The organism is Virgibacillus sp. W0181 (assembly GCF_051846915.1).
Lineage (GTDB): Bacteria > Bacillota > Bacilli > Bacillales > Amphibacillaceae > JBPYCR01.
In genome coordinates this window covers 1-46,189 of record NZ_JBPYCR010000025.1, presented here as the reverse complement: position 1 = coordinate 46,189, position 46,189 = coordinate 1, and the positions used below count along the sequence as shown (strand labels likewise).

Here is a 46,189-nt window from a genome sequence, read left to right as displayed (position 1 = left end):
AAAACATTAATTATCGGAGTTGACATCGCTAAGAAAACTCATGTTGCACGTGCGCAGGATTTTCGTGGCGTTCAATTCGGAAAACCGTTATACCTTGAAAACTCAATGGAGGGTTTTCAAACGTTCACTCATTGGATGGATGAATTAACGGCCCAGCACAAAAAATCTAATGTTATTATCGGTATGGAGCCAACGGGCCATTACTGGCTGCCATTAGCCTACTGGCTAATGGAAAAGCGACTTAAAGTAGTCGTTGTAAACCCAGCACATGTTAAAAAGTCAAAAGAGTTGGATGATAATTCACCAACCAAAAATGATGTAAAAGATGCCAGAGTCATTTCACGCTTAATCCAAGATGGACGCTATTCTGAACCAAATTTACCGGAAGGAATATACGCCGATCTCCGTGAGGGTATGAATATGTATGACCAATTAATGAAAGACCGACCTTCAAGCAGTTCAAGGACGCGTTCACCAATGGATTGACAGATATTTCCCAGAATATACAACAGTCTTTGCAAAATGGGAAGGGCAATCATCGATACAAGTATTAAAAATGGGCATGTTTCCGGATGAAATCATGGGAACAGATGAAATGACAATACTTACAGAAATCCGTAAAAAGGTTAAAAGAGGAGTTGGACTGAAAAAGATCCGACAATTAAAAGAAGTTGCCCGTCATTCTATCGGTATCCGGGAAGGTAAAACCATGGCAAGGATGAAAATCAACACACTGATGGATCAGTACACCCTCCTTCAGGAAAAAATTAGTGATGTGTGGGAAATGATAGAAGGATTAACTAGCACCATTCCAGGTGTAAAGGAAATGACGGACATTAAGGGGATAGGCGATATCACGATAGCCGCATTCTTGGCAGAAGTAGGCAATTTAGCTAACTACTATCATCCGGAACAAATTATTAAATTAGCAGGGTTAAATTTAAAATTGGCCACGTCAGGAAAATGGAAAGGCAGCACGGTAATCACCAAGAGAGGACGCCCAAAATTACGTTCCCTGTTGTTCAAGGTTATTCTGCCATTGGTTAATCACAACCCCGCGTTTAAAGCGATGCATGAATATTTTACGACAAGAAAAGAAAATCCGCTAAAGAAAAAGCAATCACTGATTGCGCTATGTTGCAAGTTAATCCGAATTTTATTCGCTGTAGGTAAAAAACAAGTAGCATTTAGTCCGGAAAAGATGTTAAATGATATTCCCCATTTTAATTTACAACATGTAGCTTAACTAGAACAAAACGTTTTATTGTAGATCTAAAACATCTTAGAATTTCTATTTACTTTAATGAGTAATACCATACATTTGAAGCACGGAGCAGTCGGCAAATTTTTATACGAGCGGGCAACGACCCTGGCAGAAAGCATCGCCGACCCCACTTCATGGATAGACCGAACGAAGGAATGTATGCGCAATTGACGCTGTGAGATGTGGGAGGGTTTGTCACCATGAGTATTGTGGGAATGAAAGGTGCGATCATTACTTAGTGATTACCATTTTTTTCAAAAAGAGAAGGATGGCTTATTAAGTGCACCCTTCTGCATTAAATTTTGTTCGTAATCCGTTTAAAGCGTTATTAATAAATCATAAATTAAATAAAATTATAAGAAAAACAAAGAAAACAAGAGAAAACGTTAGTATATAGAGGGAGTATAAAAAGTTGTTCATAACTGTCTAGCTTAAACGCCCAGCCCCTCGAGGTCTTAAGCAATAACTCTTCGAGGCAAAATTCGCCACTACGATTTCTTGTTTAAGCTATGCCTGAGGCTTAACAGGGCGCTTGCGCTTTTCTTATAATATAACTTTGAGATAATTACGTTTATACAGTAAAAACATTAGTAATCTCCCACCGATTAAATCGATGAAGATCACTTTTATAATTGCGAAGGGTGCTTCATGAAAAACGGCACTTCTTTTGCACCAATTATCCGCACGTAAGTAAATAGTTGCCCCTTATGATGAATCTCATGATCAATTGCATTAGAAAGCCAAAAACTTCCTGGGGCTTTATCCTTGTTAAACTCCACTTCTGTCGTTATATGGGATTTGCTAAGCGATTTCAAATCACGCTTCGTTTTAGCGGTATATTTCGTAACAATGTCGTGTACGTCCTCCATTGACTGATAGTCCTTTTCCGTTTTGGGTGGAGTGAACTCACCGTCTTTAACCAGTTTTACAAACATGTCCATCGATGTGGCAATATGTATTGCTAACTCGCTAACTGTCACCGCATTATCCCACGGTTTGAAATCCATATTTTCATCATCGACTAATTTAATTAAATCATGAACAACAAGCCGGTGCTTCAGCCATCCTTCTACAACTTCATCCATTGCATCCATCGAAAATCCCCCTTGAAGTATTTTTAGATTCTTAAAATTTATATGTAACTATATTTTCATTGTAACCAAAATTCCTACATATTAATAACTTTTGGCATAGGATCTATTTGTATATTCTCTACGGAATTTAAAGTTTGAGTTTTATAACGAGGGTCTTACATTCTCACATTTATTTATCTAGAATCCTCGCTTAAGAAGAAAGCAAACCATTTTATCTTACTTGAAATGGTTTGCTAGATCGTCTGACTCCAATAATATCAAATTGTCCCTAACCTAACGTTTTTGCACTTAAATTCAAAGATTAACCTCATGTTGTTCTTTAACATCTATGTGGTAGTCGAAAGACAAAAATAGAGTGCGAGAAATATTGGTGCTAAAAGAAAAACAAAAAGCATAGACTCATCATATACAATCGGTCGGAGTCAGCTTCTTTGATAGAAAAGCGATCTAGCCTTTAGTCATTCACCTTCGTCCAGTATCGGTAATGTTGTTGAAAATTTAACTTCTTTCATCACTATGCTTGTTTGGATCTTTGATATACTTGTTAATAAGGTTAATTTCCTTATAAAAGTATGAAGATCTTCCCTACTCTGGAGTACGGCCTTAAGCATGTAATCATACTCACCGGTTAAATTAAAACACTCAAGAATCTGTGGCATTTTAAGGACTGTTTCCTCAAATTGTTCTAGCTGTTCTATTTGATGCATGTTCGTGTTTATAAAAATAAAACATAAAAGATCAAATCCTAGTTTTTCTTTGCTTAAAACTACCGCGTACTGATCAATATATCCTTCTTTTTCAAGTCTTTTAAGCCTTGCATGTGTCGCCGGAGGAGAGAGGCTAACTCTTCTGGAAAGTTCTACATTACTAAGTTGCGATTCTTTCTGTAGCAAATCCAAAATCTTAATATCTAAATCATCTAGATCTTTATTGGCAGGTAGCCTCATGACAAATCCCTCTTCTCATCATTTTTTAACTTAACTTGTGCAATTAAAAAATCAATACGAAAAAACATATCTATAGCATATTAGCGAAATTCTGTAGGTTGTTTGGGCTAGGAAAATTATGCGTCAAAAGTGATACTAAATATACATCACAGCCTCTTTACCATAGTTGACGTCAAAACAAAATATAAGAAGTTAGCCTATCCTTTAGTCCGCATTTCCAGACTAACAAGATAGCAGGGTCGATATGAACAAAGTAAATAGGATGTTATCTCTAGGCTGTATACTAATTTAATTATAGTAAACTTATTTCATAATTCAAAGTAATTATTTTTTATTGGAACTTATCAAACATTTAATAGAACGAAGTATTTAATTTTTTTCGGATCATTTCTGTAACACCGGGTATTCTTACAATATACATAGAAACAAAAGAAAAATGTGATAGGACAACCTTATCTGTTGAACCACATTTTTCTTCCAAATGAAAATAAATTAACCTTTAAATATATTTAACTTTCCAATTCTCTCAGCAGCTTCTACCAATCTTTCTTCTGAATCCAATAAACCGATTCTTACATACCCTTCACCTGATTTTCCGAATCCATTTCCAGGAGCAGTTACAACATAAGCTTCTTTTAATAATAAATCGGAAAATTCTTCTGATGTATAGCCTTTCGGAACTGGTAACCATGCAAAGAACGTCCCTTTTGGCCCTTCAACATTCCAGCCAATTTCATTCAATTTTTTAATGAAGATATTTCGACGGCTTTCATACATGTCATTTAATTGTTTAACGACACTTTGGTCACCTGTTAGTGCTTCTGCCGCAGCATATTGTACAGCTCCAAAAATACTCGCGTATAAATGGTCCTGTAACTTATTAATATGCTCAATTACAGATGGGTTCCCGACAGCAAATGCGACCCTCCAACCTGCCATATTATATGTTTTCGATAATGTATAAGTCTCAATTCCGACTTCTTTTGCTCCTTCTGATTGAAGAAAGCTTATTGGCTTTTCTCCATCAAATCCAAATGCTCCATAGGCAAAATCATGAACAACACAAACTTGGTGTTTTTTTGCAACTTCGATCGTTTCATCAAAAAATTCCTTTGTTGCCATTGCAGCAGTTGGATTGTTAGGATAATTTAAGAACATTAATTTTGCACGATCAAGCATTTCCTTGGACATTGAGTCATAGTCGGGCAGGAAGTTATGTTCTTTGAGCAGAGGAAAACGTTCCATTTGTGCATTAGCTAATGCAATCCCTGTTTCATAATCCGGATATCCGGGATTAGGAAGTAAAGCTGTATCTCCAGGATTTAATAAGCACTGACTTAATTCAATTAGTCCAGCCCTTGAGCCGAATAATACTGCTACTTCCTTTTCAGGATCGATCTCAACATCATATTCACTTTTATAAAACTTAGCAACCGCTTCTTTCAAATATGGAAAACCACGAAACGGGGCATATTTGTGATTAGTAGGATCTTGCGCTGCTTCTTCTAATGCTTTAATAATATGATCTGGTGTTGGCGTATCCGGATTTCCACGTCCCAAGTTGATTACATCGTGGCCTTGATCTTCAAGCTCCTGAACTTTATTTGTTAGATTTACAAAAAACTGTTCAGGAAGCCTATCTAATGTTTCAGATCTTTGAAATATTCGCATAGAGTTATTGTTCCTCCTAATAAAATTATTAAGATTATTTTTCCCTGCATCGAAATGCACTAGAATAAAGTGATTTATATTTCATTACTTTAAAGTAAAGCAAGAAACTTTTGGTTCTGTCATATCCATTATTGTAAAATGCACACCTTCACGCCCTAAGCCAGAGCCTTTGGTTCCGCCAAACGGCATAGCATCAATACGATAATCTGTACTATCGTTAATCATAACACCACCAACTCTTAATTCGGACATTCCTTTAAATGCTGTATCAAGACTGGAGGTAAAGATAGCAGCCTGCAGTCCATAATCTACATCATTGGCACGTTTCACTGCATCATTAAAATGTGCGAAGCTTTCAATTATCGTTACAGGACCATAAACTTCCTCTGAGTTCAATTCGCTATGATACGGTACATTTTCGATAAGGGTTGGAGCATAGAAGTTGCCATCTCTAGTCCCCCCCATTAAAAGGTTGGCTCCTTCGGCTAGCGCTTCATTAACTATTGCTTCTACTTTCTTTGCTGCCTTTTCATTAATTAATGGACCCATATCAGTATCTTCACCCATTTTATCACCAACTTTATACTCCTTGGCCATTGTGATAAAACGGTCAACAAATGTTCCATAAATTTCTTCATGTACGAAAAGGCGTTGTACGTGCAAGCAATTTTGACCCGCGGCCCAGAAAGCTCCGCTAACAGTTGATGGGACTGCCAAATCTATGTCAGCATCATTCATGACGATAGTCGGGGCATTACTTCCAAGCTCCATACTAACCTTTTTCAATCCTGCCATTTTTATAATACTTTCACCCGTTTCACGTCCTCCCGTAAAAGAAACCATTCGTACGCGTTCATCGGTAATCAATTTTTTTCCAATTACTCTGCCACGCCCGGTTAGAACTTGAAGGACATTCTCAGGAAGTCCAGCATTAACAAAAACCTCTGCAAGCATAAGGGCACTAAAGGGGGTTTCATTATGAGGTTTGAGGATAATAGCATTTCCCCCAGCAATCGCCGGCCCTACTTTGTGCGCGACTAAATTTAAAGGGTCATTAAAAGGTGTAATAGCCACTATAATACCTATTGGCTCACGAGTATAATAACCTACTTTGTTTTCGGAACCAGGCTGTTGATCAAACGGAATTGTTTCCCCTTTTATTTGTCTTGCTTCCTCTGAGGAAATACGCAATGTTGCAGCACATCTTTCAACTTCTTTACGGGATTCCCGAATTGTTTTGATTCCTTCCATGGCGATAACTTTGGCAAATTCCTCTACTCGACTTTCAATCTCTTCAGATGCCTTTTGTAAAATGGAAATCCTTTGATGGACAGGCATTAATCTTGCCGTCTCAGCCCCTTCTACTGCTGCTTCCAATGCAATTTCTGCATCACGTTCATCTGCCAGCGGTACAGTTCCTATTATACTGTTATCTTGCGGGTTTCGAATTTCCATTTCCTCTTCTTTTGAAGTCCATTTCCCATTCAACAACATTTTTTTATTAAGGTTTTTCATTACCCTGGTTGACATATTTGCCCTCCTATCTTTCCTATCAATAATATTTTCGTAAGGAATTTCCCTCTAAACATTCAAGACGGAAAACTTTATTAATTTTTCCGTCTTGTTAAGAAGAGAGTATTTAATAGTATTGTTTAATGGAATAAATTACTTCACAGAGTCAAGCGCTTGTTTAAGATCATCAATGATATCATCCGGATGTTCCATTCCTACAGATAGTCGCACAAGATTTGATGGAAGAGAAGCTAGTTCACGTCCTTCGTCACCTTGTTGCTGATGAGTAGATACTGCAGGAAGTGTTGCAACACTTTTTACTCTTCCTAAATCAGTTGCGCGAAAAATCATTTTGAACTGGTCAAAGACTTGTTTTGCTTTTTCTACACCGCCTTTAACGTTAAAGCTCATCATATATCCATACCGATTTACTTCTTGACCATAATCGTCGGACCCATCTGCAAGCCACATGTACTTTTTAGCCAAGTTATGCCCACTATTGGACTTAAGCCCTGGATAACCAACAGATTCCACATTTTCATGTGTTTCTAGAAATTCTGCAATTTTCATTGCACTCTTACTCATTTTATCTACACGTGCACGTAAGTGGCGTAAATCATTTAGTACAAAATGTGCATTCATTGGAGCAATATTGTTCCCGTGATCTCTTCTGGATAAAAGCTTAATATAGGTTGCAAAATCTGCTTTCATCTCATCCGTTCCTACTTTACTCGGGATGTCCATTTTAGAAATGATGGCTCCCGCAATAGCAGATCCACTTCCGGCCATTGCTTTACTTACAGAATGTACAACAATATCTGCACCAAGAGCTATTGGTCTCATCAAAGCAGGTGTTGTTAATGTTGAGTCTACGATTAATGGAATTCCATGATCATGGGCAAGTACCGCAATTGCTTCCAAATCAACAAGACTTAAGCCAGGATTTGAAGGCATTTCTGCATATACAAAACGAGTCTTATCATCAACTTTTTGAACCCAATCTTCAGTGTTCGCGGAATCTGTCACCCACCTAACTTCAATCCCATTTTCTCTACTGTATCGGCTTAGAAGCATAAATGTTCCACCATAACACTTTGCATCTACAACAATGTTCGTGCCTGGTTCAGGGTTTTCTATAAATGGATTTGTTGCCATATAGATTGCGGCCATTCCCGAACTGAAAGCTGCTGCACCAGTATCTCCCTTATATCCGTAACCTTCTAGTAGTGCAAGCGTTTCCTCCAAATAAGTAATGGTTGGATTAATGATTCGTGTGTATGCCCACCCAGGCATAACGTAAGCGTTTACAGCCTCTAGATGATTGGAATCCGCAAATTGCTGGGCGGGTGTAAAAAATGTCGGCTCAAGCAAACTTCCTTGATGCTCCAACGCTTCCTCTACTCCATATATTCCGTGTACAGCAATAGTATCAAATTTTTTCTTTTTCATTTCTTGACGACGTTTTTCCTGGTGCGCAAGTATTTTTTCTCCTTTTTCTATATATTTTTGAACTTCAGGGCTAAATTCGTTACTCATATAAATTCCTCCTCAGAATATTTTAATATATTAATAATTATACATAACAACAAAAAATAACGCTATATAATTTTGTTGTTTATGTTAAACATAAAATAAACAAAGGTTTATATGCGTTATTGCCTAATAAATTAAGAAATATTATTTATTTAATAATATTTGAATGAATAAACAAAGCCAAATCTAACAAGTAATATACGAATTTTAATTATATTGTGCAATATTAATATATTAAAAAAGAAATTATAGACAAAGGTTTATAAAATTAGCAGTTATCATCTTTTGTCTTTTTCTATTTTTTCAAAAACGAAGAAACGCACAAAAATACTCAAAACGGTATAGGTTTGAGTTATGGAATTTGATTCCAATAACTAGGCTTAATTTGTGCATCACTGAAAATTTTCGAATGAGACGAAGGTTTATGCCTCACCCAAGAACGTCTTAATTACAAACGTATCTACATTTAAAGTCTAATATTTTACGAACATGTTATCGATCTAACACAATAATATAAGATGCCTTAATAGGTCCATGAACACCAACAACAAGATTAAATTCGATATCTGCACTATTGCTTGGGCCAGATATGAAATTTACGCATGAAGGGATTGCCTCTCCAGCAAGAACCTTTTTACGTATCTGTTGTGCTGCCTGCGTTAGTCTTGGTACAATTGTACTCTTTGGAATAATTGCAATATAAGCTGTTGGTAATAGACTAATAGAGCGTGCTTTTTCCTTATCATTGAACAAAACAACTGTACCGGATTCAGCCAAGGTTATATCACTAAAAGTAATGCCGATATTAGACCCTTTTGCATAATCGATGTATTCTTTTCCGAGTAAAGGATCCCACACATGTGTATCTTCTCGTTCCAAAAGCTCTTCTATTCCATAACTTTTAAAGCGATGGTCTTTTGGTGTAACGATTGGTCCATTACCAAGGGTTTTTATTTCATCTAATAAAATAGGTAACAACGAATCCCCTGTTGCTGTCCGAACGTTTGTATGGATGGTCTCACATGCTAACTTAAACTCGTCGACTAACTCGTCCTTTGTTAAATTATCTAGCACTTTAAGTTGTGGTTGGAATTCCTTATTAGGTCGTGTTATTTTTGTTGATCGACGATTTCTTCCAAGACCATTAGCAATGTTATTTAGAAAATCCTCCCTATTTTTTACTGTTCCTCTTTTCATTTGTATTCCCACCTTTTTGATGATAAGCAAACCATTTACGAAAATTTTCTTTACTTGGAGCTGGTAGATCACGACTTTTCGTCCAATTTTTTAATAAAAATGGCCCTTTTTCAATTTTATCACCCTTTTTCCAAGGCTTGGTCATTATTGGAGCTGACTTTGTTGCTATTTGGTATAATAAAGAGGATGATGTTGTTTTACCGAATCCCTGCATGGCAACCCTTTCACTCAGAGAACCCTGTCCTTCACCCTCCACAATACGTTGCCTATGTTTAATTAATAATTCATGCAGTGGAATTTTTACAGGACATGCCTCCGTACAAGCCCCGCATAAACTAGATGCAAATGGCAACTCTTGATATTCCTCATATCCACCAAGGATGGGAGATAAAACAGCACCTATTGGACCTTGGTAAATTGATCCATATGCATGGCCACCAATATGACGATATATCGGACAAACATTGACACATGCCGCACAGCGAATACAATGTAGAGCATCTTGGAATTCCGTACCAAGGGCTTTTGAGCGCCCTGCATCCAGTATTACGAGGTGAAATTCCTTCGGTGCATCAACAGACTCCTCTTCCCCGTCTGGTGTAATCGCCGTCAAATAGGTTGTAAGCTTCTGAGCACTTCCGCTACGACATAATAATGTAACCATTACATCTAGGTCTTCCCATGTCGGAACAATCCGTTCCATACCCATAACACTAATTTGTGTTTCCGGTAGTGATGTAACCATATTTGCATTACCTTCATTTGTCACAAGTGTTACGGTACCTGACTCAGCTATAGCAAAATTACAACCTGTAATACCAATATCGGCCTGAAAAAATTGATCTCGTAACATGTCTCTCGTATATGCTGTTAACTCTTCAGGGTTAGCTGATCCTTTATATTCTATTTTCTCTCGATAAGTGTCTCGTATTTGTTCCTTATTTTTATGTAAAGACGGTCCCGTTATATGGGATGGACGATCCCCATCCAATTGAAGAATATATTCTCCTAAATCCGTTTCAAGAACATTACAATCAACACTTTCTAAAGCTTCATTTAGACCTATCTCTTCAGTAACCATTGATTTAGTTTTAATAATATTTTTTGCTTCTTTATTCGCTACAACATCCTGTATATAATTATTTGCTTCCTCCGCTGTTTCAGCAAAAAACACATGACCACCGTGCTCTGCTACTTTTTCACTTAACTGCTCTAAATAATAATCAAGATTATTTAAAGTATGGCGACGAATTTCTTCCCCAGCATTCCGCCATTCTTCCCAATCGCCAAAATGTTTATCTCCCACCGTTGCATTAATCTTTGTTGCACGTAACGTATCTTGAGCGGAAGAAGTTGCATTCCGCATGAATGAATCATTTAGGCCTTCTTCAACACGCTCAAAAAACTTTTTATGCCCAATTTTCATTGACATTATACTACCCCCATAATTGTTCGATAGATTCTATATTAGCCGCTTTTAATAGTTCAAGGATATTCCCTGATAGAGCATCAATACGTATTGTCTTTAAACCATTCAATGGGAATGTTATGAAATTTTCCAAATACATTGTTTATACGGAGCCTTTCCTATTTCGTTTACTTTTGAAAATACATATCAATACCTGATAAATTACTAAGCGTCTGTTTTATTTAAAATCTGAGCAATATGTTTAACTTCAATTGGTTTTCCTAGACGGTCAATTCGACCTTTTATATTCATCAGACATCCGCTATCTGCTCCAACCAAAACACTAGCACCTGTTTGTTCAATGTGATGAATCTTTTCATCTACCATCTGTTCTGAAATTGGACTCATTTTAACTGCAAAGGTGCCTCCAAAACCACAACAATCATAGGCATGCCCAAGTTCCATTAAATTAAGTTTTTTAACATTTTTTAAAAGCTTAAATGGCGCTTCTTTTACTCCAAGTAACCGTGTCATATGACACGATGTGTGATAAGTAGCGGTTGCCGCATATGTAGCTCCTACATCTTCCACTTCCAAAACATCCACTAGAAATTGTGTGAATTCAAATGTTTTTGCTTTTAATCTTCGAGCAGCCTCCTGCCACTTATACCCTTCATCTTTCAATAATAGCTCATACTCATTAATCATTGCAGCACAAGAACCTGATGGTGTCACTACATACAATGAATCCGAAAAAACTTCAATCATATGTTTAGCAGTTTTTATTGCATTTCTATGATAACCACTATTAAATGCAGGCTGTCCACAGCATGTCTGATCCTTCACAAAATCTACTTCACAATCAAGCCTTTCCAATATTTCCACCACATCTTTGCCAACATCAGGATAAAACACTTCTCCTAGACAGGTAATAAATAATGAAACCTTCATGCTTTTCACCTACGATTCCTTTTTTATATAAAAAATATCCTAACACTGAAGTATTAAGATATTAGTATTTTAAAGCCCTATAGACTCACTTAGTTCGAGTCAAATTATAACTTTTCTTAATTTAATTAGAGGTCACCTATTTTAATTAAGCACTATTTAATGGCCTAGTAAATTCGGTAAAAACATAACGATTTGTGGAAAGGCTATCAAAATAATTAATACTATTATTAGAATTAAAATCATTGGAAAAACTTGTACAACTAATCGTTCAAACGAAACATCCGCTATACTTTGAGCAACAAATAGATTCATTCCGACAGGAGGGGTCAATAATCCAATACATAAATTAATAATCATAATTACCCCAAAAAACACTGGATCATAGCCTAACTCAACAACAATTGGTAAAAATAGTGGGGCAAGTAGAATAATACTTGATGTCGGGTCTAGAAACATACCAGCGATAAGTAGTATAACGTTAATCATAATCATAATTAAAATCGCGCTATCACTCAAAGATAAAACAGATTCAGCAATCCTTTCTGGAATTCTTTCCAGTGCGAATAAACGCCCTAATACTGTAGCTCCACCTAACAAGAACATTACAATCGCTGATAACAATGCCGAATCCACAAAAGCTTCTTTTAAGACTTTGAAATTAATAGCTTTGTAAACTACTGCGCCAACAACTAATGAGTATACAGAACCTACAACTGCAGCTTCTGTTGGTGTAAAAACCCCCGTATAAATCCCACCAAGAATAATAACAGGTAAAAATAAAGCCCACTTTGCTTTATATGCATCTTTCATAATAGCTTTAATACTTGTTTTACCACCAAGCCCTTTATATCCGCGTTTTTTAGAAGTGAAATAATTGTAAACTATTAGACCCATTCCTAAAATAACTCCTGGAATTGCCGCTGCAGTAAAGAGTGCAGTAATAGAAACACCAACAGTAACACCATAAATGATTAACGTAATGCCTGGCGGTATCACTGGTCCCATTGTTGCGGATGCAGCAACAAGAGCACCTGCATAGTCTCTGTCATACCCTTTTTTAGCCATTAACGGCACCATTATAGCACCGATTGCTGCAACCTCTGCAACTCCAGAGCCCGATATGGCAGCAAACAATAAACTTGCAACAATAGTGGTCATTCCTAATCCACCTGTTATGCGGCCGACAAGCGATTCTGCAAAATTTATAAGACTCTCTGCTATTCCGCTCTTTTCCATCAGAGAACCGATTAGCATAAAAAAGGGTATTGCGAGTAAAGTAAATGAATCCGCAGTGGTTACCATTGCTTGCGCCAAGTTAGTAATCATATTTACTTCTTGATAATATATGAAAAAAACGACAATTGTTGAGAGTGCTAGAGCGACTGCTATTGGTATGCTAATAAATAAAGATCCTAATAAGACAGCTACTAGAACGGTTGTCAAAGTTGCTCCCTCCTTCTTAAATGCTATTTATCATTAAATCTTTTTTTTCTAAAGAACACCTTTAAAGATGGATAAATACTCGTTTCAATAAGCCTTAATGAAAATCCAATTAAGCCGATAACGCCTGGAAGATACATAATCCATTTCGGTAGCCAGCGAACCGCAGTATAGACTGTGTTGTTTCCCATCAAGAAAATCATATTGTTATACACATGATAAGCCATGTAAAAACCAAAAATTACTGCAATCAGATCACCAACAAACAAGAAAAAGGGGCCGATTTTTTTAGGGGCGATAGAATTTATAAGTGAGACTCTTAAATGCATGCTTTTCCCCGCAGCCAAACTAACACCAGCAAATGTTATCCAAATGAACCCGAGTCTGGCCATAGGTTCAATCCAAGCATAAGAATCCGAGAAGACGAACCTGGATGCTACTTGAACAAACAAAGCAATCATCATAAACATGAAGATAACTACAATGACGTATATTTCGATATTTGCGAATCGCGGCTGTTTAGGCTTAAGTTGATTTTGATCCACTTCCTGTATTTCCATTTATTTCACAACCCTTCTTTTGAAAAAAGCGGTGAAAGGAGAATGAAGGCGAAAAACTTTACTCGCCTTCACATCATTTCACATTTAAATCTTACTGATTATTAAAGTATTCTTCCTGAGCATCCAAAGTACGTTGCAATAGATCATCACCAATCTCAGGTGCCCATTTATCATAAAGAGCATCTCTAACAATTTCGGCGAATTCCGCACGTTCCTCATCAGTCAATTCTACAATTTCATTTTCGCCACTTTCTAAAATCTCTTGTTTAATTTCCTCATCTTTTTCAATGACTAAATCTCTTTCAAAATCACTTGCTTCTTGGGCTGCTTCCCTTACTTCCTCTTGTTGTTCCTCACTTAATTTATCCCATACAACTTTAGAGATAAGCATAGGCAATGCGTCATAAATATGCTGAGATTCTGTGATATAAGGTGACACTTCAGCATAACCATTTAAGTAAATATTAGTATACGGGTTCTCTGCGCCATCAACAACCCCTTGTTCTAAAGCAGTAAATAACTCTGTAAATGCGATATTAGTTCCTGATGCACCAAGTGATTTCATGAAGTCGACATGCACTGGAGTCTCCAATATTCTAAATTTCAACCCTTCCATATCAGCGGGTTTTTCAACCTTTTCATTAGCAAAAAGATGTCTCCAACCTTGGTCAAACCAGCCAACTCCAATAATTCCAGAATCCTCAACACTTTCTAGAATCTCTGTTCCAATTGGTCCATCAAGTATATGTTCAGCAACCTCATTATTTTTAAACAAATACGGAAGATCTAGCATTAATGTTTTATCTGTAAATGCACTTAAAATCGCTACAGAAGGAATCATTGCACCTATTGTTCCTTGCTGCAATTGTTCTAGTAATTCAGGATTTGATCCTAATTCACCATTAGGATAAATTTCTACTGTTACTTCTCCATCCGTTTTTTCTTCTACTAATTCAGCAAATTTCTTAACTCCGATTGCATAAGCCGTGTCTTCTCGCGTTACATGGCCAAGCTTGATTACATGTTCACTGGCGCCACTGGCTTCTTCTGAACTACTATTATTATTTTCTTCTTCGGTATTTCCTTCAGAGGATGTACTGTCTGTTTCTCCACTGCCACCACAAGCAGTAATAATACTAGCCACTATAATTAATACCAATAACATAAATAACTTTTTCAATTTCATAGTGAAGCCTCCCAAAATAATTTTATTATTTGTTATATACCATATACCATTTATCATTGACTTGTCTATGACTAATTTACTTTATAAAGATTGAGTAGCTATTTTATTTAATCTTCAATAATTAGTTCAGGAACAATGGGGATTGCGTTTTCAATAGTTGCACGATTTGGAGACGTTTTAATTACGGTTTGATGAATTTTTTCATATTGCTCTTTTGTTCCATCTCCTTTCACACGAATTTTATACTTAACATCTTTGAATGCAATTGGCGCGTTCGGGTCCACCTCCAAAAACCCTCTCAGATCTAGACCGGCATCCATGTCGATTTCTAGTTTTTCAAGCGTAATACCCATTACGGAAGCACCAACTGAAAAACCAACCATCATACATGCCCCCATGCCGCCCAGCAAATATTCTTGTGGGGTTGGATGCTTATTTTCTCCCAAAAGTTGTTCTGGCTCATCGACAATAAAAGAAAAGTTCCTTTCTAATGTTTGATCGCCTAATTGAATTCCTTTGGTAGTAACTTTAGATTTAGTTCCTCCCTGCCATTCTAAATTAACTTTATAGTCAATCATTGCACTATCGGCGCTTTGCTTAATCTCCTCTATATAATCTTTCAGGGCAGGTACATTAATATCATTAAAAATTTGTTCACTCATTATGTTACTCCTCCATGTATTTGTTATATTTTTTAACTTATTTTGTTTTGATCTACTACTTCACTTAAGATTCTTTCCAAAAAATAACGTTGACCATACGACGCTTGAGTCCTGTCATTACTGCAAATTGCAATTTTTACTTATACGAAAAAGAGGAGTGATCCTCATTTACCACCAAGTTTTCATCAACTACCGTTTACTCCACGAATATATTTTTATACCAACTGATTACAACTTCATATTCAACCGATTGATTTACAGTTGAATATGTATGCGTTTGCAACAATTGCTCTCATATCAACCACAATATTCAGTTCATACTACACTGCTTTTATTGTATATACTTATTTTTATGATATTGTAAATATTTGGAAAATTAATTGAATAAATTGGTATTACGATTAATTAAATTCACTACCCAAGCTGTTTAACTTTTTTTTGAATTGCTATTAAATCTTCGATGACAGAATACCCTGTCTCCAATCGACCTGCTCCTGGTCCAATAACCGTTATATCCCCAAGTATTTCTGTTGTGAAAGTAATTGCATTTGTAGCTCCATTTACAGATGCCAAAGGATGCTCTTTGTCAATTTTGACTGGCTTAACTTCACCTTTCCAACCATCACTAGATTCCTCTAACCGGCCTAAGAGCTTAATCGTTTGATTGTTTTTTCTAGCTTCTTCCATATCCTTTATCTCTATATTTGTAATCCCTTTCATAACAACGTCTTTTAATTCAAGATTCTGGTTCAAAACTAAATTAGCTAGTATAACCACCTTCCCAGCTGCATCATGACCTTCAACGTCACCAGCCGGATCTGCTTCCGCATAACCAAAATCTTGAGCTTCTTTCAAAGCCTCATCATAGGCGAACCCTTCATTCATTCTTGTCAAAATATAATTGGTTGTTCCATTCAATATTCCTTCAATCTTAGTAATGTTGGATGCTTTCAATGATTCCATTGCCGTTATGAGTGTTGGTGTACCGCTCATTACAGTACCTTCCACCCTTAATTGAGCACCCGTTTGATTACTTACTTCCATTAATTTTTTATAATGTAAAGCAATCGGGCCTTTATTTGTAGTTACTACATGCACCCCTTTCTTTAATGCCTCTTTCATATGTGTAAATGCTGGCTCGCCGGTTTTAAGATCCGTATAAGCAAGCTCAACCATTACATCGATATCAGCATTTTGAATGGTTTCTATTGCGGACCAGCCTTTATGTGTAGCTTCTAGGTCTTCAAGTGATTTCCCCGCTTGCACCGTTTCCAGTAACGAGGCAATGTCTAGTCCTTCCGGATTATAAATGCTCCCTTTAATAGGGTCACTAATGGCAACTATTATTGGTGCAATGCCACTATCCTCAAGCAACTGTTTCTTATCTTTCAATATGGAAGCAAGACCTTGACCAACATTACCAAACCCTATGAGTCCCAACTTCATTTTTTTAGTCACTTTTTCCCTCCTAATAACGAGTAGTTTAAAAAAACAAAACAGTGATTGGTTAATAGATTAACATAAATAACAAAAAAAGTAACTAAAATTTCCGTTGATACTTAATATTCAAAACATATTAATTAAATATATGGAAATAACTAATATTATTAACGTGAGTCAATTCATCTACATATTAAAAATAAACTCTTTAAAGTTGAGTTTTTTCATCTGAAGCAAGACACTATAATTTAATTCAAATATTCATTAAAATGATGAGAGATCATTGTCTCTATCAGGTTTGCTACGCCTAAATCCTTGTCCGCCTCGTTTTTCATGGTGTAGCATAATTTATTGATTTGTTTTTATCAAATGGTTGATCATAACTTACATCATTTTTTTATAGCATGTTTTTTATCGTGTCATTTTTGATTTGAACCGGTTATTTGATTCAAATCAGAAAAACGCTTTTCATGAACTATTTACATCTTTATTCACAAGATACTTTGGAGCTTTCCCATTCAATGCATCTACAACACTTTGTGCTGCTTTTGTTCTGAATTCCTGCATAGATTCTTCGGAATAAAATGCGCTATGAGGAGTTATAATAACATTTTCCATTTTCAGCAATGGGTTGTTGCTTGCGACTGGTTCATTTTCTAAAACATCAAGTGCCGCACCAGCTATTTGTTTGTTTTGCAAGGCCTCAACTAGATCGTCTTCATTGATAATTGGCCCTCGTGCCGCATTGATGATTACCGCATTTTTTTTCATAGTACTTAAGTTATCCTTATTTATTAAATACCTAGTTTGTTCATTTAATGGAACATGTACGGTCACAAAATCTGATTCTTGTAGAAGAATATTTAAATCGGTTGGCTCAGCGCCAGCTTCCCTAATATCGTCATCTGCGACGAATGGATCATGTACTAAGATATTAAAACCAAAATGTTTTATTTTTCTAACTAAGCTTCTTGGGATACGGCCAAACCCTAAAACCCCTAATGTTTGATGTGAATAACGATGAATTGGTGCGCCATATCTATAGCTCCAGTTTCCTTCTCTTACACTATTGTTATACTGAACAATCTTCCTTGACCAACTTAGAAGTAAAGCGATTGCATGGTTGGAAACCTCTTCAATCCCATAATCAGGAACATGCGAAACGTATATGTTGTGTGACGTTGCAGCATCTAAATCAACTACATCGACGCCCACCCCGTATTGAGAGATAATTTTACAGTTTTTCAATTGAGAAATTACTTGCGCGTTTATCAATGCATATTGGTTAATAATGCCATCTGCGTCACCGGCCAACTCAATAATCTCTTCATCTGTTTTACATTTACCACTTACAAGCTCAATATCTAATTGTGACAAAACCTCTCTTTCGATATTCAATGTTTTAAATTCGTAATCGATTACTGCAACCTTATATTTGTTCATTTATTTTGCCCACCTTTATTATTTATTTAATTTAAATGTTTTAAAATAAAATACTCCTATGTAGAATCGTTTCCTTTTGCAGTCTTCTGATGGATGACGAGCAATGGTTCAGGTATTGTTAATGCATATTACGCAATTAGGTAAATTGATTATTTTCTTACCTTGCATAATAAGCATTATGGAATGTTATGCTAAATAATTAAATTACGAGGATGTTATTAATCTAGGTGATTTTGTGAGTGAATTAGGATGGGTTTAGTTCAGTATTGTTTTTCAGCTCAGCACTTCAAAGCAGCAATTTTTTTGTCTAGACATGTTACCGCTATTTCACATAATTAAGGTAAATTTTGCTATAAAATAAGGAGTAAAATATCCCAAGGAGACCTATACATTACATACGTATCAGCTAAAGCACTACTCAAACATAAGTAAATTGCTTACATACAATTTTCACCTCCAATGAAAAAATGGTAAAGACTATTTTCAATAATTCGATTCCTCTTCAGTATAAATATGTTAACATAAACTACTCAAAAAGTAATTATCGTTTTACAAAGTTAATAATATTATGACTAAACAGTTAAAATAATTAGTTACTATTTAATTTTATTAACTAAATGCTTATCACTAGCGTTATACAAATTAATTTCGAATATTTCACATATGTTTATCTTTAAAACAAAAAACTAGTATCCTAATTTGTTAAGGTAGGTTATACAGTTTATTTAGGGTGGTAACGACATTCAGTCACATTTAGATAGGTTCCAAGCTGTTGCAACGCTGCGTTCATATATAAACCCCATTGCTCGATTATTTTGCGTAAAACTGTAATTTTCTTCACCAACACTATTTATTGTAGAGCCAAAAAAAGAGCCAAAACACAATGTTTTAAGCTCCTTATCATTTGTAATATTTACCCTAATACAGCACGATCATTATCTAGCTGTGTTCCGCGAATGCGCTGGAACTCATGAAGCAGATCTTCAATCGTTAATGCCTGCTTCTCTTCTCCGCGTACGTCGAATATAATTTGTCCTGCGTCCATCATAATTAGGCGATCACCCAAATCGAGTGCTTGCTGCATGTTGTGTGTGACCATCAACGTAGTCAATTCGTATTTTTTCACGACGTCTGCAGTAATCTTTGTAATTAATTGCGCACGGTTAGGATCAAGCGCAGCCGTATGCTCATCAAGCAACAGTATATTCGGTTCTGTAAAGGTCGCCATTAACAGAGATAAAGCTTGTCGTTCTCCGCCTGACAGCAAACCAACTTTCGCCGTTAATCTGCTATCCAGTCCAAGATTTAACGTCTGCAAATAATCTTGGAAAAGCTCTTTTCTTTTTTTAGTTACACCCAATTTTAGCTTTCTTCTTTTATCCCTAGAGTACGCCATCGCCAAATTTTCCTCAATCGTCATGGAGGGGGCTGTACCGGCCATTGGGTCTTGAAATACACGTCCAATATAGGAAGAGCGTTTATATTCCGGTAAATAATCAACCCGTTTATCATTAATTAAAATGTCTCCCACATCCGGAGTCAAATAGCCGGAAATGATATTCATTAACGTGGACTTTCCGGCACCGTTCCCGCCAATTACTGTGACGAATTCACCTTTATTTAGCTGTAGATTTACATCCCGTAAAGCCTTCTTTTCATCTGGGGTACCTTCATTAAAAGTGATTGATATATTTCGTAGATTGAGCATACTACACATCCTCTACTTTCAGTTCAGCACGTTTTTTCAGTCTGCGCTTTTTCTCCCTGTGCGCCTGCATTACTTTCGGGGTTACTAATGCCAGAATGACGAGCACCGCAGTAATGAGCTTCATATCTCCGGTTTCCAAGAAATCAACCCGTAGTGCCAGAGTTACGACAATTCGGTAAATGATCGCGCCACCGATTACTGCTATCGTTGCAACTGCAATGGTTTTCTTTCCAAATAAAGCTTCTCCAATAATAACCGAAGCAAGCCCAATAACAATCATACCTATTCCCATATTCACATTTGCAACACTGCCGTGCTGGGCAATCAATGCACCAGATAAAGCCACGAGCGCATTTGAAATACCTACCCCAACGATGATGAGCGTGTCTGTATTCGCGGATAAGCTTCGAATCATTCGCTGATTATCACCTGTTGCCCGAAGCGCTAAACCAACTTCCGTTTTAAGAAAGAAATCGGTCAGGAACTTAATAATAAGAGTAATGATAATCATAACGATAACGATGACCCATGTAGTCGGAACCCGCTCTGCACCCAATGTAGTCAATATTCCGTTCAAAAACGAATCGAGTCCTGTATTCGCCCATACAGCTTCCAATTGCTTAAAAAAGGACGACTCATTTAATAAAGATAATGTCGGTTGCCCCATAATGCGCAAATTTATGGAATACAAAGCAATCATCATAAGAATTCCTGATAGTAAGGCATTTATTTTACCTTTTGTATGAATAATTCCGGTAATACAGCCGGCAATAAATCCGGCAAGTGCGCCCATCAATGTTGCAAGTGCGGGGGGCATTCCATTAATAATCGAAATTGCCGCAACAGCCCCACCGGTAACAAAACTTCCATCTACTGTCAGATCAGGGAAATCCAGCACGCGGAAGGACAAATAAACTCCTAAAGCCATAATTGCATAAATGACGCCAGATTCAACTGCGCCGAATAAAGATAAAAGCATAATTGCCTCCTTCCCGCACTTTAGTAATATATGCATTTTCTCAAAAAATTGCGTTTGCCTATTTATTGAAAAATAAGTTCTTGTATTCTCTATTAAAACTATTGTAACGATAAACTATATAATCGTCACCATTTTATGCTATTTCAATGTGATAAAGAAAAGCGCAAGCGCCCTGTTAAGCCTCAGGCATAGCTTAAGCAAGAAATCGTAGTGGCGGCTTTGGCCACAAGAAGAGTTATTGCTTAAGACCTCGAGGGGCTGGACCTGGCAGGCTTCCACGTCCTGGGACTGCGCGTAAATGCTCGCTCCACCGAAAAAATTTGTACGTCGAAGCTAGACAGCTATGCGCAAAACTTTATACTTTCTAACCTCTTTACAAAAGAACAGCGAAGCAGGCCATAGCCTGCTTCTACGCTCTTTCACTATTGGTAACACTATAAATTTTATTATTCAGCGGGGTCTACAAACTGGGCTTCTTCATCCCATTCATCCTGCCACTCAACACCTTGCTCCTCGGCTGCATCTTTATTAATAAACAACTGAATTTCCGGTGGGTACTCAACAGGAATATCTGTTGTTGTTTTTTCACCTGTCAAAATGTCAGCAGCCATTTCGCCTGTCCGATGGCCAATCGTAAAGTAGTCAATTCCAAATGTAGCAAATCCACCTTTTGCAACGGAATCAGGCTCCCCGACAACGAGTGGAATATCTTGGTCGTTCGCAACAGAAATGACACTATCCAATGCTTCAACAACTGTATTATCCGTAATAATGTAGAATACATCAACATCACTTACGAGTGTTGTTGCCGCTTGCTGTACTTCAGAACCATTTGCTACCGTGCGTTCTTGCAAGGTTAAACTAGTTCCTTCTGCAGCTTCTTGAACCGCTTCAATTTGCGTGACAGAATTTGGCTCGCCTGCGTTATAAATGAGTCCGACTGTCGCATCTTTATAATACGAATCAATGAACTTTATTGTCTCGGCAATTGCATCCGGGTGTAAATCAAGTACACCGGTTATATTTTCGCCCGGTTCATCCATTGAAGGTACAAGTCCAGCATCGACAGCGTCAGTGACAGATGTAAATACAATCGGAATATCGCTTGTCGCCTCAGCAGCACCAAGTGCACTTGGTGTAGAGTTAGCAAAAATCAAGTCCACCCCATCCGCAACAAAGCCATCCGAAATCGGCTTCACATTATTCGGGTCGTTTTGAGCACTTTGGAAATCAAACTCTACATCGAGTCCCGCTTCTTCCAGTGCGGCTTGAAAACCTTCATATGCTCTGTCCAATGACGGATGTTCTACTATTTGTGAAGCACCGACTGTATAAGTCTCGGCCTCTTCTGTTTCGCCCGTCTCTTCTGACTCTTCTGAAGATGACGTATTTTCTTCCTCTGTTTCAGCTTCATCATTTCCGCCGCCACAAGCAGCCAGAGCCAAAACAGCGATAACGGCAATTGCCATTAATTGTAACCATCTTTTCATTTGTACTCCCCCTTGTTTTTTTCTACTGTCCTACTTCTGTATTGATTAGATATAAAATGTGTACTTTATTTTGAACAGTTGTAAATCTATTATACTAATAATCTCCTCCTCTAGTCCACCCGAAAATGAATAAACTAGTAGTAAAATTACAACAGAATCAGTTTAAGGGAGACAAATTCTGCGGTAGGGGCTAAAGAGCAATAGATTTCTAAATTAATTAAAACATTTTAAATGTACATTCTTCCGCGTTTATTTATAGACAATTTAAAAATCCTGGAGTGATGATTTAACGCAAATAATTTCATTAGCACCTATTTTCGCTTCGTTAATTGGTTCATTTCTCATATTGAACGTACCATTCTCCGTCAATTTCTTTGATTCCGGTACCTCGATAGTCGGAACGAAGCAAGTGTTGTTGTTCCTCAATATTTCTCATAGGAGCGAGAATTTTCTCTTCAAACGAACGTTTGTTTAACTTCATTTCCTTTATGAAAACATAGCGCAGCTTTCCTTCATACTTTTCTTTTAAAGCTACTATTTCCAAGCCTAAAGCTAGCTTATCTTTCAAGCTTGGTATATTAAACGGCGCAACCGTTGCACTTACGTAATGGAAACGATCCGTGTCCAGCTCCTGCATAACAATCTGACCCATCACTTGCTGCAGACGGCTCCCACGAAACGCTGGATCAACACATGAAATTTCTTGATAAATTACTTTTGAAAGTTCTTCTTTCGGAAGCCCGGCATCCAACCCAAAATGTTCCTCATCCATTGGCGGTTCCAGCATCCCTCTTAGAGCAATTAACTTTTCTTCCACAAAAACACCAACGACAAAACCTTTCCCGGAAAATATGGTCGTGTATTCTTCAACAGATAAGGGCTGTAATGTATCTTTGTTTTCAAGTGAATCAATTACTTTTTCCTGCAGTTTCATCATAATTGGCATATCATGGACAGATAAATCTTCCACTCTATATGCTTGTCCATTTCTTAATGTTCCTGTTTGTAAAGGGACTTTCATTTTATGCTGTAATCCTTTCCGAAACGATTGTTAGTTCTTGCAGTACGTTCTCATCTATATCCACGCCTAATCCAGGCTTTTCTGTCAAGCGAATAAACGGAACATCATAATGCAGATTCCCTATATCCTTTGAAAATTTCAAAGGACCAGTTAATTCAACGCTCGTAATTATTTTTTTAGAAAAAGAAACATGAAAACCAGCTGCTGAACCAATCGACGATTCTACCATGGAGCCGACTTGGCAATCAATTTGTGCCATTTCTGCCATGTGTGCTAGCTTCATGGCCGGATAAATACCGCCACATTTCATTAATTTAATATTTACTTTGTCTGCTGCACGCTTTGCGATAATTTCACGCATTTCCCGAACGCCGCGCATCCCTTCATCCATCATTAGTGGAAAGGCAGATTTCGATTTTACTTCAACCATCGCATCAATATCATCTGCTAAAACCGGTTGCTCAAACCAGTCGATCGTAATTCCCTTTAGTCCTTCAAGTGCTTGTAACGTATTTGCACTTGTTTGCCAGCCTTGATTGACATCAACGCGAATAGCAATATCCTCTCCAACACGTTCTCTAACTGCCTTAATACGTTTCACGTCTTCTGAAATATCCGTTCCAACCTTCATTTTAAATGAACGGTAGCCTTGTTCTACTCTATTAGCAGCTTCATCAGCCGTTTTTTCCGGTGTATTAATACTGAGTACATGAGTAATTGGGAACTCTTCATGATAGCGTCCTCCCAACAAATCATATACCGGTACTCCAAGTGCCTTTCCCGCCAAATCATAGCAAGCAATGTCAATGGCAGCTTTGGCAGTAGGCGCCCCATAGATTGCTTTATCCATTAAATCATGGATACGCTCCATATGGAAGGGATTTTCTCCAATAACCGCCGGAGCTAATTTTGTTTTAATAACGTGGTAGGTTCCTTCTGCTATTTCGCCCGTTACATGTTCATCGGCTAAACCTTCACCATACCCGACTAGACCCGTATCTGTCGTTACTTTTACAATGACCGAAGCCATGGAGTAATTAGTTGAATAACTAATAACGAACGGTTCCTCCAATGGCAGCTCTATCGAATAAATTTCTACCTCTTTTATTTTCACGAAAAGACCCCTTTCATTATTATTGTCTAAAGCTTAAAACAACCAACATGTCTACCGTCATTATCGCATGTTTATGAAACGATTTAAAGACAAATAGTGACAGTTAAATTGTTGACATACGTGATAATGATTTTGTTAGAAGTCTTTTATATTTATAGTTGTTCACGTTATCCATTGCGTATGTTTATAGTTTTTTATTTGTACACTATTTATTTTTCCATATCACTTAATAAAGATATAACCGTAATCGATGCCTTTTCCAATTCTCTAAGCGCATCGTTCGCTCCTTGTGCATCATCGTTTTCATAACAGTTCACTGCCAGTTTAGCGTAATAATGAACTGCTTCATGCGGCTTTTCCAGTTGTTTAAATGCTTCTGTATTTTTAAGCTCCTCTGATAAATTGCCATAATACCATTTACCTAGTCTGCACGTTTCGTGTGAGGTTACTTCTTCCGATCGGATTTGGACCAAACCGAGAAACATATTATAAATATTCCATTTCCAGAGAAGGTGATCGGTTTTCGCTACACGGATTATATCGGTAGATTCTAAATGAATATTTGTATCGAAAAATGATAGACGGTGCTGATCCATTTGCTTGCTTAAATCAAAAATCACTTTTGCTGTTTGTTTAGCTTGTCTTTGCAAATCAGTACTAAGTTCATAAATGACTGCATTTCTATTCGTTATTTCTTGCACGGTCGATGCTTGTTCTTCACTCATTGCAGCAATTTGATTGGTTTCCTGATTAATACTTTGCATGGTGGAAACAATCTTCAGCAATTCACTTCCGGCAGAGCGCGAACCCGTTACACTTTGATTTACCCAATCGCCTGTTTGCTTTATTTGATCAGTAACTTCACTAGAGACATTTTGTAAGGACTCCATATTGGTTGTAATTTGCGCAATTTGTTCTTTTGTATGCTCTGATAATTTTCGCACTTCCGCAGCAACAACCGCAAAGCCTTGCCCATGTTCACCTGCTCTTGCTGCTTCAATACTAGCATTTAGTGCAAGCAAATTTGTCTGATCCGCAATTTCTTTTATAACATTAATAATTCCCTGTGTGTTTTCAATTTCATCATCCAAATGGTCGACCTTTTTCACGACGTCGCTATATACCATACCTACTTGTTCAATATCCTGTAACGTATCGTCAATTACTCGCTTACTTTCTTCCGCTGATTGAACAGCCGCTTCTGTGCTTTCTGCTACTTTAACTGCATGATCAGAAACTTCTTGAATCGAAGCACTCATTTCTTCTGTAGCTGAAGATACGTTATGTGTTTCATTCATTTGTTCATCCATACCTTCGATCAACATTTGAGTCGTATCTAGCTGTGTTGTATAGTTAATCATATCGGATGTACCAAATAGAAACTTTTTGAATGTGTCTTCGGTATATACTTCTACAATTAACTGCTGATCGAATGCAGCAAGCTTCTGCACAGCAAGGACTAAGTCAAGCATACGTTTTTTATGCAGCTTTTCCATTAAAATGGATGTCATAAATTGAATCAGTAAATGGTGTGCAGAAATAAAATGTTCTGCAGTCAAATTAATTCTACTATGTACTTCTCCAATGATGATTCTTGTTTTAATATATTCATCATCCACTTCTGCTTTTAGAAATTGATCAAAATACTTTTCCATCGTTACTTTCAAGCGTTCCACGGTGGAATGCTCTACTATTATTCCTTTTAAATGATCTACGGAAACAATGTTTTCATAAAATTGATCAATAATTTCTTTTTTATAAGGTGCTAAAACTTCTGCAGCCGAACGTACATAATCCAATGTTTCTTTGGTAATTCCCAAAAACAACAAACGACGTTTCGTTCTATCGCCAGCGGGAATATCAGTCATTTGTGGCATTTCCATTCGTTCAGTCCAGGCTTTTGGTGTTTTCGTAAATAGACTCATACAAACCTCCATTATTGTTCTCACTTGTTTTGTTCACACATTCACATTATAAGGCTTAATCACATTGCTTTAATCAATTATTAAGATATCCGCATATTATCGATATTTGAATCTATTGTCCTGCAGGAAAAAAGGCATCGGTGAGATCCCGGAAGAACGTTAGCTCTGAGGCAGGCTAAATTCGCGACGCCTTGGGGCTGCGCATAAGTGCTCATCCCACCGAAAAGATTTGCACTAGCGCGTCCTTCTCGTCGAAGGTTCACCAGACACCCGCGGAAAAAAATACTATGAATACAGATCATGAACGGTTGTCGCGTTTGTGTCCTGCGGGTGAAAGAGAAGTATATTTCCAGAGAGGAGGTTATACTTTAACCCTAATCGTTTGGTTTTCTATTAGATAAAATACTTCTATCCCAGACTCTTTCGGACTTTGGAATATAACTTGCATTTTTAAAATATCTTCTGATAACAGAAAAGCAGATGATACACAATCTATAATTTAAACTCATGTACGATTTCATTTAATTGTTCGGCTAATTTTGCTAAGTCATTAGAACTTTTCAGCATTTCTTCCATTGAACTGCTAATTTGCTGGGATGATGCTGATGTTTGTTCCACTCCTGCCGCCGACTCCTCTGAAATAGCAGCAATTTCTTCTATCGAGTTATTCACCTGCTGACTATCTTTTTTAATTTCAGCTAAATTAGTGGACACAACTTCTATGTTATTAGCTACATCAGTAACTGCCCCACTTATTTCATTAAATGTTTCCTTTGTAATCATCATTTTCTTTGTTCCTTGTTCAACCTCTTTGTAGCCTTCCAATAAGGAACTTGCTACATTACTTGATTCGCTTTGAATCTGACTTACAATATCCGTAATATCCACAACAGATGCTGCAGATTGTTCGGCGAGCTTTCGTACTTCAGTTGCCACCACTGCAAAACCTTTCCCGTGCTCGCCCGCACGTGCAGCTTCAATAGCGGCGTTCAATGCAAGAAGATTTGTTTGCTCCGCAATGTCTTTAATAACAGAAACGAGTGCAGATATTTTCTGTGAATGTTTATCCAACCCTTGAACTTTTTGGACGGATGAATGAACAATTTCATCCACCTTTTCCATTTGAATTGTTGATTCATCCATTAATTGCTCGCCCTTTTCTGTCATGCTCATAACACTTTTCGAAGAACGTTGAATCAGACCACCGTTATCGTTTGCTTCATCGACTTTTATTAGAAAAGATCCCATTGCAGAAGACATATCCGTAGCGAGATTTGCTTGTGATTCTGATCCCGATGCCAATTCCTGCATCGTTGTTGCTACTTGCTCTGTTCCTAATCTCACCTCATCAGTTGACTGTGTCAACTCCTCGCTTTGACTCGTTATGACTTCAGAAGCGGTAGAAACATTTTCAATAATCCCTTTCAATTCACTTTGCATATGGTTAAGAGCGCTCGCCAATTGACCAGTTTCATCCGTTGCTTTTACCGTGACCGGAGCAACTTTCAAATCTTTATCCGCTAAATGATTTAATTGTTTTGTAACTGCTCTAATTGGTTTGGACAACTTATTTGCAAATAACCAAATAATGATGGCACCTATAATTAAGGCTGCACTAGAAACAAGCAGAATTAAAGTAAGAACTTCACTAGCTGGTTTGTTAAAATCCATCATATACGTTCCGGAACTAACCGTCCAATTCCAATTCGGCTCTGTTTTTGAATAGGCTACTTTTGGTTCGAGTTGATCCTCATTTCCAAGTAATGGCCAATCATAGTAGACGAAGCCGCCCCCAGTTCCACCAACTTCTATCATCTCTTGAATAAATTTTCTCCCATCAACATCTGTCGCATCCCAAACATCATCGCCTTCACCTTCAGGAGCAGCAATCTGTACCCCACTAGCACTTAAAACAAACATATAACCATTTTCCCCAAGGTCAACATCTTTGTTAATAGGTCGCTTTCCCTCAGCATCTTTTTCACCAAGGATAGCTGTTTTCACTTCGTTCTGTGCTTCTTCAAGCGTTATGTTCCCATTTTCTACTTCACGATTTAACGATTCGATCATTTGGATTGTCATTTCCACACTATTTTTCAGATTTGTCTCACCTAATCTATTTAAGCTTTCTGCACTTTTTTGATAGCTCAATACCGACAAAACTGTAAGTGGGATCGATAATAACAAAAACGAAATTACTATTAGCTTCATTTTTATACTAGTTTTAAACTTAAATGAATCTTTCTTATTCTTTTTCATATTTGCACCTTCTCCAACTTTTTACGTGAAACGAGTGAAAATTTTTTATATAACTATTATCGACATCCTTGGTTATTCTGTTTAATGTTTTTACACTTTACATATTTGTTTAATAAAGAAAAAAGGTATGCTGGAAATTGTTTAGATTTAATAATTTTGGCTTGTAGGTTAACGGCTAAACCCCTCATCTTTTCTATATATTTCATAGTTGTTTTTTCCTTTGGCTTTTGAAGCATACAACGCCACATCTGCTCTTTTGTACATTTCCTCCGGGTCAATTTTCTCAACTGTTGAAAATGCAATACCGATACTGACGGTAATATTTAATTCGCGCAACTCCATAATTTGATCAATCGTTTGATTTAACATTTCGATCATTGTTTCTGCTAGTTTAATTCCTTCATCCTCTGTTGTTGAAGGGATGATTACTGCAAATTCGTCACCGCCAACACGAAAAGCTTCCATTCCTTTACGAGAAATAGCATTTAGTGTTTTGGAAACGACTTGCAATAAATAATCGCCTTTGTCATGACCAAAATAATCATTGACAAGCTTGAAGTTATCTAAATCAAGCATAAATAGTCCAGTCGTGGACTTATTTTTCAAGAGCACTTCATTTAACATATCATCAAAGGCTGCTCTATTCTTCAATCCTGTTAAACTGTCATGACTAGCTAAATAAATTGGTTTGGCAAGCCATCTAGAAATAATTAAAGATATAAACATAGCGATTAAAATCACAATCAAAAATTGAGTAATAAATTGCTCTTTATTTTTACTAATGACTGATTGTAAAGCGCGATGGTTATAAACAATTTCCAGTATCTTTGTTTTCGTAGTTCCCGTATCGTATTCAGAATTATACGGAACATAACGGAAGGTTGCCTCTTCATCATTCCACATATCCGAACATTCGACCGTATCGTTTGTACGAAGTGCCTTTTTAAATGCCTCCCTTCTATCTTTCGGCAGCTTTTCCATCGATTTCCCCAATGGAAGCCCTCCCATGTTAAGTATGTTTATTTCATTGATCGAAGGAAATGTATGTACAAGTCTCTCCGTTTCTTTTAAAAAATCAAACTCTTGGAAAATCAACCCATTTTCCAGTTCATAGCCGAGCTCGATCATATATTTTTTATCCCGTGTCGCCTTATAACTATACTTTTTTATAACACCTGTTTGCTGTTCAATATCTAAGCCTTCATCATAAAACGCACCCGACGCGCGGCGCTTATCCAATATTTTTGCAAGAGAACCACAACATGCATCAAAGTCGAGGCCTACATCGTTTAAAACATTGCTATATATAATTTCATTCTCTTTATTTATTATATAAATATCCATGTCGATATTCTTATGCAATTGCTGAAGATCCCATTCAGTAAAATCAGGATTTTCATCGTACAAATCCAACAATTTATTTGTATTCTCTTCCATATTTTTCGCCGTTTCATGATCAAATAAATAATATGCCTTATCAACGGATTCCAATGCCTGTTGTACGGTTTCTTCTGTTTGCATAATTTGAAAATTATTCTCGGCAATCGCTTGTTCTTTTAGTCTAGAATAATCGATTGCCGAAATTGTAATAGATATTGCCATGGCGAAACAAATCATTATTAAAAATAGTTTTATTCGAAAATGTGATTTCAACGTGTTCACCTCATCAGGATCGTATGCCTTCAACCTTTTTGCAAAGCTTTCCCTTATTCACTTGACGATTTTTGCAGCAAACGAAGAAACTTTTACGATCAGTAGCCAGTAGATTCTATTATACGATTAATTTCAAAAGTAAAATATAGCAAATTTGATAAATTACAACATTATCTTTTATAATAACAGTCTTTCTGTCGGTTTTTATATACAAATGATGTAATAAGTGGGGATTTTGACCTGTTGCTCTATCAAATGTTAGTATTTACTACTAGTTTTCTTTTGCTATCTTTGTGAAATATGTTACAATGTTTTTATTCACAAGGTGCTCCTTTTTTTGAATGGGTCTTTCATTGGCCCTGTCCAACAAAGAAGGGGGCATCTTTATTTTTATGGTTTTCTTTAAGCTGCGTTTAATTTTTACATTCTACGACAATATTCTTAATTGTATACCAACGAGTGAATCGTAAACCACTTTGACATATTCTCACACTTTCTTATTCCGTCGCCTATTCTTTCAATATTTTACTTCATTCATCATCCAACTTTTTTATGCTAGTAAATAAATGAATAAATGTTAGAATTGTTAGTAGATTGAAATAAAGCAAAGCGAAGGGGTGTTACTGTTGAATTTAAAAAAAGTGACAAAAGAAGAGGCAACAGAAACGATTCTATTAGCTAAAAAGGACAAAGGGTTATCTTTCGATGAAATCGCAGTCTCCATTAATCGTCATCCTGTTTGGACTGCAACCGCCATTATGGGTCAGGCTTCCATGGATCAAGAAGAGGCAGATAAACTTGTGGATATTTTGGGACTTGATCCTTCCATTTCTTCATCGTTACAGGAAATCCCACATAAAGGTTCCTTAGATGAAACGATACCTGTCGATCCATTAATATATCGTTTTTATGAAGTGATGCAGGTGTATGGTACGTCAATGAAAGCAGTGATTCACGAAAAATTCGGAGACGGAATCATGAGTGCCATTGACTTCACGATGGATATACAGAAAAAAGAAGACCCTGCAGGTGATCGTGTGGTCGTGACATTCGATGGCAAGTTTTTACCTTATAAAAAGTGGTAAAGTGAAAATATAGTAAAATAGTGTACACTCAACCATAACGGTTCCAGTTTTGAGGAGCAAAGTAATATATACGCATAAAAAGCACAGAATTGTTTTCTGTGCTTTTTAACATAGCTACGCTGCCAACCGCCAGGACGTTAAGGCTTGAAATTACCTGGCTGCCGCTTATAAAGATCGAAAGGTAGCTTCCATCGTCGTTGACTAAGTAATCTTCCACTTCAAGAAAAGCAGCTAGGTTGTAATTAGTTCAATTCGCAATTCTTATCTCCTACTCGGTGCATTTTCACACTACATTTTCCTATCCGTTAAAAGTCCGCTCCCCGCTATTATTCCCCTATAAAACAATATGTGTATAAAAACAGCGTTAATTCACATATATGTCAAGTATTCTTTCCACCCTTTTCAGCATAAATTATGTATAATGAATGGTGGGAAAGAGAGGAATAAGATGACTAGAATGTTGTATTTTATTATTATAGTTGCTTTTTTGGATACTTTTATCCAACTTCCTATTATTACACCATATGCCCTGGGACTTGGGGCTTCTTATACATTAGCAGGGGCGATCGTCGCTGTTTACTCTTTGACAAATATCGTAGGGAATATTTTGGGTGGGCATTGGATTGACCGTTTTGGCCGTAAAAAAATGTTGTTTAACGGGATGATTTTCGTTGCTGTCGTATTATTACTTTATCCGTTAGCCAAAACAGGAGAGCAGCTTTTGATTGTCCGATTATTGCACGGATTAGCCGGTGGCGTCCTTATACCTGCTGCCTTTGCTTATATCGGAGATCGCACAACAGAAGGATCACGTGGAAAAACGATGGCCTTCACTGGAGCCGGTATCGGGGTTGCCGCAATTATTGGGCCTGCTATTGGCGGAATCATGGCAGCTCGTTCGTCTATCTCAACCGTGTTTATTCTCGTTTCAATTTTATTTTTGATTACTGCTTTATTAACATTGAAATTTGTAACTGAATCGTTCTATACTACTGAGCGGGGAAAATTTAATTTTCAAGAATTTATCCCGCTGCTAAAGCATCCCCTTATTTTACAAGCGTCTTTAGCGGCATTTGCATTAATGATAAGCAATGGTACATTGGCTTTTGCGCTGCCATTGAACGTAGAGGAAATGGGACTTACTTCCGAAACAACCGGGATACTTCTAAGCATCTTTGGAATTGTTGCACTCGTTGTATTTTTAACACCATTAAACCGGGTGTACGATCAATTCTCTTCCATTGTTCTCGTTATTTCCGGTATATGTTTGATTAGTTTAGCACTCTTATTATTAAGTATCTTTGCTGGTCTTACGAGCAATGTAATAGCAATGGTCGTTTACGGGTGTGGATTTGCACTCATCTTTCCTTCTATGAACCGGATAGTAGCTGATGCATCGACTAAGGTGGATCGTGGCAAAGCATATGGTATTTTTTATGCCTTTTTCTCTTTAGGAGTTGTTGCTGGGTCTTTTATTTCCGGTGCCGTAGCGGAATTAATCGGACGGCCATTCTTAATCAGTGCATTGATTATGCTAATCATTACCGCTTTTATCGGTATGATCAAGAAAAAGGTTAATTAACTTTTTACTAGTCATAGCAAACTAATAATCAACAATAACAAAAACCCGAATCAAGCTCCCTCTAGCGTTGATCCGGGTTTTGAATGATACTTTTTATTTACTTGAATGTACGATAATTTGTCATAACATCTATTGCTGTCACTATAATGATAGCTTTTCTGCATACAGCCCTAACTTTTTTAATTGGTTGATCATTTCTTTTTTCTCTTCTAGCTCTAACCCACCAAATATGCTACTCAGTGCTTGCTCGTGTTTCGGAAAAATTTCTTTCATTAAATTTTCACCTTTCGTTGTGAGGGCGGCATGGGTAACACGGCGATCTTTCGGACACGCTTTACGCTGAAGCAACTTTTTTTCTTCCAGTTTATCTACAACATACGTAATACTGCTGCTTGCTAACAATACTTTTTTCCCAATGATTTGAATAGGTTGCTTTCCTTTATGAAATAACAATTCAAGCACGCCAAATTCCGTTAAATTTAATCCATAACTATTAATATCTTTGACAACTTGTTTTTCAATGGATTCTAAGGCTCGAGTTAATACGACAAATAATTTTAGTGCAGTTTTTTGATCTTCCAATTGATATTTATCTGTTGAACCCACCGTTATCCGTCCTTTGTGTATAATTTTATCTATTTCAGACGCTTTACGCACGTCTTGCAAGTCCATTAAAAAGTCACAGCCTGCCCGCGGTGACTGTGACTTTTTAATGGAAGAATAATAAAAATTTTAATCCCATTGATATGGGGTTTGCTGATATACATAGTAATTGAGCCAGTTAGAAAAAAGCAGATGCGTATGAGAACGCCACGTATTAAGTGGTCTTTGGGATACATCGTTATTAGGAAAATAGTTTTCCGGCATATCTATGTTAAGGCCTTTTTCCAAGTCACGATCGTATTCTTCTGCTAGTGTAGTTGCGTCATATTCCAAGTGACCGGTCAACATAATGTGTTTTCCATCTTTTGACATCATCATAAATGCGCCTGCATCTTCAGAAGTTGCAAGCAGAAGTAAGCGTGGATCATTTTGTATTTCATCTAATGATACTTCTGTATAACGGGAATGAGGTGCATTGAATTCCTCGTCAAATCCCCGGACAAGCTTGACTTTTGGTTCTAATAATTGATGCTTGAAAATACCGGAACACTTTTTGGGCAGTTCTTGTTTATCAATTCCGAAATGATAATACAAAGCAGCCTGTGCCCCCCAGCAAATATTCATCACGGAGGTTACATTATCTTTGGACCATTCCATGATTTCCGTTAATTCATCCCAATAGTTCACATCCTCAAATTGAAAATGCTCAATAGGCGCACCAGTAACAATTAGGCCGTCATAACGATTATCTTTTACATCATTAAATGTTGAATAAAATGTATCTAGGTGTGATTTGCTTACATTTTTTGATACATGGGTAGCTGTATGCAAAAAGGTAATATTTACTTGTAAAGGGGTGTTTCCCAAAAGACGCAACAGCTGTAGCTCTGTTTTTTCTTTTTCCGGCATTAAATTTAAAATGAGTATATTAAGTGGGCGAATATCTTGTGTTCTAGCACGATCTTCGTCCATTACAAAAATCTTTTCATCTCTGAGCAATTCCCGCGCAGGCAGCTCTTTCGGTATATTAATTGGCATTATTTATCACTCCCTATTCCCTGCTAATGTGTTCTATTATATAATTGTTGAAATAGTTGTTCAATACGCTAATCGATATCATTCACTTACTAATGGCGTGCTTCATTAAAAAATGCTACTCAATTTTCGATACTAGTTAATAGCTATTTAAAAACGAGGATTACATATTCTTTAATGCTTGAATACGACTTTCAATAGGTGGATGCGTTGCCCATAGACTTCTTTTCTTTTTCCGACGTTTTTTAGAAAATGGTTGCGCAATGTACATCGATGCCGTCGCTTCCTTTGCATTTTTGACATCCCCAGGATCACCGCTTATTTTACGCAAGGCATTGATCAAACCTACTGGATTTCTCGTAAATTCGATTGCTGTAGCGTCCGCTAAATATTCACGATTCCTGGAGACGGCCAACCGTACCATTTGGGCTGCAATCGGGGCTGCTATAATTAATACAAGAGCGATAATAAGGAGCGCCGGATGCGTTTTTCTGTCGCCACCACCGCGTCGTGCACCACGGAAAAATAACATTCTTGAACCGACATCGGCAATAATGACAATAACACCGACAAGTGCAATACATATTGTCATTAAACGAATATCGTAATTTCGGATATGTGCTAACTCATGTGCAGCAACTGCTGAAACTTCTTCCCGGTTTAACTTTTCCAACAAGCCGGTCGTAAAAGCAACGGCCGCTTTTTCCGGCTTTACTCCCGTCGCAAAAGCATTTGGTGTGTCGTCGTGAATGATGTATATTTTAGGCATCGGCAACCGTGCCGGGATCGTTAATTCTTCAATAATATCAAATAATTCGGGGCTATCCTCGCGCTTTATTTCTTTTGCACCGGACATGTTTAATACTTGGCTGCTGGCTGACATATATGTAATCGGAATATAAAACACCAAAATAACGGCTGTAATGATCAGTCCGGAATACATATCATTATTAAATAAATACCCGATCGCCCAACCAGCAGCCATCACAAGAACCGTAAACAGGATAACGAGTCCGACGGTTTTGCGTTTATTCTGTTGAATTTGTTTATACAACATCTATGAAGCCCTCCATTAAAAACTAACCGTTGGAACCTCGCGTTCCTCTTCCGGAATCGTTAACTGTTCTTCTCCTTGGAAATTAAGCATACCTGCAATAATGTTCGTTGGAAAAGATTCACGTTTAATGTTATAGTCAGCGACTGTTTTATTATACAATTGACGCGAATAAGCAACTTTATTTTCCGTTGAAGTTAATTCCTCCTGTAAATTAAGGAAATTTTGATTCGCTTTTAAGTCCGGATATGACTCCGATAAAGCAAAAATGGACTTTAATGCCCCTTGAATTTCATTATCCGCTTCAATCCGCTCTTGTGGAGAACCGCTGATTAACTGATTCCTTGCTTGAATGACTTTTTCCAATGTTTCTTGTTCATGTGTCGCATACCCTTTTACTGTATTTACTAAATTGGGAATTAAATCATGTCGTCTTTTTAACTGTACATCGATTTGGCTCCATGATTCCTTAACCCAATTACGATATTTAATTAAACTGTTATATGTTGTCATTAAGTAAATTCCGATAATGACAATCAGTACAATAACCACAATAATTGCGATCATTTTCTTCATCCTTTCTCCGTAACAATTGATACACCTATTATAGCATATCAGCCTATAAAAGGTGGTGCGATTCATTTGTCCACACCTTTTCATATATATGCCCTCATTCTTTACTTATACTTTTTTAAAGTCGATTTTTAAAAAGTGCCTGTAGAATACTACTATGGTAAAAGAAGTACATTTCTTGCGGACGCTGTAACTCTGTTTGGAAACCAGTGTTCATTACAGAAATAAGAATTAGATGACGGGAGCGCTATATTCTGGATTCGAAGAAGAATATCCGTACTTATGGCATTGTGTCCGTACTTTGGGGCGTTATATCCACATTCGAGACGATTTATCCGTACTTAGAGACGTTATATCCACACTCAAGGCGATTTATCCGTACTTTGGAGCGTTATTTCCACACTCAAGTCGACTTATCCATACTTTGAAGCGTTATTTCCACACTCAAGACGATTTATCCATACTTTGGAGCGTTATATCCACACTCAAGTCGACTTATCCATACTTTGAAGCGTTATTTCCACATTCGAGACGATTTATCCGTACTTAGAGACGTTATATCCACACTCAAGACGATTTATCCGTACTTAGAGACGTTATATCCACACTCAAGGCGATTTATCCGTACTTAGAGACGTTATATCCACACTCAAGACGATTTATCCGTACTTAGAGGCGTTATATCCACACTCAAGACGATTTATCCACACTGCTTTAATTTAACAAAAAGCTTTTTTCATATGAGCTAGTTTCATCCACAGAAACCTACCTGAAATTATTCAAAAACCAGAATTATAGCAAAAAAATAACACTTACTAACAACTTATCCCCAGGACTGTTAATAAGTTTGTTCGTTATGATTATATCAACCCGTTAAATGTGAACAAAAATGTGTGTAATTCACATAATCTCTGTGGACAGTGTGGATAATAACGAGAAATTTCATTTTGTTTTGTGGATAATACAAGGGTTGACAGTGGATAAGTACTTTTTAATTTCCAGTTAGAAGTGTTAATACATGAAATTTCAGATAAAATTGCTTCTACTACTATAATCGTCCACAATCGAAAAGAAGTAGCATCGATTGCCCCCTTTTTATAAAAATGAACGAATGTAGTTATACCTCTTTTTTTGCATCTGCACTATATTACAGTCGTTTGATTTTGCTCTTTTTGGCTAATCTACTTACAAATGCATTAAGAAAGGTACGTGTTAGGATGAGCATCAATTATCGGATTGAAATACCCCGGGACAAAGGAATTGATTGTAGTCCTGCATTAATGTTGGAAGGGTATCAATTTATTTCAAACCGTCGCAAAAAATATCGATCCAATATTTTTCAAACGCGCTTAATGGGAGAAAAAGTGATTTGTATCAGTGGAGTAGAAGCAGCGGAATTACTTTATGATGAAAATAAATTTAAACGCAATGGGGCAGCTCCGAAACGCATACAGAAAACTTTATTTGGACAAAAAGGTGTACAAACATTGGATGATCGATTGCATAAACATCGAAAACATTTATTTATGTCTCTGATGTCAGAGGAGCGCTTAAACACACTTACAAAAATGACTGAAAAGCAATGGGAATCCGATACTGCTGATTGGGAATATCTCAAGGGAATAGAGTTGTACGAAGAAGCAAACAAAATAATGTGCCAAGTCGCCTGTCGTTGGTCAGGAGTTCCTCTGCAGAAAGAAGAATTAAACGAGCGGACAAATGATCTTGCGGCAATGATCGACGCTTTTGGGGCGGTCGGTCCAAGACATTGGAAAGGCCGAAGTGCTCGATCAAAAACAGAAAAATGGATTCGCACCATCATTGCTCAAGTTCGAAATGGAAAGTTGACACCTTCTGATAAAACAGCTCTCTATCAAATGTCCTGGCACCGAGACCTTGACAATGAGCTAATGGATGTAGATATTGCAGCAGTTGAGTTAATCAATATATTAAGACCGATTGTAGCGATTGGAAGATTTATTACGTTTGGTGCATTGGCATTACACACATTTCCCGAAACCCAAAAGAAGCTGCAACTAGACGAAAATAATTTTGATCAAATGTTTGTTCAAGAAATACGACGGTATTATCCGTTTACTCCTTTCCTTGGTGCCCGGGTGCGTAAAGACTTTTTCTGGGGCGGATATGACTTTAAAGAAGGGACTTTGGTTTTACTAGATGCATACGGTATGAATCATAACCCAGATTTATGGGAAAGTCCGGAACAATTCAGACCGGAGCGTTTTGACGATAGAACTCAAAACCAATTTATTTTTATCCCACAAGGCGGTGGTGATTATATGGGAGGGCATCGTTGTGCCGGCGAGTGGGTAACAATCGAGGTAATGAAAAAAAGTCTGAACTTCCTAGTAAATAAGCTAGACTATGAGGTTCCGGAACAGGATTTAAGCTATAGCATGAGCCGAATGCCTTCCATCAATCGAATAAGCTTCATCCACATTCGCTCACGAAGCCGGGCAACAATCATTTGACCAACAGCCGTTAATAAATAGATAGAAAAACCGCTAATAACTGCTTGAATAATAAATGCAGCCCCCAGTGCAACAATAATCGGAACACTTATTGAGGCGACAGAAAAACTATCAACCAGATTTTTTGTTAGTAACGGCACAACTAGACCAGCTAACGTGGTAAAAACACTTGCCAGTAAACCGAGCGTTAAGTAAAGCTTCGGGATTCTTGTAGATAATATAAGAGTGTAAAATGCTTTTAGTCCACGTTGTTGTTTTTTCATCAGCCAATCCCCATTCATTCAAAGAGCACTTTATCTTTTCCTTTTCATTATGACTTTACTTTCAATAAAGCGCCAGCACGTTCCCTTACAAAAAAATTGTGGTAGCTCATTTCTTGCATACTTTTTACGTAAGCCGCTCATATTAAGTGTATATTACTACTGAATAAAGGAAAAATTATACTCAAGCTTTGTACATATTCCTCTTTTAATGGATGATGCATTTTTAATCAGATGTATTTTGGAATAGTCTCTTCGCTTTTAACCGGAAATTTTTTTAAAATATTAACCTGTCAAAAAGGAGTGATTCTTATGTCGAACAATGATAACGAAAATGATGGACAGAAAAAAGAAGAAATGAGTCGAAGAAAGTTTATGAAAAACACCGGGATTTTGGCGGGTGGTGTCGTTGGTGGGTCACTGCTTGGTGGATTACTGACGAATCAGTTTCAATCGACACAAGAAACGGATACAAAGGCACCTCCCGAAGAGCATTTCCAGGAAGCTCGCGTCTTCTTTAGTCGAAAGGAAGACTTTAATATCCTATCGATCGCGACAGAGCGTATATTTCCGGAAGATGAAAACGGCCCCGGAGCTATCGAATTAGGGGTGCCTTACTTTATTGATAAGCAACTGGCGGGATCGTGGGGTACGAATGCGAAGGAGTATATGCGAGATCCTTTCCGCCAAAATAAGCAAACCAGTGAATACCAGAAAAAGGATAGTCCACAAGATAAATCAGGACCGAATACATCCACAAAAGCGCCTACCCCAACACCGAGATATCAATCAAGAATGAATCGCGGTGAAATCTTCATTCAAGGATTAAGACGAATGAATGAAATAAGTCAGAAAAAATTCAATGTAAAATTTACCGAAGCAGAGGAAGATCAGCAAATCGAAGTGATGCAGGCGTTTGAAAATGATGAAATCGAAATGACAGGTGTTGCCGCTGTTACCTTTTTCAATTTATTACTGCAAACAACAATAGAAGGCGTGTATGCAGACCCGGTCTACGGTGGCAATAAAAACATGATGGCGTGGAAGATGAAAGAATACCCAGGTCCGCGAATGGCTTATTTAAATGATATTGAAAAAGAAGAATTTATCGTCATGGAACCAAAAAGTTTAAGGGACTACCAAACATGATTTTTATACGAAGTGAGGTTATATATAATGGCAATTAAATTAGATAAAGTCGATGTTGTTGTCGTTGGAACCGGTTGGGCTGGTGGCATCATGGCTGCAGAGCTTGCTAAAGCCGGAAAAAAGGTAGTTGCATTGGAACGTGGGGAACGCCGAGAAACTGCAGATTATACCGGCGTCAAAGATGAACTGCGTTTTACGAATCGGTTTGATATGATGCAAAATCTGTCACATGAAACGATCACATCTCGCAATACGCTGGATGAAACAGCTTTACCCGTACGGACAAGAGATGAAATGATGGCTGGTACCGATTTAGGTGGCGGAAGTGTCCACTGGGCCGGTGCAACCTACCGCTGGTTGCCTTATGATTTTGAAATTTATTCGAAAACCGTTGAACGATATGGAAAAGAAAAAATACCGGATGGGATGACGATTCAGGATTGGGGGATCACATACGATGAAATGGAAAAATACTATGACCGATGGGAAAAGACCTCTGGCATTTCAGGTGAGCCAGATCCGCTTGGCCCTGACCGATCATACGATCACCCTACCCCACCATTAAAAGAATCGCCTCCAATCAAACTATTTAAAGAGGCAACAACAAAGCTCGGTTATCATCCGTATCAGATAGCTGCCGCTAATCTATCGGAAAGATACGAAAATCCGGATGGGGAAATCATCAACCAATGCCAATATTGTTCTTTTTGTACGCAATATGGATGTGATTTCGGTGCAAAATCGGATTCACTTGTGACGGTCATCCCAACCGCTGTAAAAACCGGAAATTTTGAGTTACGGAACGAAACATACGCACGTCGCATCTTGCATAAAGGCGGGAAAGCGACCGGTGTATTATATGTCGATACTAGAACAGGGCAGGAATATGAGCAGCCCGCGGATGTTGTTGCTCTTGGTGCTTTTACATTTACGAATAACCGATTATTAATGCTATCTGAAATTGGCCAGCCGTATGATCCAAAAACACAAACTGGTGTCATCGGACGTAACTTTAATGGCCAATTTAATATTACATTCCTTGGAGCGAAAGGTTTTTTTAAGGATAAAAAGTTCAATCTTTATATGGGTGCAGGAGCACTTGGTGGTACAATGAGCGATTTTGCTGGCGATAATTTCGACCATTCAAATATGGATTTTATAAATGGCGGTGGATTGGAGCTTCGACAATATGGAGATGGAGCCATTGCAAGTAACCATGTCCCGAAAGGAACACCAAAATGGGGGAAAGAATTTAAGAAAAACTCCTTATTTTATGCCAATCGCTATTTACAAATTTGGTACACCCCTGCCGTTATGTCTTGGTGGCACAATTATTTAGATTTGGATCCAACCTATAAAGATGACTTTAATGATCCACTCATACGTGTAACGAATAAATACACCGACCAAGACCGAAATATAGCAAAGTTTGGCATCGAGAAATGCAAAGAAATTATGGAGGAAATGGGTGCAGATATCATTGATCTGGATGAGATACCTGGAGAATTTGACCATATTTATCAAGGCGGACATTATGCCGGCGGGGTGATTATGGGAGACGATCCTGAAACGTCAGCCGTTAACAATTATTTACAAATGTGGGACATGGAAAATCTCTTTGTCGTTGGTGGCTCCGCATTCCCACAATTTGCCGGGCACCATCCAACTGCTACAATCGGTGCTTTAGCGTATCGTGCGTCAGAGGGAATGGAAATGTATTTGAATAACGGTGGAGGGTTGCTTGCACAAGCAACGACTACTGAAAAAAGAACGGGATAATAATATGAGAATTATATGCCAAACAACAAAAGCGGGGTGATAGTTATGGGAATTGGCAGTATAGGCGTACCAGGATTAATTTTGATCATTGTTCTTGCATTAATTATTTTTGGACCAAAAAAACTTCCCGAACTTGGGAAAGCAGCAGGCCAAACGTTACAAGAATTTAAATCGTCAGCCAATGAATTAATGAGTGACCAAGAGCCTTCCACTGAAAAAGAACAGGAAACTAATGAAAATCATGCAACGAAAAAGTAAATAAGCGGAATGAAAACGAGTCTAGAGAATTCCAGGACACGTTTTCATTCCACTTTTTATGATGATCCTGTTTCCTTACCAATTCCAAAAGCCGACTTCATCTACTTCTATGGTGTTAATCAACGGTTCGTTTTCTAGTTTTAATATCTCTTTTGTCGGACCAGTTATAACGATTCCATAATGATTAAATCCGTTCTTTTCAAGGTATCCTATCCGCTCATCCAAGTCTAAATTCATGCCTGTATACAGTTTTTCAGCCATCTTTTCATGTTCTTGCAAAAACCGCAACGTTTTTACAAATTGCTCATGGAGCACTTCGGTATCCCCTACTTCATAACTTGGGGAGGAATAGCTTTCGGAAACCGTCTTATTGAAGAAAGACCCTTCTTCTTCGTACGATTGCTGGACCATATCATCTTCATGCCAGATTGGAAATGAAGGAAAACCGAGTGGATCCAAAATGACTCCACCAAAACCCTCATCTTTTCCTTCTATTCCCGTATCGACAGCGAGCCACAAAATATCGAAATTTTTGCCGGAAAATTGATCGAACACAGCTTTCGTATTAACGATTTCATTAAAAGACACATACGCACTAACCACAGTTCCTTCAGGAAGATGTCGCAACCTGTCCCAATCTGACATGCCACGGTCGCCCACTTCCTGATATGTGAAGGCCGGTTGATTCTGTGATTCTGTTCCATACATATTCCTTTCTGGAAAACCCATTAGTGAAAACAGAAACGGGACTTTCATTTCTCCAACAGTAATATTTTCATTCCCAACCTTTTTCCTTATGTCACTCGTTGCATTCATACGAAATAAAAAGTCTACATTCGAGCTGGTCCCCCCCAAATATCCGTATGGTTCCGTAACCGTTACTGTTTGGTCGATAACATTTCGAAAAACTTCGATGCGATCCGGTTTTCCCCATGAATAATAGACTGTAGTTAAAACAGTGGAGACGATAATAAAAAGAAGAATGATTCCAAGTGCAGTAAATGCTGTTTGCAAGCGGGCTTTCCACTTGCTCCACCTTAACACTTTATTTGTTTTCGCCTGTGTTGTTTCAGGTGGTTGTTCGGAATTGCCTCTTTCCAAGTGATCCTGATATTGTTCCAGTTTTTCCAACTCTTGTTCAAATGCTTTTAATTCTTCTCCTTCTAATAATCCTTTTTCATATCTGTTCAATCTATCTTTAAACAAATCACTCATTTTTTTCCAACTCCTTTTGCTTTCGGATCACTTGACGACCACGAAATAAACTTACTTTAAAACTGGCCAACGACACATCCATGACTGCTGCCGCTTCCTTGTATGTTAATTGATGAAAGTCATGCAACAGAATCGCAAGCTTTTGTTTCTCTGCCAATTGGCCCATTTGATTCACAATCAATTGAATTTCTTCATCAATCATTACTGTTTCTTCCGGTGTTTGCTTTTTATCGAAAAAACCTCTTAAGAAACGATCTCCTTTTAATTCAATCCGCTTTTGCTTTCGGTAGTAATCGATAAATGCATGGTAGGCAACGGTAAACAGCCAGGTTTTAATGCTTCCAGTTTTATTTTCATCGACATGTAAATACGCCCGTAAAAATGTTTCCTGCACCAAATCTTCTGCCGTATGATGACTGTTACATAGGGAGAGGAGAAAACGGTATATATCTTGAAAATAATAACTGTAAATCGATTCCACAGACTGCCTCATCCTTCTCCCCCTCTACTAATAACACGGATCAGTGAATAAAAGGTTACACATTTCCTACAGATTTTGAATTTTGTTTTAAAAGACCGGCGATATTTGCTTCAGCCTTCTGTATTATCTGGGTTTCCCTTGCAGACCAGCTCCCTTAATCCAGTTCTCGCAAAACTATTACAATATGGTAACTTGTAATCCTTCTAGCGCAATGTAAAGACGGGAGTTGTAATCCTTTTGCCATTATACGACAGCTTGATTTATTTAGCATTCAGCGTTAAGACATAACCGGCTACAAAAATATGATACAATCATTTCTACAATCCGTATGAATTAAAATGATGAAATTATTCTATAGGCACTTGCAAAACGCGTTTTTGGCAAAGGGGCAAACTTATTCATTGCACGCATATGTTGACTACATTTACTCATGTGCGCATTAATACAATGACGCTACACTGCAAAAGTCGTGCTAGATATTTTAAAAATGGAATGGGTGCAAAAATGCAAAATAAACTTAAGTTTTGCTTGTTTTTAATCTTATCTTTAATCATCTTGGCCGGGTGTACGGTAGATCAGGGTTCGGATAATATAGACGCATATAATGCAGAAGTCACTTCTATTAATGAATTAGATGCAACAGACCATTTCCGGAATGGCGCACTAGAGCATATACTTGAAGGAGAGGTAAATGCAAAAGGACAGGCAGTTGGCTTTCATTATGATCGCCTACCAACGAAAAAGGGAGAAATTATTCCCGGAACAAAAACGGATCCAAATAAAGAAGGCGTTTTCGAAGCAGCAATTACTGTAAATGGAGTGGAAAAGGCCGGAAATAATGGGAAGTCATCATTTTTCCCGGATGATTGGGATACACAAGAAGTGATCGATGCGATAAATGACGCTTATGAAACCAAAGTACACATAAACGGCAATACATATGATGGATTGACGAATGATGGGGTGCACATCCGAATGTACCTCGATCAAAATGAAAAGATTATATCAGCATTTCCTATTTATTAGGTTTAGGAGGTTGCTCGAATGTATCAATTGAAGGAAAAAATTTTGAAAAATAACGGTCGGGAAAAAAAAGTGCTTGTCATTCAATTTGATAAGCAAGAAATGGACATCGTCGGAGAATTTCTAATGACAGATGCAAGCTTGCTCCATTACCAGGTACTTGATGAATTGGCATCTGTTTTAGCAGGGGAGAAAAAAAACGCTTATTTTGTCGGAAACCGATGCTCTTTAATTATTCGGAAAGAGAAAACACGTGTGGAAGATTTACTTGAGGAAATGGGTAGTGATGTAGATTCATTATCACCAGTTGAAATGAATACGCTCAAACTAAAGAATTTAATTGAAATGTGGCGCAGGGAAATAAAAGAATACGATAAACAATAGTTGTATTTCGATATATCCGCACTTACAGCGATTCATCCGCATTTGCAAAGGATTTACTTTTTTCAATTGTAAAGGAGTTGGATCCAATGCTTATCTTTTCCATCATTGCTTATTCTACTTTACTAGTGGCAATTGTCTCAACAATTTTGGCCTTGACCGGCAAACATTCGTGGTATTGGATTGCTGCTATCGGGATTTATATTTTCAGTTTTTTGGCAGGTTTCTCCATTGGGCAACTGACGGTTGGGTTAACCTTTGTACCGTTAACATTAGCGATCGCCCATTCCTTTGGTTGGATAAAAACCAACATACACGGCATAATTTTTCTTGGATTAGGTTTTTTATTCGGACTCCTCATGGTCATTTATGTCGATAATGCTTGGTTGTTTTTTGGCTCTTTGTCAAATAGTGTTGGTGGCTGAATTAAGGTCGCTAAAATATTAATGATTCGGGATCTGTTAATCTTGCCGCTTAAGCGGCAGGATAAACAGATTCTTTTTGTTGGTTTACAATTGCTTTTAACTTGAAATGAAGCATAATTCTATTTTTAAAGTTATTAAAGTTTTGGTAGCCATATGCAACTCGATTTAATACTTTGATTTTATTATTAATGCCTTCAATTCGACCATTACTGTATGGATGTGAAAGACTGTGCTCTATAAAAGGCAAGTGTTTTTGTAGTGTTTTTACGCTTGTTCTCATATAGCGTGAGATTGTACTTAAGTTAACCGTCGATAATATGTCTTCGAGTGTCTTGAA

Annotated in this window: 38 protein-coding genes and 2 pseudogenes; 10 read left to right on the top strand and 30 right to left on the bottom strand. The window is 37.5% G+C overall.

Annotation, left to right across the window (positions count from 1 at the left end; genetic code table 11):
• A pseudogene (locus ACLIBG_RS11040) lies at positions 1 to 1,246 on the top strand (IS110 family transposase); the annotation flags it as partial.
• A 644-nt stretch (positions 1,247 to 1,890) separates the two neighbouring features.
• Here the strand turns inward: ACLIBG_RS11040 and ACLIBG_RS11035 are convergent.
• From ACLIBG_RS11035 to ACLIBG_RS10930, 22 genes are all read right to left on the bottom strand, one after another.
• On the bottom strand, positions 1,891 to 2,358 hold the full coding sequence (locus tag ACLIBG_RS11035; RefSeq protein ID WP_439312818.1) for a DinB family protein: 468 nt from the start codon (positions 2,356 to 2,358) through the stop codon (positions 1,891 to 1,893).
• A 458-nt stretch (positions 2,359 to 2,816) separates the two neighbouring features.
• Positions 2,817 to 3,305 carry an Lrp/AsnC family transcriptional regulator gene (locus ACLIBG_RS11030; RefSeq protein ID WP_439312817.1) on the bottom strand — a complete coding sequence of 163 codons (489 nt, stop codon included), beginning with the start codon at positions 3,303 to 3,305 and terminating at the stop codon, positions 2,817 to 2,819.
• Between the two features lie 492 nt (positions 3,306 to 3,797).
• Positions 3,798 to 4,976: a pyridoxal phosphate-dependent aminotransferase gene (locus tag ACLIBG_RS11025; protein WP_439312816.1), complete on the bottom strand. Its 1,179-nt coding sequence runs from the start codon at positions 4,974 to 4,976 to the stop codon at positions 3,798 to 3,800.
• 84 nt (positions 4,977 to 5,060) lie between these two features.
• On the bottom strand, positions 5,061 to 6,506 hold the full coding sequence (locus tag ACLIBG_RS11020; protein WP_439312815.1) for an aldehyde dehydrogenase family protein: 1,446 nt from the start codon (positions 6,504 to 6,506) through the stop codon (positions 5,061 to 5,063).
• Positions 6,507 to 6,641: 135 nt separating this feature from the next.
• The gene (locus ACLIBG_RS11015; protein WP_439312814.1) at positions 6,642 to 8,024 is read right to left on the bottom strand and encodes an aminotransferase class V-fold PLP-dependent enzyme; all 1,383 of its coding nucleotides are present in this window, start codon (positions 8,022 to 8,024) and stop codon (positions 6,642 to 6,644) included.
• Positions 8,025 to 8,513: 489 nt separating this feature from the next.
• Positions 8,514 to 9,218 (bottom strand): LutC/YkgG family protein, encoded by a 705-nt coding sequence (locus ACLIBG_RS11010; protein WP_439312813.1) that lies wholly within the window; start codon positions 9,216 to 9,218, stop codon positions 8,514 to 8,516.
• Positions 9,193 to 10,650, bottom strand: a complete 1,458-nt coding sequence (locus ACLIBG_RS11005) for a LutB/LldF family L-lactate oxidation iron-sulfur protein (RefSeq protein ID WP_439312812.1) — start codon at positions 10,648 to 10,650, stop codon at positions 9,193 to 9,195. The genes ACLIBG_RS11010 and ACLIBG_RS11005 overlap by 26 nt, the downstream gene beginning before the upstream one ends.
• 201 nt (positions 10,651 to 10,851) lie before the next feature.
• Positions 10,852 to 11,577: a (Fe-S)-binding protein gene (locus ACLIBG_RS11000; RefSeq protein ID WP_439312811.1), complete on the bottom strand. Its 726-nt coding sequence runs from the start codon at positions 11,575 to 11,577 to the stop codon at positions 10,852 to 10,854.
• 156 nt (positions 11,578 to 11,733) lie between these two features.
• Complete coding sequence (locus ACLIBG_RS10995) at positions 11,734 to 13,020, bottom strand: TRAP transporter large permease (protein WP_439312810.1); 1,287 nt, start codon at positions 13,018 to 13,020, stop codon at positions 11,734 to 11,736.
• Positions 13,021 to 13,043: 23 nt separating this feature from the next.
• The gene (locus ACLIBG_RS10990) at positions 13,044 to 13,577 is read right to left on the bottom strand and encodes a TRAP transporter small permease (RefSeq protein WP_439312809.1); all 534 of its coding nucleotides are present in this window, start codon (positions 13,575 to 13,577) and stop codon (positions 13,044 to 13,046) included.
• 91 nt (positions 13,578 to 13,668) lie between these two features.
• A complete protein-coding gene (locus ACLIBG_RS10985; RefSeq protein ID WP_439312808.1) occupies positions 13,669 to 14,763 on the bottom strand; it encodes a TRAP transporter substrate-binding protein in 1,095 nt (364 codons plus the stop codon).
• Positions 14,764 to 14,870: 107 nt separating this feature from the next.
• On the bottom strand, positions 14,871 to 15,425 hold the full coding sequence (locus ACLIBG_RS10980) for an OsmC family protein (protein WP_439312807.1): 555 nt from the start codon (positions 15,423 to 15,425) through the stop codon (positions 14,871 to 14,873).
• A gap of 414 nt (positions 15,426 to 15,839) precedes the next feature.
• Positions 15,840 to 16,883 carry a homoserine dehydrogenase gene (locus ACLIBG_RS10975; RefSeq protein WP_439312806.1) on the bottom strand — a complete coding sequence of 348 codons (1,044 nt, stop codon included), beginning with the start codon at positions 16,881 to 16,883 and terminating at the stop codon, positions 15,840 to 15,842.
• Between the two features lie 450 nt (positions 16,884 to 17,333).
• Positions 17,334 to 18,308 carry a C-terminal binding protein gene (locus tag ACLIBG_RS10970; RefSeq protein WP_439312805.1) on the bottom strand — a complete coding sequence of 325 codons (975 nt, stop codon included), beginning with the start codon at positions 18,306 to 18,308 and terminating at the stop codon, positions 17,334 to 17,336.
• Positions 18,309 to 19,221: 913 nt separating this feature from the next.
• Complete coding sequence (locus ACLIBG_RS10965) at positions 19,222 to 20,016, bottom strand: ABC transporter ATP-binding protein (protein WP_439312804.1); 795 nt, start codon at positions 20,014 to 20,016, stop codon at positions 19,222 to 19,224.
• A 1-nt stretch (position 20,017) separates the two neighbouring features.
• Positions 20,018 to 20,995 carry an ABC transporter permease gene (locus ACLIBG_RS10960; RefSeq protein ID WP_439312803.1) on the bottom strand — a complete coding sequence of 326 codons (978 nt, stop codon included), beginning with the start codon at positions 20,993 to 20,995 and terminating at the stop codon, positions 20,018 to 20,020.
• A 446-nt stretch (positions 20,996 to 21,441) separates the two neighbouring features.
• On the bottom strand, positions 21,442 to 22,485 hold the full coding sequence (locus ACLIBG_RS10955) for an ABC transporter substrate-binding protein (RefSeq protein ID WP_439312802.1): 1,044 nt from the start codon (positions 22,483 to 22,485) through the stop codon (positions 21,442 to 21,444).
• 334 nt (positions 22,486 to 22,819) lie between these two features.
• A complete protein-coding gene (locus ACLIBG_RS10950) occupies positions 22,820 to 23,506 on the bottom strand; it encodes a GNAT family N-acetyltransferase (protein ID WP_439312801.1) in 687 nt (228 codons plus the stop codon).
• A 1-nt stretch (position 23,507) separates the two neighbouring features.
• On the bottom strand, positions 23,508 to 24,620 hold the full coding sequence (locus ACLIBG_RS10945; protein ID WP_439312800.1) for a mandelate racemase/muconate lactonizing enzyme family protein: 1,113 nt from the start codon (positions 24,618 to 24,620) through the stop codon (positions 23,508 to 23,510).
• A 209-nt stretch (positions 24,621 to 24,829) separates the two neighbouring features.
• Positions 24,830 to 26,545, bottom strand: a complete 1,716-nt coding sequence (locus tag ACLIBG_RS10940) for a methyl-accepting chemotaxis protein (protein WP_439312799.1) — start codon at positions 26,543 to 26,545, stop codon at positions 24,830 to 24,832.
• Positions 26,546 to 27,037: 492 nt separating this feature from the next.
• Positions 27,038 to 28,804: a methyl-accepting chemotaxis protein gene (locus tag ACLIBG_RS10935; RefSeq protein WP_439312798.1), complete on the bottom strand. Its 1,767-nt coding sequence runs from the start codon at positions 28,802 to 28,804 to the stop codon at positions 27,038 to 27,040.
• Between the two features lie 168 nt (positions 28,805 to 28,972).
• Positions 28,973 to 30,457: a GGDEF domain-containing protein gene (locus ACLIBG_RS10930; protein ID WP_439312797.1), complete on the bottom strand. Its 1,485-nt coding sequence runs from the start codon at positions 30,455 to 30,457 to the stop codon at positions 28,973 to 28,975.
• 626 nt (positions 30,458 to 31,083) lie between these two features.
• Between ACLIBG_RS10930 and cynS the strand changes: the two genes are divergently transcribed.
• Together cynS and ACLIBG_RS10920 are read left to right on the top strand one after the other, a co-directional pair.
• The gene (gene cynS / locus ACLIBG_RS10925) at positions 31,084 to 31,542 is read left to right on the top strand and encodes a cyanase (RefSeq protein ID WP_439312796.1); all 459 of its coding nucleotides are present in this window, start codon (positions 31,084 to 31,086) and stop codon (positions 31,540 to 31,542) included.
• A gap of 448 nt (positions 31,543 to 31,990) precedes the next feature.
• Positions 31,991 to 33,124, top strand: coding sequence for an MFS transporter (locus ACLIBG_RS10920; protein WP_439312795.1), 1,134 nt, complete (start codon positions 31,991 to 31,993; stop codon positions 33,122 to 33,124).
• Positions 33,125 to 33,265: 141 nt separating this feature from the next.
• On the opposite strand, the gene ACLIBG_RS10915 is transcribed toward ACLIBG_RS10920, so the two are convergent.
• The 4 genes from ACLIBG_RS10915 to ACLIBG_RS10900 form a co-directional block, all read right to left on the bottom strand.
• Positions 33,266 to 33,730: a MarR family winged helix-turn-helix transcriptional regulator gene (locus tag ACLIBG_RS10915; RefSeq protein ID WP_439312819.1), complete on the bottom strand. Its 465-nt coding sequence runs from the start codon at positions 33,728 to 33,730 to the stop codon at positions 33,266 to 33,268.
• A gap of 126 nt (positions 33,731 to 33,856) precedes the next feature.
• The gene (gene metA / locus ACLIBG_RS10910; protein ID WP_439312794.1) at positions 33,857 to 34,765 is read right to left on the bottom strand and encodes a homoserine O-acetyltransferase MetA; all 909 of its coding nucleotides are present in this window, start codon (positions 34,763 to 34,765) and stop codon (positions 33,857 to 33,859) included.
• Between the two features lie 160 nt (positions 34,766 to 34,925).
• Positions 34,926 to 35,819 carry a zinc metalloprotease HtpX gene (gene htpX, locus ACLIBG_RS10905; RefSeq protein WP_439312793.1) on the bottom strand — a complete coding sequence of 298 codons (894 nt, stop codon included), beginning with the start codon at positions 35,817 to 35,819 and terminating at the stop codon, positions 34,926 to 34,928.
• Positions 35,820 to 35,834: 15 nt separating this feature from the next.
• Positions 35,835 to 36,383, bottom strand: a complete 549-nt coding sequence (locus ACLIBG_RS10900) for a LemA family protein (protein WP_439312792.1) — start codon at positions 36,381 to 36,383, stop codon at positions 35,835 to 35,837.
• A gap of 1,223 nt (positions 36,384 to 37,606) precedes the next feature.
• On the opposite strand from ACLIBG_RS10900, the gene ACLIBG_RS10895 reads away from it, so the two are divergent.
• Positions 37,607 to 38,881: a cytochrome P450 gene (locus ACLIBG_RS10895; protein WP_439312791.1), complete on the top strand. Its 1,275-nt coding sequence runs from the start codon at positions 37,607 to 37,609 to the stop codon at positions 38,879 to 38,881.
• On the opposite strand, the pseudogene ACLIBG_RS10890 reads toward ACLIBG_RS10895, so the two are convergent.
• A pseudogene (locus ACLIBG_RS10890) lies at positions 38,827 to 39,144 on the bottom strand (ABC transporter transmembrane domain-containing protein); the annotation flags it as partial. The gene ACLIBG_RS10895 and the pseudogene ACLIBG_RS10890 sit on opposite strands and share 55 nt — an antisense overlap.
• 309 nt (positions 39,145 to 39,453) lie before the next feature.
• Between ACLIBG_RS10890 and ACLIBG_RS10885 the strand changes: the two are divergent.
• Genes ACLIBG_RS10885 through tatA form a run of 3 tightly spaced genes read left to right on the top strand, consistent with a single transcriptional unit; the run spans position 39,454 to position 42,327 of the window.
• Positions 39,454 to 40,290 carry a gluconate 2-dehydrogenase subunit 3 family protein gene (locus ACLIBG_RS10885; RefSeq protein WP_439312790.1) on the top strand — a complete coding sequence of 279 codons (837 nt, stop codon included), beginning with the start codon at positions 39,454 to 39,456 and terminating at the stop codon, positions 40,288 to 40,290.
• Between the two features lie 27 nt (positions 40,291 to 40,317).
• Positions 40,318 to 42,069 (top strand): GMC family oxidoreductase, encoded by a 1,752-nt coding sequence (locus tag ACLIBG_RS10880; RefSeq protein WP_439312789.1) that lies wholly within the window; start codon positions 40,318 to 40,320, stop codon positions 42,067 to 42,069.
• Between the two features lie 45 nt (positions 42,070 to 42,114).
• Entirely contained in the window at positions 42,115 to 42,327 is a 213-nt protein-coding gene (gene tatA / locus ACLIBG_RS10875; RefSeq protein WP_439312788.1) for a twin-arginine translocase TatA/TatE family subunit, read from the top strand.
• Positions 42,328 to 42,402: 75 nt separating this feature from the next.
• On the opposite strand, the gene ACLIBG_RS10870 is transcribed toward tatA, so the two are convergent.
• Together ACLIBG_RS10870 and ACLIBG_RS10865 are read right to left on the bottom strand one after the other, a co-directional pair.
• A complete protein-coding gene (locus ACLIBG_RS10870) occupies positions 42,403 to 43,542 on the bottom strand; it encodes an anti-sigma factor (RefSeq protein ID WP_439312787.1) in 1,140 nt (379 codons plus the stop codon).
• Positions 43,535 to 44,035, bottom strand: coding sequence for a sigma-70 family RNA polymerase sigma factor (locus tag ACLIBG_RS10865; protein WP_439312786.1), 501 nt, complete (start codon positions 44,033 to 44,035; stop codon positions 43,535 to 43,537). Before ACLIBG_RS10865 ends, ACLIBG_RS10870 begins: the two co-directional genes overlap by 8 nt.
• A 492-nt stretch (positions 44,036 to 44,527) precedes the next feature.
• Here ACLIBG_RS10865 and ACLIBG_RS10860 point away from each other — a divergent pair, with 492 nt between their 5' ends.
• From ACLIBG_RS10860 to ACLIBG_RS10850, 3 genes are all read left to right on the top strand, one after another.
• Positions 44,528 to 45,049, top strand: coding sequence for an EndoU domain-containing protein (locus ACLIBG_RS10860; RefSeq protein WP_439312785.1), 522 nt, complete (start codon positions 44,528 to 44,530; stop codon positions 45,047 to 45,049).
• Positions 45,050 to 45,067: 18 nt separating this feature from the next.
• Complete coding sequence (locus ACLIBG_RS10855) at positions 45,068 to 45,430, top strand: hypothetical protein (RefSeq protein ID WP_439312784.1); 363 nt, start codon at positions 45,068 to 45,070, stop codon at positions 45,428 to 45,430.
• Positions 45,431 to 45,516: 86 nt separating this feature from the next.
• Positions 45,517 to 45,852: a hypothetical protein gene (locus ACLIBG_RS10850; protein WP_439312783.1), complete on the top strand. Its 336-nt coding sequence runs from the start codon at positions 45,517 to 45,519 to the stop codon at positions 45,850 to 45,852.
• 49 nt (positions 45,853 to 45,901) lie between these two features.
• On the opposite strand, the gene ACLIBG_RS10845 is transcribed toward ACLIBG_RS10850, so the two are convergent.
• A partial coding sequence (locus ACLIBG_RS10845; protein ID WP_439312782.1) for a transposase occupies positions 45,902 to 46,189 on the bottom strand: 288 nt, incomplete at its 5' end.

Bases quoted from the DNA above. Each gene is read 5' to 3' on its own strand.
- ACLIBG_RS10885 (WP_439312790.1), top strand. From the start codon at position 39,454: ATGTCGAACAATGATAACGAAAATGATGGACAGAAAAAAGAAGAAATG.
- ACLIBG_RS10955 (WP_439312802.1), bottom strand. From the start codon at position 22,485: ATGAAAAGATGGTTACAATTAATGGCAATTGCCGTTATCGCTGTTTTG.
- ACLIBG_RS11020 (WP_439312815.1), bottom strand. From the start codon at position 6,506: ATGTCAACCAGGGTAATGAAAAACCTTAATAAAAAAATGTTGTTGAAT.
- ACLIBG_RS11000 (WP_439312811.1), bottom strand. From the start codon at position 11,577: ATGAAGGTTTCATTATTTATTACCTGTCTAGGAGAAGTGTTTTATCCT.
- htpX (WP_439312793.1), bottom strand. From the start codon at position 35,819: ATGTTGTATAAACAAATTCAACAGAATAAACGCAAAACCGTCGGACTC.
- ACLIBG_RS11030 (WP_439312817.1), bottom strand. From the start codon at position 3,305: ATGAGGCTACCTGCCAATAAAGATCTAGATGATTTAGATATTAAGATT.
- ACLIBG_RS10850 (WP_439312783.1), top strand. From the start codon at position 45,517: ATGCTTATCTTTTCCATCATTGCTTATTCTACTTTACTAGTGGCAATT.
- ACLIBG_RS10935 (WP_439312798.1), bottom strand. From the start codon at position 28,804: ATGAAAAAGAATAAGAAAGATTCATTTAAGTTTAAAACTAGTATAAAA.
- ACLIBG_RS11025 (WP_439312816.1), bottom strand. From the start codon at position 4,976: ATGCGAATATTTCAAAGATCTGAAACATTAGATAGGCTTCCTGAACAG.
- ACLIBG_RS10870 (WP_439312787.1), bottom strand. From the start codon at position 43,542: ATGAGTGATTTGTTTAAAGATAGATTGAACAGATATGAAAAAGGATTA.
- ACLIBG_RS11015 (WP_439312814.1), bottom strand. From the start codon at position 8,024: ATGAGTAACGAATTTAGCCCTGAAGTTCAAAAATATATAGAAAAAGGA.
- ACLIBG_RS10950 (WP_439312801.1), bottom strand. From the start codon at position 23,506: ATGAAAGTCCCTTTACAAACAGGAACATTAAGAAATGGACAAGCATAT.
- ACLIBG_RS10970 (WP_439312805.1), bottom strand. From the start codon at position 18,308: ATGAACAAATATAAGGTTGCAGTAATCGATTACGAATTTAAAACATTG.
- ACLIBG_RS10980 (WP_439312807.1), bottom strand. From the start codon at position 15,425: ATGAGTGAACAAATTTTTAATGATATTAATGTACCTGCCCTGAAAGAT.
- ACLIBG_RS10880 (WP_439312789.1), top strand. From the start codon at position 40,318: ATGGCAATTAAATTAGATAAAGTCGATGTTGTTGTCGTTGGAACCGGT.
- ACLIBG_RS10900 (WP_439312792.1), bottom strand. From the start codon at position 36,383: ATGATCGCAATTATTGTGGTTATTGTACTGATTGTCATTATCGGAATT.
- ACLIBG_RS11035 (WP_439312818.1), bottom strand. From the start codon at position 2,358: ATGGATGCAATGGATGAAGTTGTAGAAGGATGGCTGAAGCACCGGCTT.
- tatA (WP_439312788.1), top strand. From the start codon at position 42,115: ATGGGAATTGGCAGTATAGGCGTACCAGGATTAATTTTGATCATTGTT.
- ACLIBG_RS10855 (WP_439312784.1), top strand. From the start codon at position 45,068: ATGTATCAATTGAAGGAAAAAATTTTGAAAAATAACGGTCGGGAAAAA.
- ACLIBG_RS10990 (WP_439312809.1), bottom strand. From the start codon at position 13,577: ATGGAAATACAGGAAGTGGATCAAAATCAACTTAAGCCTAAACAGCCG.
- ACLIBG_RS11005 (WP_439312812.1), bottom strand. From the start codon at position 10,650: ATGTCAATGAAAATTGGGCATAAAAAGTTTTTTGAGCGTGTTGAAGAA.
- ACLIBG_RS10860 (WP_439312785.1), top strand. From the start codon at position 44,528: ATGCAAAATAAACTTAAGTTTTGCTTGTTTTTAATCTTATCTTTAATC.
- ACLIBG_RS10965 (WP_439312804.1), bottom strand. From the start codon at position 20,016: ATGCTCAATCTACGAAATATATCAATCACTTTTAATGAAGGTACCCCA.
- ACLIBG_RS11010 (WP_439312813.1), bottom strand. From the start codon at position 9,218: ATGAAAAGAGGAACAGTAAAAAATAGGGAGGATTTTCTAAATAACATT.
- ACLIBG_RS10895 (WP_439312791.1), top strand. From the start codon at position 37,607: ATGAGCATCAATTATCGGATTGAAATACCCCGGGACAAAGGAATTGAT.
- ACLIBG_RS10940 (WP_439312799.1), bottom strand. From the start codon at position 26,545: ATGAGTCTATTTACGAAAACACCAAAAGCCTGGACTGAACGAATGGAA.
- ACLIBG_RS10865 (WP_439312786.1), bottom strand. From the start codon at position 44,035: ATGAGGCAGTCTGTGGAATCGATTTACAGTTATTATTTTCAAGATATA.
- ACLIBG_RS10920 (WP_439312795.1), top strand. From the start codon at position 31,991: ATGACTAGAATGTTGTATTTTATTATTATAGTTGCTTTTTTGGATACT.
- metA (WP_439312794.1), bottom strand. From the start codon at position 34,765: ATGCCAATTAATATACCGAAAGAGCTGCCTGCGCGGGAATTGCTCAGA.
- ACLIBG_RS10960 (WP_439312803.1), bottom strand. From the start codon at position 20,995: ATGCTTTTATCTTTATTCGGCGCAGTTGAATCTGGCGTCATTTATGCA.
- ACLIBG_RS10985 (WP_439312808.1), bottom strand. From the start codon at position 14,763: ATGAAATTGAAAAAGTTATTTATGTTATTGGTATTAATTATAGTGGCT.